41 protein-coding genes and 2 tRNA genes (1 of these 43 running past the window's edge) are annotated in these 42,805 nt (G+C 51.8%); 20 read left to right on the top strand and 23 right to left on the bottom strand.

Annotation, left to right across the window (positions count from 1 at the left end; translation table 11 throughout):
* Window positions 1-313: 313 nt before the first annotated feature.
* From LAT75_RS01545 to LAT75_RS01525, 5 genes are read right to left on the bottom strand one after another with little or no spacing between them, the layout of a single operon-like run.
* On the bottom strand, window positions 314-946 hold the full coding sequence (locus tag LAT75_RS01545) for a Crp/Fnr family transcriptional regulator (protein WP_291480851.1): 633 nt from the start codon (window positions 944-946) through the stop codon (window positions 314-316).
* A gap of 10 nt (window positions 947-956) precedes the next feature.
* Entirely contained in the window at window positions 957-2,045 is a 1,089-nt protein-coding gene (locus LAT75_RS01540; protein WP_291480850.1) for a glycosyltransferase, read from the bottom strand.
* Entirely contained in the window at window positions 2,021-3,301 is a 1,281-nt protein-coding gene (locus tag LAT75_RS01535) for a flippase (protein WP_291480853.1), read from the bottom strand. The genes LAT75_RS01540 and LAT75_RS01535 overlap by 25 nt, the downstream gene beginning before the upstream one ends.
* 51 nt (window positions 3,302-3,352) lie before the next feature.
* Entirely contained in the window at window positions 3,353-4,024 is a 672-nt protein-coding gene (locus LAT75_RS01530) for an acyltransferase (protein ID WP_291480849.1), read from the bottom strand.
* A 42-nt stretch (window positions 4,025-4,066) separates the two neighbouring features.
* On the bottom strand, window positions 4,067-5,005 hold the full coding sequence (locus tag LAT75_RS01525; protein ID WP_291480848.1) for a Gfo/Idh/MocA family oxidoreductase: 939 nt from the start codon (window positions 5,003-5,005) through the stop codon (window positions 4,067-4,069).
* Between the two features lie 321 nt (window positions 5,006-5,326).
* Between LAT75_RS01525 and LAT75_RS01520 the strand changes: the two genes are divergently transcribed.
* From LAT75_RS01520 to LAT75_RS01510, 3 genes are all read left to right on the top strand, one after another.
* A complete protein-coding gene (locus LAT75_RS01520; protein ID WP_291480847.1) occupies window positions 5,327-6,028 on the top strand; it encodes a metallophosphoesterase family protein in 702 nt (233 codons plus the stop codon).
* Window positions 6,025-6,570: a hypothetical protein gene (locus LAT75_RS01515; protein WP_291480846.1), complete on the top strand. Its 546-nt coding sequence runs from the start codon at window positions 6,025-6,027 to the stop codon at window positions 6,568-6,570. The genes LAT75_RS01520 and LAT75_RS01515 overlap by 4 nt, the downstream gene beginning before the upstream one ends.
* A 135-nt stretch (window positions 6,571-6,705) precedes the next feature.
* The gene (locus LAT75_RS01510) at window positions 6,706-7,281 is read left to right on the top strand and encodes a sigma-70 family RNA polymerase sigma factor (protein WP_291480845.1); all 576 of its coding nucleotides are present in this window, start codon (window positions 6,706-6,708) and stop codon (window positions 7,279-7,281) included.
* A 386-nt stretch (window positions 7,282-7,667) separates the two neighbouring features.
* Here LAT75_RS01510 and LAT75_RS01505 read toward each other — a convergent pair whose 3' ends face one another.
* The 4 genes from LAT75_RS01505 to eno form a co-directional block, all read right to left on the bottom strand.
* On the bottom strand, window positions 7,668-8,987 hold the full coding sequence (locus LAT75_RS01505) for a HAMP domain-containing sensor histidine kinase (protein ID WP_291480844.1): 1,320 nt from the start codon (window positions 8,985-8,987) through the stop codon (window positions 7,668-7,670).
* A 67-nt stretch (window positions 8,988-9,054) separates the two neighbouring features.
* Entirely contained in the window at window positions 9,055-10,200 is a 1,146-nt protein-coding gene (gene recF / locus LAT75_RS01500) for a DNA replication and repair protein RecF (protein WP_291480843.1), read from the bottom strand.
* A 48-nt stretch (window positions 10,201-10,248) separates the two neighbouring features.
* The gene (locus tag LAT75_RS01495) at window positions 10,249-10,509 is read right to left on the bottom strand and encodes an RNA-binding protein (RefSeq protein WP_291480842.1); all 261 of its coding nucleotides are present in this window, start codon (window positions 10,507-10,509) and stop codon (window positions 10,249-10,251) included.
* Between the two features lie 310 nt (window positions 10,510-10,819).
* On the bottom strand, window positions 10,820-12,106 hold the full coding sequence (gene eno / locus LAT75_RS01490; RefSeq protein WP_291480841.1) for a phosphopyruvate hydratase: 1,287 nt from the start codon (window positions 12,104-12,106) through the stop codon (window positions 10,820-10,822).
* A 263-nt stretch (window positions 12,107-12,369) separates the two neighbouring features.
* Here eno and LAT75_RS01485 point away from each other — a divergent pair, with 263 nt between their 5' ends.
* Window positions 12,370-13,155, top strand: coding sequence for an HAD hydrolase-like protein (locus LAT75_RS01485; RefSeq protein ID WP_291480840.1), 786 nt, complete (start codon window positions 12,370-12,372; stop codon window positions 13,153-13,155).
* Between the two features lie 112 nt (window positions 13,156-13,267).
* Here LAT75_RS01485 and LAT75_RS01480 read toward each other — a convergent pair whose 3' ends face one another.
* On the bottom strand, window positions 13,268-14,080 hold the full coding sequence (locus tag LAT75_RS01480; RefSeq protein ID WP_291480839.1) for a hypothetical protein: 813 nt from the start codon (window positions 14,078-14,080) through the stop codon (window positions 13,268-13,270).
* Window positions 14,081-14,375: 295 nt separating this feature from the next.
* On the opposite strand from LAT75_RS01480, the gene LAT75_RS01475 reads away from it, so the two are divergent.
* From LAT75_RS01475 to LAT75_RS01405, 15 genes are all read left to right on the top strand, one after another.
* The gene (locus LAT75_RS01475) at window positions 14,376-14,774 is read left to right on the top strand and encodes a hypothetical protein (RefSeq protein ID WP_291480838.1); all 399 of its coding nucleotides are present in this window, start codon (window positions 14,376-14,378) and stop codon (window positions 14,772-14,774) included.
* Window positions 14,767-15,639 carry a peptide chain release factor N(5)-glutamine methyltransferase gene (prmC, locus tag LAT75_RS01470; protein WP_291480837.1) on the top strand — a complete coding sequence of 291 codons (873 nt, stop codon included), beginning with the start codon at window positions 14,767-14,769 and terminating at the stop codon, window positions 15,637-15,639. The genes LAT75_RS01475 and prmC overlap by 8 nt, the downstream gene beginning before the upstream one ends.
* Window positions 15,640-15,965: 326 nt before the next feature.
* Window positions 15,966-17,444 carry a chromosomal replication initiator protein DnaA gene (gene dnaA / locus LAT75_RS01465; RefSeq protein WP_291480836.1) on the top strand — a complete coding sequence of 493 codons (1,479 nt, stop codon included), beginning with the start codon at window positions 15,966-15,968 and terminating at the stop codon, window positions 17,442-17,444.
* Window positions 17,445-17,446: 2 nt separating this feature from the next.
* The gene (gene folB, locus LAT75_RS01460) at window positions 17,447-17,806 is read left to right on the top strand and encodes a dihydroneopterin aldolase (protein WP_291480835.1); all 360 of its coding nucleotides are present in this window, start codon (window positions 17,447-17,449) and stop codon (window positions 17,804-17,806) included.
* Complete coding sequence (folK, locus tag LAT75_RS01455; protein WP_291480834.1) at window positions 17,794-18,294, top strand: 2-amino-4-hydroxy-6-hydroxymethyldihydropteridine diphosphokinase; 501 nt, start codon at window positions 17,794-17,796, stop codon at window positions 18,292-18,294. Before folB ends, folK begins: the two co-directional genes overlap by 13 nt.
* A 9-nt stretch (window positions 18,295-18,303) precedes the next feature.
* On the top strand, window positions 18,304-18,942 hold the full coding sequence (locus LAT75_RS01450; protein ID WP_291480833.1) for a deoxynucleoside kinase: 639 nt from the start codon (window positions 18,304-18,306) through the stop codon (window positions 18,940-18,942).
* Window positions 18,939-19,178, top strand: coding sequence for a hypothetical protein (locus LAT75_RS01445; protein ID WP_291480832.1), 240 nt, complete (start codon window positions 18,939-18,941; stop codon window positions 19,176-19,178). Before LAT75_RS01450 ends, LAT75_RS01445 begins: the two co-directional genes overlap by 4 nt.
* An 83-nt stretch (window positions 19,179-19,261) precedes the next feature.
* A tRNA-Leu gene (locus tag LAT75_RS01440) sits at window positions 19,262-19,345 on the top strand.
* 195 nt (window positions 19,346-19,540) lie between these two features.
* A complete protein-coding gene (locus tag LAT75_RS01435) occupies window positions 19,541-20,890 on the top strand; it encodes a M24 family metallopeptidase (protein ID WP_291480831.1) in 1,350 nt (449 codons plus the stop codon).
* A 112-nt stretch (window positions 20,891-21,002) separates the two neighbouring features.
* A tRNA-Leu gene (locus LAT75_RS01430) sits at window positions 21,003-21,084 on the top strand.
* Between the two features lie 211 nt (window positions 21,085-21,295).
* Window positions 21,296-22,579 (top strand): trigger factor, encoded by a 1,284-nt coding sequence (gene tig / locus LAT75_RS01425; RefSeq protein WP_291480830.1) that lies wholly within the window; start codon window positions 21,296-21,298, stop codon window positions 22,577-22,579.
* Between the two features lie 98 nt (window positions 22,580-22,677).
* Window positions 22,678-23,286, top strand: a complete 609-nt coding sequence (gene clpP, locus LAT75_RS01420; protein ID WP_291480852.1) for an ATP-dependent Clp endopeptidase proteolytic subunit ClpP — start codon at window positions 22,678-22,680, stop codon at window positions 23,284-23,286.
* Window positions 23,287-23,431: 145 nt separating this feature from the next.
* Entirely contained in the window at window positions 23,432-24,688 is a 1,257-nt protein-coding gene (clpX, locus tag LAT75_RS01415; RefSeq protein WP_291480829.1) for an ATP-dependent Clp protease ATP-binding subunit ClpX, read from the top strand.
* An 87-nt stretch (window positions 24,689-24,775) separates the two neighbouring features.
* Window positions 24,776-25,072 (top strand): DUF721 domain-containing protein, encoded by a 297-nt coding sequence (locus tag LAT75_RS01410; RefSeq protein WP_291480828.1) that lies wholly within the window; start codon window positions 24,776-24,778, stop codon window positions 25,070-25,072.
* Between the two features lie 67 nt (window positions 25,073-25,139).
* On the top strand, window positions 25,140-26,144 hold the full coding sequence (locus tag LAT75_RS01405; RefSeq protein WP_291480827.1) for a hypothetical protein: 1,005 nt from the start codon (window positions 25,140-25,142) through the stop codon (window positions 26,142-26,144).
* 82 nt (window positions 26,145-26,226) lie between these two features.
* Here the strand turns inward: LAT75_RS01405 and LAT75_RS01400 are convergent, their stop codons facing one another.
* The 9 genes from LAT75_RS01400 to rplM all read right to left on the bottom strand — a co-directional run bounded on the left by LAT75_RS01400 (window position 26,227) and on the right by rplM (window position 37,025).
* Window positions 26,227-27,342, bottom strand: coding sequence for an ATP-binding protein (locus tag LAT75_RS01400; protein WP_291480826.1), 1,116 nt, complete (start codon window positions 27,340-27,342; stop codon window positions 26,227-26,229).
* 123 nt (window positions 27,343-27,465) lie between these two features.
* Window positions 27,466-28,710, bottom strand: a complete 1,245-nt coding sequence (locus tag LAT75_RS01395) for a 4-hydroxy-3-methylbut-2-enyl diphosphate reductase (RefSeq protein ID WP_291480825.1) — start codon at window positions 28,708-28,710, stop codon at window positions 27,466-27,468.
* 96 nt (window positions 28,711-28,806) lie between these two features.
* Window positions 28,807-32,355, bottom strand: coding sequence for a chromosome segregation protein SMC (gene smc / locus LAT75_RS01390; protein WP_291480824.1), 3,549 nt, complete (start codon window positions 32,353-32,355; stop codon window positions 28,807-28,809).
* 148 nt (window positions 32,356-32,503) lie between these two features.
* A complete protein-coding gene (frr, locus tag LAT75_RS01385; protein WP_291480823.1) occupies window positions 32,504-33,073 on the bottom strand; it encodes a ribosome recycling factor in 570 nt (189 codons plus the stop codon).
* Between the two features lie 142 nt (window positions 33,074-33,215).
* Entirely contained in the window at window positions 33,216-33,926 is a 711-nt protein-coding gene (pyrH, locus tag LAT75_RS01380) for a UMP kinase (protein ID WP_291480822.1), read from the bottom strand.
* 182 nt (window positions 33,927-34,108) lie between these two features.
* Window positions 34,109-34,939, bottom strand: a complete 831-nt coding sequence (gene tsf / locus LAT75_RS01375) for a translation elongation factor Ts (protein WP_291480821.1) — start codon at window positions 34,937-34,939, stop codon at window positions 34,109-34,111.
* A 201-nt stretch (window positions 34,940-35,140) separates the two neighbouring features.
* Window positions 35,141-35,977, bottom strand: a complete 837-nt coding sequence (gene rpsB / locus LAT75_RS01370; RefSeq protein ID WP_291480820.1) for a 30S ribosomal protein S2 — start codon at window positions 35,975-35,977, stop codon at window positions 35,141-35,143.
* Between the two features lie 207 nt (window positions 35,978-36,184).
* Window positions 36,185-36,571 carry a 30S ribosomal protein S9 gene (gene rpsI / locus LAT75_RS01365; protein ID WP_291480819.1) on the bottom strand — a complete coding sequence of 129 codons (387 nt, stop codon included), beginning with the start codon at window positions 36,569-36,571 and terminating at the stop codon, window positions 36,185-36,187.
* Window positions 36,572-36,581: 10 nt separating this feature from the next.
* Window positions 36,582-37,025 carry a 50S ribosomal protein L13 gene (gene rplM, locus LAT75_RS01360; RefSeq protein ID WP_291480818.1) on the bottom strand — a complete coding sequence of 148 codons (444 nt, stop codon included), beginning with the start codon at window positions 37,023-37,025 and terminating at the stop codon, window positions 36,582-36,584.
* Window positions 37,026-37,262: 237 nt separating this feature from the next.
* Here rplM and LAT75_RS01355 point away from each other — a divergent pair, with 237 nt between their 5' ends.
* Window positions 37,263-40,292, top strand: coding sequence for a M1 family metallopeptidase (locus LAT75_RS01355; RefSeq protein WP_291480817.1), 3,030 nt, complete (start codon window positions 37,263-37,265; stop codon window positions 40,290-40,292).
* 76 nt (window positions 40,293-40,368) lie between these two features.
* Here LAT75_RS01355 and LAT75_RS01350 read toward each other — a convergent pair whose 3' ends face one another.
* The 4 genes in view from LAT75_RS01350 to pyrR are tightly spaced (at most 35 nt apart) and all read right to left on the bottom strand, a layout consistent with a single transcriptional unit that may run on beyond the window.
* The gene (locus tag LAT75_RS01350; protein ID WP_291480816.1) at window positions 40,369-41,301 is read right to left on the bottom strand and encodes a class I SAM-dependent methyltransferase; all 933 of its coding nucleotides are present in this window, start codon (window positions 41,299-41,301) and stop codon (window positions 40,369-40,371) included.
* A 12-nt stretch (window positions 41,302-41,313) separates the two neighbouring features.
* Window positions 41,314-41,778: a cupin domain-containing protein gene (locus LAT75_RS01345; protein ID WP_291480815.1), complete on the bottom strand. Its 465-nt coding sequence runs from the start codon at window positions 41,776-41,778 to the stop codon at window positions 41,314-41,316.
* 35 nt (window positions 41,779-41,813) lie between these two features.
* Window positions 41,814-42,782, bottom strand: a complete 969-nt coding sequence (locus LAT75_RS01340; protein WP_291480814.1) for an aspartate carbamoyltransferase catalytic subunit — start codon at window positions 42,780-42,782, stop codon at window positions 41,814-41,816.
* On the bottom strand, window positions 42,779-42,805 hold the end of the coding sequence (gene pyrR, locus LAT75_RS01335) for a bifunctional pyr operon transcriptional regulator/uracil phosphoribosyltransferase PyrR (RefSeq protein WP_363320498.1). 534 nt of this gene lie beyond the right edge of the window; only the last 27 of its 561 coding nucleotides appear in the window; the start codon falls outside the window, past its right edge; it ends in the stop codon at window positions 42,779-42,781. The genes LAT75_RS01340 and pyrR overlap by 4 nt, the downstream gene beginning before the upstream one ends.

The following is a 42,805-nucleotide window of genomic DNA, read 5'->3' as shown; positions in this document are numbered from 1 at the left end:
TTGCTCTACCAGCTGAGCTACTTCGGCTTTTTTTGAGAACCCCAAAGTTACGCTAATTCAACAAAAAGGGAAAGCTTCTGTACTGTAATTCTGCTTTCAGCTGATTTCGCAGCCGGAGGCTGCGGATCCGGATGCGGGAGATACCTCACGTGATATTTGAATGGCCTGAAACATCAAACGTGTGCAAGATGATGCGGGGTCAGCGGTCAGCGGTCAGCGGTCAGCGGTCAGCGGTCAGCGGTCAAAATATCCATGCAAATTCACGTCTGCAAGTCCGCCCAATCCGCGTGCAATTTCCTGCGGGGCGACAGCGCTAAGCCCTTAGGATGAGCTTGTTGCGGTGCAGTTCTACGAGGCCTTCTTTTTCCATTTGTTTTAGCAGACGCGATACAACCACCCGTGCGGTTGCGAGTTCAATACTGATCTGCTCATGCGTGAGGTAGAGTACGCGGCTGCCCGAGACTTCCGCTTTGCGCTGCAGGTAGGCGAGCAGGCGCTCGTCCATTTTTTTGAAGGAGACGGCGTTCACAACCTCAAGCAGCTCTTCGAAGCGCTTGTGATACAGGCGAAACACATAGTTGAGCCACATCGGGTGCTCGCGGATGAGCTTCATCATGTTTTCCACCGAAACCAGCAGCAGTTCGCTTCGCTCTTCGGCTACGGCCCTGATTTTGCTCTTCTCATCGTGCATCCCTCCCAGAAACGACATGATGCAGCTTTCGCCCGGTTGCAGGTAGTAGAGCACCATCTCCCGGTAATCATCATCGGTCTGCATCACCTTAATGGTGCCTTTGGTCACAATGGGTATGGCCCGGATGCGGGCGTGCTCTTCCAGAATGACTTCACCGGGTTCGTAGCTTCGGGTTGTGCCGTATTCGAGCAGCAGCTCCCGCATTTCGGGGGATTTGCTTAGCTCGGGGATGTATTCAAAAAAGACGGGTTCCATATGTTATTTCTTATTTCCGCGTGAGTTTCGTGTAAAGCTTATCCATGCGGGCAAGGCAGGCTTCTTCGCTGTAGGTTTCTTCCACAAACCGCCGGCCGGCGAGGCCCATTCGCTGCCGGGTGTAAGGCTCGGTTGCCATACGGCTGAGGCAAACCTCGAGTGCGGCAGCGTTTTGTGAGGGGAATAAAAGGCCGGTTTCGCCTTCGCGGATTACTTCCGGTATGCCGCCAACCTTGCTGCCGATTACCGGTATGCCGCATGCCGAGGCTTCGATTACGGAGACCCCAAAGCTTTCTTCCCTGCTGGGTACCACCGCAATATCAGCGTTCTGAAGCAGCTGCGGCAGGGCTTCGGGCGATACGGCTCCGGGCATGCGGCAGATATCCTGCAGCCCGTGCCCCGCAATACGGGCCTCAAGGGCTTTGCGCTCCGGGCCCTCTCCGCAGATGTCGAGGCTGAAGTTTAGCCGGGGAAGCTGCCTGCGCAGCAATGCTGCCCCATCAATAAGCACATCAAGACCATATTTGTGCTCGAGGTGCCTCACGCTTATAATTCGGAAGGTGTTTTCCCGGCCCGGCAATGAGTTGCGGGCAGCAGGTCTGAAGCGGTTCAGGTCTGTACCGAAGGGGGTATGTGCAATCCGGGCGGGACTGCTTTTGAGCCATCTCACCCGCCTCACCATTATTTTGCTGGTCGCAGCGATATAATCGGCCCGTTTGAGGATGGCCGATGTGCCTGCAAGGTGCAGAAAACTCTTGTTGGGATAAGAAAAAACATCCGTACCCATCACAGAAAGCAGCAGCGGACGGCAGCCGGCCAAGGCAGCCAGAAAGCCGTAGTTGGTCGCGTAAAATGCGTGTACAAGGCCGGGTTTGAGGGCGCGGTGCAGTTTTCGCACTTTATGGGCAGAGGTGAAAAAGGTGGCTTTACCGGTACCGGGCAAACGGATTACAGGCACGGGACCGTAATCGAGCAGCTCATCCGGGTCGGCTGTTAGCAAATGAACGGGCCACCCAAGCCGGTACATCCCCATAGCCCAGCGCTGTGTATGCACAGAGCGGGACGAGGCAAGCATCAGTACAGGCGGTTTATCAGCCATTTGATGGGTATCAGAACAGATTGAAAGATGAGCTGTGCCGGCCGGCGGGTTTCCCTAAAGAGCCACAACCCCCAAAACCCGGCCGCACTATACGCAATAACGGAGGCCCAGGCAGCACCGGTTCCCCCATAAAGCGGAATCAACAGGAAGTTAAGGCCAATATTAAGAAGGGAAGCAAACGCTGTTATTTTAAGATAAGCTACCAACAAATTTTCAATTACAAAGTATTTTTTGAGTATTTCAATCAAAAAAACAAAAATAACTGCCCAGATATGAATGCTCAGAATTTGAGATGAGGGCAAGAAAGCATCCCCCAGAAAAAAAAGGATAATCCGCTCGCCGGTAAGCCAAACCGGCACGGCAATGGCTGCTGCACTGTAAATCAGAATGGAGCACAGGCGCCGGAACTGCTGCTCAAATGCGATGATGCTGCTTTTCCGGGCTGCCAGCAGGTTGGGGTAGGAGGCCAGCACAAGGGCCGCGGCGAGGTAGAGCCAGTATTCGGAAAACTGCACGGCTACGGCGTAGAAACCAAGCCCGGCATCTCCTGAAAAACGGCCGAGCATGAGCTGATCGGCCTTGAAGAGGGCCGTCGTGAACAAAAACCCGCCCATAACCGGCAGTGATTTCGAGAGGATGAGTTTTTCGGTACGGAAACTGCTGCCGCGAGGGGCATCTGCTGAGTCCGGCGGGTCTTTGCGGTAGAGCAGCCAAAAGCCGGCGGCGTTGCCCAGCAGTTCAAAGATTACGGCAGCCGCAATCCAGATCAGGCCTGCATCCCACCAGATCAGCATCAGCTTAAATAGGGCAAAGGTGAAAAAAGATGCGGCCTGCACCAGCACCGTGCGGCTCATTTTGAGGCGGAAGTGATACCAGAGCTCGTAGGCCTCGAAGGCGCGCAGGAGGTTTCCCAGGCCGAGGATGGCCGTGAGCAGCCAGAGTATCTGTGATTGCGGGCGCAGCAGTATAATGAGCGCCATAGCGAGTATCAGCGTGAGGGTATTCAGGCCGAGCATCAGCCGGAAACCGGCCCGGATGGTTTGGTACTGCCGGGCGGGGAATTCGGCGAGCTGCCGGGTGAGCACATCTTTCATACCGGGGCCGGCTATGCCCGTTACCAGCATCACGAGCGCGAGGGCGTAGCTGAGCATGCCGTACTGTTCGGGGCCCAGGTACCGGGCTACCATCACCGCTACCCCAAAAGCTGCGAGCATGCGCAGCATACGGTAGGTGCCCATCCAGGCGGATGAGGCCAGAATCTGTCGGTTTGTGTAGAGCTGTTTCAGGCGGGCTGGGTCTGTAAGGGCTTAGGGCTTTTGGGCTGCACGATAGGCGAGCCGGCCGGTTTCAAGGCTTTCCGGCAGGGGGGCGTTTTCGCTGAGATCGGTGCAACGAACGGTTTCGTTATCATCCATAATATAGCGCAGGCCCGATTCGGGGCAGGCCGATGCGTCGCCGGGCTTGCTGAGGCTGAGCTTGTGCCCGTGCCGGCTCATCCATCCGCGGATGCGGGCGGGGTTGCCGGCCATGAGGGCGTAATCAGGCACGCTGCGGGTTACTACGGCACCGGCGGCCACAAAGCAGTAGCGGCCCAGGGTGATGCCGCAAACGATGGTAGCGTTGGCCCCGACTGTTGCCCCGCGCCTGATGAGGGTGCGCTCATACTGCGCCTGTCGGTTCACCTGCGAGCGCGGGTTGGTAACATTGGTGAGTACGCAGCTCGGACCGAGGAACACTTCATCTTCCAGTTCCACCCCGGCGTACACCGATACATTGTTCTGAATTTTGACCCGGCTGCCGATAATTACGCCGTTGGCGATGTTCACGTTTTGGCCCAGCACGCAGCCTTCGCCGAGCCGGGCATCGCGCTGTACGTGGCAGAAATGCCAGATTTTGGTGCCTCTGCCGATGCTGCACGGGGCGTCAACCCAGGCACTTTCATGGATAAATACGCCGGGAAGCTCGGTGATGCGTGTCATGCGGGTTAAGATTTTTGGGGGGGGGATGAAATCTCGGTTGGCTTAGCGGATGAACGGACTTTTCGCGCCTTTGCTGCTGAGCGGCGCGGTGCGGATGCCGTGCACGAGTTCGATACTCGGGCGGGCGTCAGCCAGGCCGAAGCCGCGGCCGGCCAGGGTTTCTTCATACACGCGGGTATGCAGATCAGTGAAGCCGCCGCTGAATTCGATTTCGCGCCCGTCGATGGTGATGGAGCGGAAAGTCGGCTGACCGTTCTGCTTAGCGGATTCGGGAAGGTCTTCCCGGTCGAGGGAGAGGTACCAGCTTACATCGGCGCCTTCGAGCTCGAGGAACCCGCCCATTTTGTGGGGCTCCCGCAGGTGCACGTGCGATTGCCTCGGGGCGCCGAAAAACCACATCAGCATATCAAAAAAATGAATGCCGATATTGGTGGCGATACCGCCTGACTTGGAGAGATCGCCTTTCCACGAATAATGGTACCACAGGCCGCGGGAGGTGATATAGCTGAGCTGCACGGAGGGCCGCTTTGCAGGCGGGTTTTCCGCAAGCTCCTGCTTGAGGGCCATCAGCGAGGGGTGCACCCGAAGCTGCAGTACGTTAAAGACTTTTTTCTGATGCTCGCGCTCCATTTCTTCCAGGGCATCGAGGTTCCACGGGTTGAGCACCAGCGGCTTTTCGCAAAGGGCGTCGGCCCCGATTCGCAGCGCATGGCGGATGTGCGCATCGTGCAGGTAATTGGGTGAGCAGATACTCACGATGTCAATTTTATCGGGATGCCCGGCAAAGCGCAGTTTTTCGGCATGGCGGTCGTAGCGCTCAAACTGCGTAAAGAAAGAAGTTTCAGGAAAATAGCGGTCGAGGATTCCGACAGAGTCGTGCACATCAACGGCGGCAACAAGGCGGTTGCCGGTTTCGTGAATGGCCTGCAGGTGGCGGGGAGCGATATAACCTGCCACTCCGGTAAGGGCGAAGTTTTTCATGGGTGAGGCGTGCTTCAAAGGAACTGATCAGCGATTTATCCGGATTTTTGGCTTAAGATACGATAAAGGAAGCTAAGCATTTGAAAGGATTCGGTGCGGTTCCGGATTACAAATCAGCCTAATACAGCTTCTGCAAAAGCGGCAGATTATTTGTAAATTACTATTCTGACAAAAAACTGAAATCTGCCGGCTATGAAACCGTTTTAGCAACCCGCTTTGTTCTCTAAATAATTGAAATATACATGGCCCTGGCGTTAGCCCGCCAAGAGTGCTTTCCGCTCCTCCATTTACAGTACTGTTCGACTCATCTAAATATTATTCATGGTATTAGCCATAATTTCTGATTTACATGCCAACCTCGAGGCAACACAAGTTGTGCTGGAAGAACTTGACCGCATCGGGCCAGACCGGGTGATTTGCCTGGGCGATCTGATTGGTTATGGCCCTAACCCCGATGAGGTCGTTTCCCTGATTCGGGAGCGCGGGTATGAAACCGTAAAAGGGAATCACGATTCCGTGGTGAATGGTGCCATGTCGTTTAAGTTTTTTCGGGAACCCAATCAGAGTTTGCTTAAAAAATCGGTAGAAATGCTTTCCGCTGAAAACCGCGAGTGGCTCGGCGGCCTGCCCATGACCATCGAAACCGATGAATGGATTGCGGCGCACGCACACCCGCTGGAAACCGGCAGCTGGCCTTATCTCGACAACGCCATTAAGTGTCAGCAGCTGCTCAAAGAAGTTAAACAGCGGCTTGTATTTGTGGGCCACACCCATATAGGAGGCATCGTAGCCAATGAGTTTGGTGTTTTTGGCATCAAAGACGACTATAAATATGTCATCAATCCCGGAAGCGTGGGTCAGTCGAGGGATAAAGATTACCGGGCTTCCTTTCTGGTAATCGATTTTACTGCCAAAACCCATGAGTTCATCCGGCTGAAATACCCGCTGGCTGAAACCCTGAAAGCCTACGACAGGCTCGGCATAAAATCATCTCATGCACGGTTTTTAATGCAGCTGAGATGAGTAAAGGGCAGCAGATACCTGCAGATGATACCTACCCGAAAAGTTCCGTCTGGCAGCTCAGCGCTGTACGTGCGGGGGTGTTTCTGCTGCTCGTTTCCGCCTATATCGTGCTCGTACGGCCGGGGCGCGCCCTGATTATGCAGCAGCTCGTATATCCTCTAACCGAACAGCTCATCGCAGCGGAACCCGACCGCTATCACCTGCCTGAAGTTCAGAAATCTGTGACCTTCACCCTGTATGAGCGCAGCGGAACCGGCTGGAAAGAGCACATCTACAGTACCCCCTGGGGCTTCTACATGATACTGCCGATGCTCTTCTTCTGCTTTCTTACACACTATAAACCCTATCTGTACGTTCATGCGGGCATGCAGCTGCTGTTTGGCTTATTGGCAGTACTGGCTTACCTTCTAAGTCTGAGCCTTTTTGAGGGATTTATGCACGTTTACCGCATGCTTACTTACTATTTAACTCCCGGGGCTTCCTTTATTATTATTTTCGCTGCCGTGTTCCGGCAGTCATTCATGCAAAACAAGGTTTTTTGAAAATTAAGCCCCTTTTTGGAGCTCGTTCTTTACACTGAGTCCAAATAAAAAATTCTTGTTTTGATTTCCCTTTTTGTATTTTGTACTGATTATTAATATTGAATCCGGGTGCGCGACCCGCATTTCCAACACTCTATGGCAAATTTAACAAGTGCTGAAATTCAGAAGCAGCAGGATTTTAACGAGGAAATGCTCCCTCATCTTGATGCTATCTATAATTTTGCACTGCGACTTACAGCTGACCCGAATGATGCCGAAGACCTCGTACAGGATACGATCGTAAAGGCATTCCGCTTTTTTAGCAGTTATGAAAAGGGGACGAATGCCAAGGCATGGCTGTTCCGGATTCTGAAGAACTCCTACATTAATAATTACCGCAAGAAGTCTAAGCAGCCCCATCAGGTTGATTACTCTGAAGTTTCGCAGTATTACGAGTCGGTTCGCAGCGAGCAGTCAGAAACAACCGACCTTGAGGACCTCATGTACCGGGAGATGATGGATGATGATGTTACCACAGCCCTTACCGAGCTCCCGGAAGATTTCCGCACCGTTGTTTTATTGTGTGATGTGGAAGGCTTCACCTACGAAGAAATTGCAAACATGCTCGATGTGCCCATAGGTACCATCCGATCGAGGCTTCACCGGGGCAGGAACCTGCTCCGCGTAAGGCTTACAGAGTATGCCGAAAAGCGCGGTTTCAATCGGGATTAATTCTCCTGTTTTTTCCAAAGCCCCTCAACGGGGCTTTTTTTATGGACTACACTAACAATTTCCTGTTGGGCCGAATCTTCATCACAAATAAGGGTTTCGGCCTATTTCAGAGAAACAGGCCCGTTGGGGTTATATGCGACCCCTGAAGGAGGCTGATGCAGCAGCGCCCAACTGCTCTGACTATAAACATCCCTTCCCCCCGGTCGGGTCCGGTATTGTGTAACGAGTTCCGTTTGCAATTTCAAATCCCGCTGTTCGGCTAAGCCAGGCAGCATACGGGTTGCAGTTGCATCCTGAATTGCCTGATGTGCGGAGGTTGGAGGGGTACACACCGGCTCAAAAAGAAACCCCAAAGGGATTTTATGTTTATAGCCCCGCATCAGGATCTACATTTCCAGTATGGAGTAATCCGTTTTCAGCGGGAGTTCAATCCTGAACCGGGTACCGTCGCCCGGATTAGAGCGGTCGATAAATATTTTACCGCCGTGGTACTCTTCGATAATGCGCCGGGCGAGGCTCAGCCCAAGCCCCCAGCCCCGTTTTTTAGTACTAAAACCGGGGCTGAACACTTCTTTATGAAGCCTGCGCTCAATACCCTTTCCGGTATCTTCCACATCAATGCGCAGCAAGCCGCCGTCAAGTACAGAGGTTACACTCACGAAGCCTTCATCGGTGGCATCGAAAGCATTTTTAATCAGGTTTTCAAGGGCCCAGGTAAACAGCTGTTCATTCAGGGCTACCTTGCCCTGCATTTCAATATCTTTTTTAAAACCGATTTTACCGCCCAGCTGTGGCAGCCTGCGGCTCATATAGCTGCATACATGGCTTACAACCGGGCCGGCCCGCATCACTTTTAACTCCGGCTCTGAGCCTATTTTATTAAAGCGGTCGGCTATCGTCTGCAGCCGGTCCACATCGTTTTCGAGTTCATGAACGATCGACAGGGTGTACTCATCCTCCCCTGCGCTCTCTTTCAGCAGCTCAATCCATCCCATAAGGCTCGAAATCGGTGTACCCAGCTGATGGGCTGATTCCCGTGCCATCCCAACCCAAAGCTTGCTCTGCTCATTCCGCTTGATGCTGCTCAGGCTCGCATATCCAAGCCCGAGGAACAGGGTGAGCAAACCGAACTGAATGTAGGGAAAGAACCTAAGCGTGCTTACGAGTGCGCTGTTGCCATAGTAGAGCATCTGCATTTCCTGTGAGTCGCCATCCCCTACAAAAAAAATGATAGGATCGTTAACACTCGCGTACTTTGATACAAGCCTGCTGTCCAGATCGTTTTCACGGATATTGCGGTGATGCACGATTCGCCCCTCCTGATCTACCACAATAGAAGGGATTTCAAACAGGTTGTTAATGATCACCTCGTTGGCTACGAAGTCAAGGCCGGCGTTGCTCAGCTCGGATTGTACACGGCTGATTACAGCGCTCCACCGGTTCCTCAGCTCAGGGCCGACAAGCGGATGGGCTTCAACCTCCTGAGCCATCCGCTGCAGCAGCATCTGCGACTGCTGATACTGCTCTACAGAAATATAGGCCGAGGCTTTAGCCCAAAGTTCGGTACTTGCCCGCTCGTTATCGCGTATCTGACCAATCAGATACTGTGTGTACACAAAAGAAGCGATTGCCAGCAATACCAGCAGGCTGATAATGAAAGCTTTAACGCGGAAGCTTGTGGTTGAGGTTGCCGATTGGAGGTTCATGAATTTCTGGAACTTAAGTGAGGCTGTGCTAAGATACCGGTGCTGCTGTAAGGCTCAAAGCCGAACTTTAGCCAGCGCTTACCGGGCTTACCTGAGGCCCGTCGGTAACACTGAAATGCCGGTTACGCGCTGTATCAAACGGGATGAGCCCTTCAAATGGTGTCTGATTGGCTGCCGTAATAAACGCCTGCCCGGTATGTGCGTTCAGCATATCGGCGAGCACCTTCACCTTGGCCGGGTCGAGATCGCCGAAAACATCATCCAGTAAAAAAACGGGCAGGTCGTCGAGGGTATCGCTGAAGTAGGCAAGCTGCGCGAGTTTAAGGGCAAGTGCAAACAAGCGGTGCTGCCCCTGTGAGCCAAACTTGCGAAGTTCCATACCATCCAGGTAAAAAACAAGGTCGTCGCGATGAGGGCCAAATAGCGTCATCTGCCGTTCGGTTTCCTTGTCGTGATTATCCTCTATAAGTGCGGCAAAAAGCCCGGCAATATGGGTTTCGTCTGCGCCTTCCGGAACCGGAGCTATTGTTTTGTATTCAAAAGAAGGTTTCAGCCCGATTCCGGAAATCAGGGCGTAGCTATCTTCCAGAAAGCGGGCAAAGCGGGCAAGTACATTTCTGCGGCGTTCAATTATTTTGGCGCCTGATTTTGCGAGCTGCTGATTCCAAGGTTCGAGCTGAATCCGGAGCAGGTCGGGGCGCACATTTCGCATGGAAAGCAGCCGGTTGCGCTGCCGGATAATTCTGCGGTACTCGAGCAGATCGGTAAGGTATGAACGGTACACCTGACTGATCATCGCATCGAGAAAAGACCGCCTTTCGGCCGGGCCTTCGTTGGTGAGGCGTTTATCGTCTGGGGAGAGCACTACAACGGGCACAATGCCGATAAGATCGGAGAGGCGCTCCAGCGGGCTGTCGTTTACCCTGAATTTTTTACCCTCGCCACGGCTGTAGCTGCACGAAAGCCCGAAAGCACTGCGAATACTTCCGCTTAGCTGTGCTTCAATAAAAAAGCCGGAGCTGCCCTGCCTCACAACGTACATATCGGAGGAAGTGGCGAAACTCCGGCTCATACACAAATAGTGTATCGCATCGATAAGGTTGGTTTTCCCCATCCCGTTGCGCCCGGTTATCAGGTTTATGCCTGGGGCAAAGTTAACTTCAGTGGCCTCATGGTTTCTGAAGTTTTCCAGCCTGATGCTGTTAACAATCATTCTGTACCAGGCTAATGCTCGGGGGGGCTGCTATCACAAAGATTGGCCTTATTCTGATGCCGGTTCATTTTTGGGGCGGGCTTCATTCACAATAATGGCCCGCTCCATAAAAACAGTGTTGTTTAGCTTATCTATGGCTACACCTGCTTTTTCATCATCTTCAAGCTCAACAAAACCAAACCCTTTTGATCGGCCCGTTTTGCGTTCTTTAATGATAACTGCATTTTTCACGTCGCCGAAGTAGCCAAATAAAGTTTCAAGATCCTGCTCGGTTGCTTCCCAGGCAAGATTTCCTACATATATATTCATCTCTTAAGCTCATTTTTTCAAATTTCGATTGTCAGAACTTCCGTGGGTGTCTGAGGTGCTTTTAACACCGCCTCAAACCCGAAACGTTTGGTAACAGCCTGCCTTTGTACCGGCTTTTACTCGCTGGAGCTGTGGTACCGAACAAAAAAGGCTGCAGCACTCCGAGAAGCAGCCGCAGCCTTAAAGTCAGGCGGCAAGATCAGCGGGCGCGCCGCTCATCTTACCGGTTTCTGTTCACTATACAACCCTGAAAGCCGGTTTCCCGGAATTCAGAGGTATGAAACGGCAAGCCTGAAGCAGTTTGAGCTGCTTAGAAACCAAATACTTCGTGTCCCAGAAAGATTGCCTGTGCACCCAGCTGCTCTTCAATGCGAATAAGCTGATTGTACTTGGCGATACGGTCAGTACGACTCATAGAGCCGGTCTTGATCTGCCCTGCGTTGGTAGCAACAGCCAGATCAGCAATGGTAGTATCTTCGGTTTCGCCGGAACGGTGGCTGATAACAGCTGTGTAGCCGTTTTTGTGTGCCATCTCGATAGCATCGAGGGTTTCGGTGAGGGTACCGATCTGATTTACCTTAATAAGGATGGAGTTGGCTACGCCAAGCTCAATGCCTTTGGCCAGGATTTCGGTATTGGTAACAAAAAGGTCGTCACCAACCAGCTGCACCTTATCACCAATGGCATCGGTGAGTTTCTTCCAGCCTTCCCAGTCAGACTCGTCCATACCATCTTCGATGGAAATGATGGGGTACTTGCTGCACCATCCCGCCCAGTAATCGGCCAGCTCGTCAGAGGTCATCTTTTGACCGCTGCTCCACTTAAGTTCATACAGGCCAGTTTCTTTGTTGTAGAATTCAGAAGCGGCAGGATCGAGGGCTATAAGGATGTCATCTTGTGGCTTATATCCTGCATTTTCAATGGCTTTGAGAATTACCTCAACAGCTTCTTCGTTAGATTTCAGGTTTGGTGCGAAACCGCCTTCATCACCTACAGAAGTGTTGTAGCCTTTAGATGAAAGTACTTTTTTGAGGTGATGGAAAACCTCACTGCCCATCCGCAGCGCATCGCTCAGGCTTGATGCACCGGCAGGCATAATCATGAATTCCTGAAAATCAACGTTGTTATCGGCATGTGAGCCTCCGTTGATGATGTTCATCATGGGCAGGGGAAGTACTTTTGCGTTAACACCGCCCACATAGCGCCAGAAAGGAATTTCGAGGTAACCGGCTGCCGCATCGGCAACAGCAAGAGATACGCCCAGCAGCGCATTGGCACCGAGTTTTGATTTGTTGTCAGTACCGTCGAGTTCGAGCAGCAGCTCATCGATTTCAACCTGATTCAGCACATTCTCGCCAATCAGCTCATCTGCGATAATATCGTTCACATTTTCAACAGCTTTGGAAACACCTTTGCCGTGGTAGCGGTCTTTATCGCCGTCTCTGAGCTCAACAGCTTCGAGTTCGCCGGTTGAAGCACCAGACGGAACAGCCGCACGACCCAAAACACCGTTTTCAAGGATAATATCGACTTCAACGGTCGGGTTGCCTCTTGAGTCAAAAATCTGTCGGGCTACAATATCTTCAATAATTGCCATAGCTATTTTGTATTTGTTTATTATAATGACGGTTTTCACTGCAATGAGCGGCCGGTTCTAAAGACCAGCGGATTTCAAAACTCCGCGCCGGGCTGCCGTTGCAGCAAAGACCTATGTAAATTGAGTTGACTTAAAAACTTAAATCACGGCAATATACGGTTTTTCACCCGTATTTCTTAATCCATAATCTAATAGGATTATTTGTTTTTTGGTTTCATCCATTATTTTACGGGGAGCTGCACCTGCGCTAAACCTTTGTTAATATGAGTGCTAAAGCTTTTTGTACGGGCTTCTCATCAGGTAAAATGGTTTGCAGCCGCTCCCGCTTCAAAAATGTATTATCTAACTCTAAAAATCGCTTTCTGAACATGCGCCCGGCTTTTATTTTATTTGATATTGATGGCACCCTGCTACGTATTCGGGAGGGCTTCATGCCGAAACTTATAGACGTGCTGCTGCGCAAGCTGGGCAGAGAAACTTTTGAGGTAGGCTCTACCTCCTTTGCAGGCCGTACCGACCGCGACATTTTCACGCAGCTGCTGGAAGCCAATCAGCTGTGCACCAGCAATTTTGATACGCTGCGGCAGGTATATGTAGATACGCTGGAAGAAATGCTTGCTCCAAGCGATCTTGATACGCTGCCCGGCGCTGCTGAAGCCGCAGCATGGTGCCTGGAGCAGGGGCTGCCCGCGGGGCTGCTTACCGGTAACTTCAGAGAGGCGGCCTTCACCAAACTTAGCCGTGCAGGGCTGGATAGCTATTTTGAAACCGGGGCGTTTGGGGGGAATCATTTTGACCGTAACGAACTGCCGGAAATAGCCTGGGAAATAGGCCGATCTGTGGTTGGTAACGATCTGCTCCCGCAGAACATGGTAATTATCGGTGATACGCCCCGCGATATCGGCTGCGCGCAGCATTTTGGATGCAAGAGTGTGGCCGTAACTACAGGGCCTTTCAGCCGGGAAGAGCTGAGCCGTTTCGGCCCCGATCTCGTGCTCGACAGCCTTGAGGCGCCTCAGCAGTGGCTAACGGCTCTTCTCGAAAAGTAAACAGGCTCTGCATGCATTACGCATACAAAGCCTGTCTTATTAATATTTTGCCGCCACAAATGCTATCCGCGCCACAGTACCGCAGTGCCGCTATACATCAGCCCGGTTTACCCTACCACATGCCGCCGAACATCAGGGTGATGGTGGGTGTCAGAAAAAGTTTTTGGGCCGGGAAGCCCGTGCCGCGTTCTATTTCCAGAAAACCCTCACGCTCTACGAGCCGGTTGGGCTCCATTATCTGAATGCCTTTCGGATAATAATGCCCCATAACCCCAAACTCCAGCGAAGTGAGGGTATTGAAGGTTTGGCCGAAATCTACAGCAAGGGCCAGTTTCCCCGACCAGCCGGTTTGCCAGCTGCCGTCGCCCCAGCCCTGGAAAACATCATAGATCCGGCTGCCCGGCAGCTGCACCTGTGCAGGGCCGTCTTCCAGAAGGAGGTCTTCAAAGTACGGATATACAAAAGAAAAGCTGGCGCCGAGCATACCGGAAACATAAAACCTGAAGTTATCTTCAATATAATCAGCAAGCAGGCGCTGGCGAACGCCCGTCATAACCGGAAAATTCAAAACCCTGTTGTATTTATTGGGAATGATCTGCTGACCGAACCAGGTCACAAAAGCCTGTTCGCGTGAGTCTTTAATATTTCCGAAACCTGCTTCACTCACCCACTGTGTATGCGGCCCAAGCACGTAGCGGTACTGCCCGGAAATGGAGAACCCGTGGTTAGTAATGTTGAGGTTAAACGTAGCACCGTGGCGCAGACCAAAATCAAGCGGACTCACCCAGCCTGAGGCGGGACGGATTTCCGGTTCTATAGTTTGGCGGGCCTGTGCTTCGTTTACCGGCAACACTGAAAAAATAATTACGGCAAAGAAGGCAGCCCAAACAAGCTTGCACGATTTTGCCCGAAGAATATGTCGCATGGCTCAAAAATAGGGTTTTGAATTGGGTTCTATTTTGTGTATATCCTGAATCGAATTTCTGAAGTCAGATTTTGTTCATTAACTGCTGTATAACTAACACCCGGGTGCGTATTTATACCTGCACCTGTTACAGTTAATGTAATCAAAACATCTAATTCAGCATTCCGAAATCATCCTTGTGCTGCAGTTTTTTATTTTCACCTGCAGTTCCCGGTTTAACAGAACAACAGTTATATACTATTATACATCATTTTTGGTTCCTAAGGATATCAAACGTCCACATTAAATAAGAGGTATGGATTCAGTCAGAAAATTTATGATTTACGGCCCGTCAGATACGCTTCAAATGTTTGCCGGCAGCCTTGCAGATAAAACGAAACCTCAGTATCACTTTGCTCATCACATTTCCGAAACAGGGCATGTGATCAGTGTTTTCATTTATGAAGAACACCGAAAGCTCATCAACTCGAGCACTACCGTAACTGCCCTGATTAAAACGCTTAGTGATAAAATTGAAATTGATTTTGTGATTACCGGTGGCAGAATGGGCTTTAGGGGCAGTTCGGCATCTTCAGATAACATAGAGCCGCTCATTCAGGATGTGGTTTACGGGTTTATTGTGGAGTTCAGCGGTCGTTTCGGGCTAACCATTCAGGAGAGTAAAACTACAGAAGATACCGACGCGGATGCCTGAACTGCCTGCTGTGCCGAAAACCTGGACGGTGCTCAGCATGCTCGACTGGGCAACCGGCTATTTTGAAAGCAAAAGTATCAATCAGCCGAGGCTGAGCATTGAATGGCTTCTGGCCGACGCCTTAGCCTGCAAACGGCTTGACCTTTACCTTCAATTCGACCGGCTGCTGCACACCAAAGAACTGAGCACCCTCAAACCCGCTATACTCCGGCGGGCCGCACACGAGCCCCTTCAGTATATAACCGGCAAAACAGATTTTTTTGGCCTGGAAATGAAGGTTGGGCCGGAAGTGCTGATTCCCCGGCCCGAAACAGAGCAGCTGGTTGAACTTATTCTGGAAGATGCAGCACAGGAATCAGAGCTGTGTATTCTCGATGCGGGCACAGGCAGCGGATGCATCGCTATTGCCCTGAAAACAGAACGGCCCGATTTTTTACTCAGCGCCTTCGACATAAGCAGGCAGGCTCTCGAAACGGCCCGCATCAATGCAGAGAAACACAAAGCCCAAATTCGCTTTTTTGAACATGACCTGTTCAGACCTGACTTAACCGGAGGTGCGGGTCCGTACCACATTATTGTCTCAAACCCGCCCTATATACCCTTTAGCGAACGCGCTTCAATTGACCGGGAGGTTGCCGCTTTCGAACCGGAAACGGCGCTTTTCCACCACGATGTCAGCTCCGTTTATGCTGCACTTGCCCGTTTTGGCAGGAAAAACCTGAGGCCTGGCGGCACTTTATATGCTGAAATTCACGAAAACCTCGGCCCGGAAATCAGCCGTGAAATTGCGGGATACGGCTTTCAGGTACAGATACGGCAGGATTATGCCGGAAAAGACAGGATGCTGGCCTGCAAAATTCTGTAAGAATAAAATGTGGATAACTTGTTTGTAACTTTTTTTGGGCGTAAGCGGCCCTGAATTCCGGATATGCAAACCTGCCTTTGTTGTGCCTTAAGTGCCGTCAAGTAAAAAAATGAGGCTTTACAAAATTCACCTCAAGTATTTAATTATAAAGCTCTTAACACACTTATACCACTATGTGGATAACTACCCCAACCTGGGGGCCGACCCTTTGACTTACAGGAAATAATTCAGCATTTTAAGCCAGTGATATTCAGCGACCGGTTACCCCCTCTGTGGATAACTGTGCTTCAAATTGCCTTTCTTCAACCATTTTTTCCAAGTTCATCGTGTCTCTGCAAGAAACAAACGTGTCTCATGAGATAGCCCGGGCGAAATGGGCTCAGTGCCTGACTCTGATAAAAGATAAAATCAACGCACAAAAATATTCAGCCTGGTTTGAGCCCATTGTACCTTTAAGGATTGAGGGACAAACGCTAACCATACAGGTGCCCTCACAGTTCTGGTATGAGTGGCTCGAGGAGCATTACTACACCATTCTTCGCAACACCATCCAAAGTGTAATCGGCCGGGACGGTAAACTGCAGTACTCCATCAAGGTAGAAAGTAAAAATGAGGCTTACGCCCCGCCGGCTGCCTCGGTAAACCTGCCTCAGCGCAGCATGCCCGGCACACAGCCCTACCACAACTCCCTGAACGACCTGCCGCGCTATCAGACCAATCAGATTCAGAATCCTTTTGTTATTCCCGGAATTCAGAAAAACAGACTCAACTCCAATCTGAACTCCAGCTATGTGTTCGACCGCTTCATTGAAGGCGACTGCAACCGCCTTGCCCGTTCAGCCGGGATTGCTATTGCCGAAAACCCGGGCGCAAATTCCTTTAATCCGTTTTTTATTTACGGAGGCACCGGCTTGGGTAAAACACACCTTACTCAAAGCATCGGCAACAAAATCCGCAACGACTTCGGCAACGAAAAAAACATCCTCTACATTACCTCTGATGACTTCACCAACGAGTTTGTGCGGGCCATCCGTAACAACCGTGCAAGTGAATTTTCAATGATGTACCGGAATATCGATGTGCTCATCATCGACGATATTCAGTTTTTCAGCGGTAAGGAGAAAACTCAGGAAGAGTTTTTCCACATTTTCAATGCTCTTCATCAGGAAGGCAAGCAGATTATCCTTACAAGCGACCGCCCCCCCAAAGACATCTCAGATATTGAAGACAGGCTCATTTCCCGCTTCAAATGGGGCTTAACTGCCGATCTGCAAATGCCGGATTACGAAACCCGTTTCGCAATTCTTGAACGGAAAGCCATCGACAACGGCATTGAGTTCGAGCCGCAGATCCTGGAGTTTATCGCCACCAATTTCAAATCATCCGTGCGTGATCTTGAAGGGGCCATCATCAAGCTGCTTGCGGCTTCCTCGCTTCAGCAAATCGACCACATTGACCTGCCCATGGCCAAACGTATCCTCAAGGATATGATTAAGGAAACAACGAAACAGGTAACCGTTGAGAACATTCAGGCCCTTGTTTGCGACTTTTTCGGCATCGACACCAACAAAGTACGTGAAAAAACGCGCAAGCAGGAAATTGTGGAAGCCCGTCAGATTGCCATGTATCTTTCCAAAAAACTCACTAAATCCAGCCTGAAGTCCATTGGTCTGCAGTTCGGCGGTCGCGATCATTCAACGGTGATTCATGCAATCACCACGATAGAAGACCGCATTCAGACAAGCCAAAGACATGCACAAATTGTGAAAGAGCTCACGCAGAAAATTGAGCTTGCCAGCCTGTAACCATGGATCGCCTCAGCATACGCAACCTGCGCTTCAGGGCACCGCACGGTTATTCCCCCTTTGAACGGGAAACCGGAAACAGCTTTTCGATAGATGTTGACTTCTCCGTTTCGCTTGGTGAAGCCGGCCTTACCGACGAACTCAGCAACACGCTGGATTACAGCAAGGCATGCAGCCTTATTGCTGATATCATGCAGGGTAAACCGGTGAAGCTGATCGAAAAGCTGCTTGAGCAAATCGGCAGCCGGCTGCTGCAGGCATTCCCGCAGGTGCCGGAAATCACGGTTTGCCTGCGCAAGCATCACCCGCCGGTGGTTCAGGATTGCGAATATGTCGAAATCAGCCGCACATGGCGCAGGTAGTTATTGCGCTGGGCAGCAATGAAGGCGACCGGCTCACATACCTGGGCGAAGGGCTGCGCTGCTGTATGCAGCTTGCCGGAAACAGCAGCGGGCAGCCATTGCTGAAGTCTTCGGTTTATGAGAGTGAAGCTGTTGGCCCTGCTGATGCCCCTTTTCTCAATGCGGTAGCAGCTTTTGAGTGCCTGCTGCCACCGGAACGGCTTCTCGCAAATCTCAAACAGACCGAAGCAGCACAAGGCCGTGATTTCAGCGCAGTACGCTGGGGCAACCGCCCCCTCGATCTTGATATCATCAGCTGCGGCGGCCTTATCCTGGATTCATCATTCCTCACTATCCCACACAAAAGCTGCCATGAACGGGCATTTGTTCTGATGCCCCTTGCTGAAATCCTGCCCGCATGGCGGCATCCCCGGTTAAACCAAACAGCAGCCGAACTGCTCGGGCAGGCTCCAAAAATGCAGGTTTACAAAACAGCTTTATTGTGGTAGATTTTAGCCGTGAATAAATACGATTACATAGCCATCGAGGGCGTAATAGGAGCGGGTAAAACCTCGCTCGCTACCATGCTCGCCAAACAGCACAACGCCCGTCTTGTTCTTGAAGAGTTCGAAGACAACCCTTTCCTGCCCAAATTTTATGAGGACCGGGAGCGTTACGCTTTTCAGACGCAGCTCACCTTTCTGGCAAGCCGCTTTAATCAGCAGCAGCGCCTCTTTGAAAAAGATATGTTTCAGGAAACCATCCTTTCCGACTACATCTTCGATAAAGACCGCATTTTTGCCCGGCTGAACCTCAGCGATGATGAGCTTGCACTCTATGATAAAATCTACTCCATTATGAGCGGTATTGCAGCCAAACCCGATCTGATGGTGTACATACAATGCAGCGTTGACCGCCTCATGGAAAATATCCGGAACAGAGGCCGGGAATACGAACAGCACATCAGCGAGGACTATCTGAGTGAGCTCAGCGATTCCTATAACCATTTTTTCAAACACTATACCAAAGCCCCGGTTCTGATTATCCGGGCCAATGATGCGGATTTCGTGAACAACCCGGATCATTATAAGGCCATTGAGCACTGCATATTCCACGAAACGCTCACTCAGGACCGCATTTACCTGAAGCCCACATGAAATACCTGCTTTTTTTTATACTTATTTTCCTGCTCATCCGCATAGCCGCTGATGCGTATATGAAGCGCCGTGAGCGCTTTGCAAACCCGGGCCGGCCTCCTTTCGATGATAAGCCCGGAACAGGCTTCCGGCAGCCGAATACACGAAGCGGAGAAACCCGCCGCCGCGTCGGCAATGTAGAAGACGCCGAATTCGAAGTAATTGAAGAGCGCGACGAGCAAAAAAAAGCGCCCTGACAAATTGCTAAAAAAACAAGCCGGAATACTTGCATAAGCCTGCTTTTTGTACCTATATTTGAAGTCTGCAACAAAAAACCCTTGCCCTGGTGGTGAAATTGGTAGACACGCCATCTTGAGGGGGTGGTGCTGGCAACGGCGTGCTGGTTCGAGTCCAGTCCAGGGCACACAAAAGCCTGTAAGTCATTGACTTGCAGGCTTTTTTTTTGCGTGTTACCAGATTTGTTACCAGAAAACTTACGTTTTACTGTTTTGCACCTTTCCGATCGCTTTTGTATTTAGGATGATGCTTTCCGGGCCTGATCCCGGCTTGCTGCTGCTCCCCAAAAACCGTTTCACACGCAACCAAACCTTCTGCCCAGATGAAACACCAACCTTTGTTCCTCCGCCTGCTCCTCAAGGCCGCCCCGCTCATACTGATTGCCCTGACCATGCTCAGCTGTACCTCCCATGATAATACGGCCGGAGAGCATCCCGGGCTGTTTTCCGGGCCCAGCCCATGGCCTGAAATCCGGCAGGAACGCATCGGTACCCTGCTCGGCCCGGCCATGCAGCGGGCAGAAGCTGAGGCCTGGGCCGTTGTGTGCCGCTCCAACAACAACGACCCGCTCGCCGCACATGTCGGCTGCGAAAACGCAGTAGCACCGGCCGTGTTCGCCTTTCAGCAGCGCGGCGGCGAAATCTTTTCGCTTGCTTTTTCACCTCCCGGCGAGGCTGCAGCCCTGCAGGAGCTCGGCCTGCAGGATTCCGTTGTAGTGGTCGATTACAACATCGGGGCCATGCGTGCTGCTGCAGAATGGCTCAGCAACAATACGACAGGCGCCATCGCACTCAATTACAGCAGCAGCAACGAATTTGCGGACGGCCTCAGCCACACACAGTACTCGGCTTTTACCGGCATGATGACACCCGGCGCCCGCAACCGCATTGTTTCCTCCGAAGAGCTGGTGTATGAATGGCTTTCGGTGAAGCTGCCCGCCGAGGTCGAAATCATGGCCGAAGCGGCAGCTGTTACCGCGCAATGGCAGCACGAAGCCTACGCGCAGGTGGTACCGGGCGTGAGCACTGACCGCGACATTGCCGATTTCCTGAAAGCCAAAATGCGGGAAGCCGGCGTAACCGATGCATGGGCGCCGGACCAAAACCCGCTGGTTAACTCCGGGCCTGACCGCGGCCATGCACACGCAACCGACCGCGTTATTCAGCACGGAGATGTAATTCAGATCGATTTCGGCATCCGCGTGTATGACCGCTGGGTAACTGACATTCAGCGGTTTGCCTACGTGCTCCACCCTGATGAAACCGAAGCACCGGCCCGTATTCAGCAGTACTGGGAGGTGGCCCGTGAAGGCAACCGCAGGGCACTCGCCGCCATGCGGCCCGGCGTGACAGGCCTGCAGGTTGATGTAACCCAGCGCGAATGGATGCGCGAAAACGGTTCTATGGAAGTATTCTGGAGCACGGGCCATCCCGTGGGGTATCAGGCGCACGATGTAGGGCCGCGCCTCGGAGGCGGGCAGCTTGACCGGGAGCCATCCCCCTATTCATTCCGTGAGCTGCGCGAAGGCATGGTTTTCGCCTTCGACGGTTTCTACAAGTGGGAAATTGAGGGCGGCACCAAAACCATTTCCGTTGAAGAAATGGCTGTAGTTACCGAAAGCGGCGCTGCTTACCTCACCGCCCCGCAGGAAGAACTGATATTAATCCGATAAAGGGGTCAGGCAGAACGGCATCATTTGGTGCCTTCGGCAGCTGTTGATTCTGAAGCGGAATAACTGTATCTTTGCAATCTTATCAAAATGTGCCTGTAAAGTGCATTTTTAAGCGAGAGTGGTGGAATTGGTAGACACGCTAGATTTAGGATCTAGTGCTTCGCGGCGTGGGGGTTCGAGTCCCCCCTCTCGTACGCTAAAGCCGCCTTTCAGGCGGCTTTTATTGTTTTTGGGGAAGACAGTTTCAGCACGCAGACCCGCCTGTCCCCACGTTTTAAACATTATTCGTTTTTATTTTTTCAAAGAGGCCCTCAGGCTCACTTCCCGTTTCCGGATTTCCCTTTGCTAATTTTACGGGCCTGTTCGGGTTAACATACATCGCATCACCCTTTAATTTTCAATTCAGTGAATATTACGGTAGAAAACATCAGCGCGGTTGACAAAAAAATTATTGTTGAAGCCGATCGGTCAGACATTGGTCCGCGCATTGAGAAATCACTTCGCGAGTACCGCAAAAAAATGACCGTACCCGGTTTCCGACCCGGTATGGCACCGATGGGCCTGGTGAAAAAGCGTATCGGTCAGGAAGTAGAGCAGGAACAGGTTGACGAATACATTCAGGAAGTGTTCAGAACGGAAATCTTCCCGAAGCACAACCCTGTTGGTGAGCCCAGAGTGATTTCCAACACCTACGAAGACGGTAAGCTCCGCCTCGAGTTTGAAATAAGTGTTAAGCCTGATTATGAACTTACTGAGGTTAGCAGCATTACTGTTGATAAGCTCGTACACGATGTAACCGACGAGGAAGTTGAAAAAGAATATCAGGCCAACCTGCGCCGCAGCGGCGAGTGGACCGAAACGGAAGAAGCTGCCACCGAAACAGACCGTGTAACTGTTGATGTGGTTAAGCTTGATGCCGAAGGCAATGAAACTGAAGATGCCGACAAAGACCTCGTTCTGGATTTTGACCGCGAAGAAAACGCCGAATACAAGGCGCAGCTCACAGGCAAAAAAGCCGGCGAAGAAACCGTTCTGAACCTTAAGGAAGCTGACGACAAAACCGTACAGTACAAAGCTGTCATCAAAAAAGTTGAACGGTACAGCCTGCCGGAACTGAACGAAGAGTTCTTCCGCAACGGCAGCCGCGGAGAAGCCTCCAATGAAGAGGAGTTCCGCAGCTTCCTCAAGAGTCAGATCCAAAACTACTTCGACAGCACCGCTGATGACCTTCTGCGCGACAAGATCGCCACAGCGCTGATCAAAGCGCATGATTTCGAAGTGCCTTCAGCCATATACAATGATGTGCTGAATTCACGAATCGACCGTGAGCGCAACGAGGAAACAAAAGAGCTGCCTGCTGATTTCGACCGGGTTTCTTTTGAAGAGAAGAACAAAGAGAACATCATCGATGAAGCACGCTGGTCGTTCATTGTTTCCGATTTGCTTGAAAAATACCCGGACACTGAGATTACGCCTGAAGATGTAGATGCTTTTTTCCAGGCTGAAGCTGCTAAAATGGGGCTTCCTGCCGAAATGCTCAAGAACTTTTATGCATCCCAAAGCGGTTACTTAGAGCAGCTTCGCATGCGGATCCGTACCGACAAACTTTTCAGTAAACTTGTTGACGAAGTTTCAGTTAACGAGTTAAGCAAAGCAGAATACGAAGAAAAATACGCAAACAAGCCGTAAGCACTTACTGCCGGCTGCCGCAACTCCATTTTTGATTTCTTGATCTTTTTTATATGTCATTCCCAACACAACCACTTTTCGACCGCAACTCTTTAGAAATGTCAGGGCAGGGTGAAGTGTACAATAACCTTGTACCGATGGTTATCGAAACCACCTCCCGGGGCGAGCGTGCCTACGACATTTACTCACGCCTGCTTAAAGACCGCATCATCATACTTGGTACACCCATTAATGATGCAATAGCGGCCAACATAGTAGCACAGATTCTTTTCCTTGAATCTGAAGATCCCGAAAAGGATATCAACATCTACATCAACAGTCCCGGCGGCGTTGTATCGGCAGGTCTGGCGATTTACGACACCATGCAGTACGTAAAGTGTGATGTATCCACAACCTGTATCGGCATGGCTGCTTCAATGGGTGCCGTGCTGCTCACAGCAGGCGCAAAAGGCAAGCGGGCCGTACTCCCAAACGCTCGTGTAATGATTCACCAACCTCTTGGCGGCGTACAGGGGCAGGCAAGTGATATTGAAATTGAGGCCCGTGAGATCTTGCGGATCAAGCAGTCTCTCAGTCAGATTATCGCCGATCACTCAGGCCACACGGTTGAGGAAATCATCAAGGCATCAGACCGTAATAACTGGATGACAGCAGACGAAGCACATTCTTACGGCCTTGTTGATAAAGTAATGCGTCGCGATAAATAAACAGCATTGCCCAAATGATTTATCAGCCAGATTTCACCTGCAACAGGGACGGAATCTGGCTGTTTTGTATATAAATTATTGTACCTTTCTAAGAGAAGGATATTTTTACACCACCTGAATCTCAACATTTTTTTGTATTAAACAGATGAGCGGAAAAAAAAGAAAAGACCCGATTCAATGCTCGTTTTGCGGACGTTCCTCCCAAGTAGTAAGCAGCATGATTGCCGGGCCTGAAGTTTATATCTGCAATTACTGCGTAAATGATGCTGCCGGAATTGTGGAACAGGAATCCATAAAAAAGAAAAATGCCCGCTCGAGCAATTACTCTAAAATACTCAAACCGCTCGAAATCAAAGCCAAGCTTGATGAGTATGTGATTGGTCAGGATTATGCCAAAAAGACCCTTTCGGTTGCCGTATATAACCATTACAAGCGTATCTCTTTGGAGGAACACAAACATATAACCGGCGATATCCAAATCGAAAAGAGCAACATTCTGCTGCTCGGGCCTACCGGCTCAGGGAAAACGCTTCTTGCCCGTACCCTCGCCAAGCTTATTAATGTACCCATTACCATAGCCGATGCAACAGCCCTCACAGAAGCCGGTTATGTGGGTGAAGATGTGGAAAGTATTCTTGCAAACCTTCTGCAGGCTGCAGACTATGACGTAGAGCGTGCTCAGAGAGGCATCGTTTATATTGATGAAGTTGATAAAGTTGCCCGCAAAAGCGACAACCCAAGCATCACTCGTGATGTTTCGGGAGAAGGCGTGCAACAGGCGCTGCTCAAAATTCTCGAAGGCACGGTCGCCAATGTGCCGCCAAAAGGCGGGCGTAAGCATCCCGAGCAAAGCTTTGTGAAAGTTGATACAACCAATATTCTGTTTATTTGCGGGGGGGCATTCGACGGACTTGCAGAAGTGATTTCCCGGCGTTTATCCAGCTCATCCATGGGTTTTCAGAGTCAGTCCCAAATCCGTTTCGATAAAAATAACCCGAAGATCTTTAGTTACACAGAACCTGAAGACCTTCAGAAATTCGGGCTTATACCCGAACTCATCGGCCGCCTTCCGGTTATTTCAGGCCTGCATGAGCTTGACAAAGCTACGCTTATTGAAATAATGACCAAGCCCAAAAATGCTATCGTTAAGCAATATCAATTGATGTTCGAGATGGAAGACGTAGAGCTTGTTTTCGAGGAAGATGCGCTTGAAGCCGTAGTAGAGCTTGCCATGGTACGCAAAACCGGTGCCCGCGGCCTGAAATCAATTATGGAGAAATCCATGCTTGAAATTATGTTCAGCCTGCCCTCCATGAAAAATGTAAAGCGATGCATCATTACTCGTGCTACCATTACAGAGAACGCGCCGCCGATTTATGAAAAACAAAAAGTATCGGCCTGATAAACTTTTCGTTTAATCTCAGAAACGCGCTGTCCTGAACCGGTACTACCGGGACAGCAGCGCGTTTTTTATTTCTACCTGCCTCCTATGTCTTATTTTGCCAACAAACCAGTTGCACTCAGTGACATCCTCAAGGATTTCCTGGATCATCACCCGCAGCGCAAAAAACTCAAACGGGGTATGATTCTGTCGGTATTCCCGGAAGTAGCCGGGGAACGTATCATGGAACAGGTTAAAGATTTTTGGTTAAAGGGTGATGTTTTGTTTATAAAAGTCGAAAATCAGTCATGGCGGCAGGAGCTTCACTTCCAGCGGTTTTCTTTTAAAGAAAGGCTCAACAGAAGGGTTCGCGACGAAATCTTAAGCGCTATTGTTGTACTCTGATATCCGTAATTCCTTTTTGGTATATTAAACAACTTTGACTTACGGCTGACCTCATCTTATTCTTTCTATGCCCAATTTCCTATCGTTTTTAGCTTCCCTTTGGAACCGAATAAAATCCATTGCTTCCACTGAAAGTGTGAGCGGTTCAGGAAATATGCAGCGAACTGAAAAAGTGCTGGTGTTTCTTGTTGCCTACAGTATTGCGCTCGGTTTATGGCTGCTTATCAACCTCAGCCGGGATTTTTCAGTAACACTTGATATCCCTCTGTACTACGGTGCTTTTCCCGAGAACCAGGCTCCAGTTCAGTCGCTGCCTGAAACGGTACGCGCCACTTTTACCGGTGAAGGCTGGAAATTGCTTGGCCTTTACGGCAGCATTCCCCGGCTTGCCGTTAACATTAATGAGAGCGCTACAAACCTTTACCAAAGCATTGAGCAGCAGATTACAGGCACAAGTGATATAAGCCTCTCACGTGCAGAACCATCGTCTGTATCCATAAGGCTTGAACCTGCGCTATCCCGTAAAGTACCGGTTGTACCCAATATTCAGCTTGAAACCCGACGGCAGTTTGGTCTGCTCCGGGCACCCGTTATCAGTCCGGACAGCGTTACCATTTCAGGCGCCCGATCGCTGGTCGAAAACATCGACAGCTGGCCCACGCGTTTTGCGCGTTTCGACGATCTGCAAACACCGCTGAATGCTTCAATCCCCCTTGAAGACAGCGGTGACCTCATCCGGCTCAGCACGTCAGAGGTATCACTTAGTGCAAATATTGTTGAGTTTACCGAAGGTGAAATTCGTGTCCCTATCGAAATTACCGGCGGAACCAACAGACCTGCGGTTATTCTGTCTCCGTCAGTGCTCACAATCAGGTACAATGTGCCTATTACCCAATACAGCGAAGTTAACCGAAGACAGCTGTTTCGTGCGGTTGTGCCTTATCAGGCCATTGTTGCCGACACAACCGGTTTTCTGCAGCCAGAGCTTGTTGCCGACGACTCCGAGTTTTCAGTGAGCATACGCTCATCCGTACCAAGGCGCATTTCATACTTTTTGCTGATTGAAGACTAAACCCGGCTGTATCAGTTATGCAATGCCCGGCATTCTTCTTTCCGGGCGGGAGTTAACCCGTTCGGCCTTATCGTTTTACCTGTTAAATCAGTACAAATTTCCGAAAGTTATCCCGGTTAACCAGCTGCGTTTCAGCCTTATAGGTTTCCGTAAAGGTTTTGCTGAACTTCGCTTTCTGAGCCTTCCATTTGAACTCATAGCCGCTTATTGCACCGTCTTTAACCTCCACAAAATCAATTTCCTGCTGCTGTGTGGTGCGCCAGAAATACATCTGCGCAAAGGTATTTTTATATTTGTTCTGCTTCAGCCGCTCTGATATCAGAAAATTTTCCCACAACGCCCCTTTATCCTGCCTCAGATTCAGCGGCTGGAAATTCCCCAAAATCATGTTTCTCACCCCGTTGTCGTAGAAATACACTTTACGGTTTTGCTTTATCTCATTTCTGAGATTCCTGCTGAAACTGTTCAGCCTGAAAACCACATAGCCTTTTTCGAGAATATCGATATAGGTCTGCACCGTAATTTTGTTAATGCCAATTAGCTGAGCCAGTTCATTATAATTTACCTCACTGCCGGTTTGCAAAGCGAGGGCCTGAAGCAGTTTTTCCAGCACCTCGGGCTTGCGAATATCTGCAAACGAAAGAATATCTTTGTATAAGTAGCTGTCCACAATGTTTTTGAGGGTTTCGCGCTCCTCACCCTGATTTACAATTACTTCGGGGTAGAAGCCGTACAACAGGCGGTTTTCCAGCTGCTGCTCGGATTTCAGATAACCAATGCCGGCTTCGTACTCTTCCCATGAAATCGGGTACAGTTCATACTCCCACTTCCTGCCGGTTAGCGGCTCGTTCAGCTCACTTCCCAAATCAAAAGCCGACGACCCGCTCACCAAAAGGCTTACCTGCTTAAACTGATCTGTGATAATTTTGAGCGTGAGGCCGATCCCTTTTATGCGCTGCGCTTCATCTAAAAAAACGATCCTGGAATCACCAATAAGCGAGCGCAGCTGCTCGGTATTCGGACTGTTCAGCAGGCTTCTTGTTGTCGGGTCATCCCCGTCCAGAAACAAAAAATCCTTCCCCTCGAGAATGTGATTTAGCAGAGTCGTCTTTCCGACCTGTCGGGCGCCTATCAGAACGAGCGCTTTGCCGCCCTGAATTTTCCGCTTAAGTTTTTCGGCAAGTGACCTTTCAAACATTTTTATTCCCAATATAGGAATAATTATACTTTCAGGTCAACATAACAACCATTAATTATAATAATAAGTCACTTCACTGACCAAAAAATATAGTTATTAGTCAGTATCTGTTTAAAGTACAGCTTAAGCCGGCTCGCTTGTGAAGGGCAGCAGGGCTTCTTCCGCTGAGCGGGTGTTTTCGAAATAGGTGAGAACTTTCAGAATCACCTCATCAACAAGCACATCCGGACAGGAGGCGCCTGAGGTAATCGCAATCTTCAGCGGACGCTCCAACCCTTGAGGAAGCCAGTTGGCCGATACCAAAATTTCTTTCTTCCACTGATCAAAGTGATGTATTTCTTCGGGTGATTTGATTTCGGAGGCGTCCCGCACATGAAAGGTCGGGAAGCTGTGCTCGAGCAGCTCCACAAGGTGTGTGGTGTTGGAGGAATTGTACCCGCCCACAACGAGCGCGAGGTCGGCATCGGCTTCCATAAGTGCGCGGGTTGCGCTTTGGTTTTCGTTGGTAGCGTAGCAGAGGGTATCTGAAGTATCGGCGAAGTGCTGCTTTACATTATCCTCACCGTATTTCTCCGAAACGGCTTCACGAAGGATGTCCATCACCTCCTGCGTTTCGGTTGCGAGCATGGTTGTTTGGTTAATTACCCCGAATTTCTCCAGGTCGCGCAGCGGATTGAAGCCCGGCGTAGATTTGTGGGCAAAGTACTGATCAAAATCCTCCAGCGGACGCTTTTCCAGCATAATCTCTGCCAGGATGCGGGCTTCATCCGGGTTCAGCACCACTACAACCGCCGATGATGCCGCGGCACTGTGTGAGAAGGTCGCCCGGGTTTCTTCGTGCGTGTGCTTGCCGTGAATAACCAGGGCATTGTCTTTTTTACCCAGCTGACTGCCCCGCTTCCACACCTTCTCCACAAACGGGCAGGTTGTGTCGTATTGATAGGGGTTGATGCCCAGGGCTTCGAGCTCAGCCTGAATTTCGAGGGTTGTGCCGAAAGCCGGCACAATCACGATGTCGTCAGCAGTAAGGTCAGAAAAGGGGATAAGCACCTCGCCGTTGGTTTCGAACAGAAACTTCACCCCGCGCCGCTTCAGGTCTTCATTCACGTTTGGGTTGTGAATCATCTCGCTGAGCAGGTAAATATTTTTATCTGGGTTTTGCTCAACGGTCCGGTAAGCAATATCGATGGCGTTTTCCACGCCGTAGCAGAAGCCAAAATGCCGGGGAACCAAAAACTGTACAGGGCCGAAATCAATCATGACCGGCTCCAGATTTTTCTTGCGTGGATCGAGTACCTGCCGCGCTTCTTTTACGGTCCGGATTATTTCTGAAGTGTAAAATTCAGGAATATCAAATTTCTTGGGCATCTGCTGAGGGTATTAAAATGATGTTTGAAGTTCTGTCTGTTTCACTGAGGGCAAACATACGCTGCTGCACAAGCGTTTCTGTAGCTTTTACTTAACTCAGGCCTTTGCCCTCTCAACCCCGTCGAGCCGCACACCGACCAGCCGGCTCACACCGGTTTCCTGCATGGTTACGCCGTACATCACTTCGGCCTTTTCCATGGTTTTCTTGTTGTGCGTTATCACGATGAACTGCGTTTCGCGACTGAACTGACGGATCAGGCTTGTGAAGCGATCCACATTGGCATCATCAAGCGGCGCATCAACCTCATCCAGAATACAGAAGGGGGAGGGCTTCACCAGATAAATCGCAAACAGCAGCGCGATGGCCGTGAGGGTTTTTTCCCCGCCGGAAAGCTGCTCAATATTGGAAGGACGCTTGCCCCGCGGCTTGGCGATAATTTCGATACGGTGATCCAGCGGATCGTCGGAGCGTTCTTCGAGAATCAAATCACAGAAATCGTCTTCCATAAACAACATGCTGAACACCCGCTTAAAGTTTTCGCGGATTTGCTCAAAGGTGTTCTGAAAGCGCTCGTTGGCCGTATCGTTAATTTCTTTGATGGTCTGCCGGAGCTTGGTTTCAGCTTCGTGAAGGTCGCTTACCTGCGTTTCATAAAAGTCGAGGCGCTCTTTTTCCTCCTCGTATTCATCAATCGCCAGCGGGTTCACCTCGCCGATCTGCCGCAGCCGCTCCCGCAGCTTCTGAATCTCCTGCTTTACTTCTGCGGGTTCCGTATCCTCCGGGAGGCTGCTTTCAATCTGCTCCATCATCTTGCCGTAGGTCTGCCAGATGTGATCGCTCACTGAACTTACGGCCATTTCGAGCTTCGACTGCTCAATCTGCAGCTGATGCAGCAGGTTGGTGTTCACCTCTTTTTTGCGCTGTAGCTGCCGGGCCTGATCTTCCAGCTCGCGGATGCGCCCGCGCTGCCGGGCCGTTGCCTCCTCAGTTTCGCGGAAGGCTGCCTCCGCCCGCCTGCGCTGCGCATCCAGCTCTTCAAGATGGCCTTCAAGCTCTTCGGTCTGATCGCGCAGGCTTTCGATTTTCTCCCGGCTGTTGCGCGCCTGCCCCGCCCGCTGATCGAGCCGCTCTTTGATGGTCGTGATAGACTGACCCGCCTGCTCTATTTCCCGCTGATAGCTTTCGGCCTCAGAGCGCAGCCGCTGCTCCTTCACACGGGCATCATTCATGGATTGCTGCGCCCGCTGCCGGGCTTCCTCTTTCTGCCGGAGCTCGTTCCGCAGCATCAGCTGCTCTTCGATCACCTGATCCAGCCGGTACTTGACCTCATCCAGCTGCGGCTGAAGCTCGCGGAGCTGCGCCCGGGTCTGACCGATCTGCGTATCCAGCCCTTCTTCCCGCTTCAGGATTTCGGCCAGATTCCGCTCATACAGCTGCTTCTCTGACTGCACCGCTGCCAGCCGCTGTTCGGATTTCCGCACAGCAGCTTCGGCCTCCCGCAGGGCCGAACGAACAGCCGTTTCATCGAGGGAAGCGAGTTCTTCATTGGTTTTTTCAAGGGTGATGCTGCCCTGCGCAAAGGCCGCTTCCTGCTCCTGAATCTGCGATTCGAGTTTGGTCAGGCGGTCTTTCAGGCCCACCCGCAGACCGATGTTTTTTTCGGCGCTCCCGCTCCGGATGATGCCTTCCCGCCGGATGAGCTCGCCGTCGGGCGTTACAAAAAGAACGGGGGAAACATCTTCCGAAAAACGGGATGAAGCTTCTTCCACAGAGTCAGCAAGGAAAATTCCGGAGAGCAGCAGGTTGCGCAGCGGGATCAGGCTGTCATCACAACTCACCCGCGCGGCCAGCGAATCGGGGTGTACCTCCGCCTGAAGCAGTTCGGGATTGCGCCTGATGCGCTCATTCAAAACATCCTTCACAAAAATCTGTGCGCGGCCTTTGTTTTCTTTTTTGAGCAGGGTGAAGGCCTCATCAGCCTGCTGCTGCGTTTCGGCAACCAGCAAAAAGCGGGCATCGCCCAGGGCGGCTTCAAGGGCAACGGCAAACTGCTGCTGCGTCGAAAAGAGATCGGTAAGCACGGTAACGGGCTGCTTTTGCTCCAGCAGGAAACGGACGCTGCCCGGAAACGACTCGTGCGAGCGTGCAATCTGCTCTACCAGTTCCCGCTCCGATTCCAGGGCCGACAGCCGGCTCTGCACTGCACGAAGCTCATCTTTAAGGTCGCTGATGCGCTGCCGTGCCTGCTCCCGCTTTTGCCCGATGGCCGCGAGGGCTGCCTCGGCCGCCTGCTGCTCCCCGCGCTGCTTTTCCAGCTGAGCCGCCAGCAGTTCCGCATCTTTGCTGTTGATGCCCAGCTCTTCGGTGAGCTCTTCCTTTTGGCGGGCCATCCGCTGCAGATCGTCATCAACGCCCTCAACCCGTGATTCCAGCCGTATTTTCTGCGACTGAATCTGATTGATCTGATTGTTGAGGGCTTCCTGTTCCCTTGCGAGGTTGTTCACCTTCCGGCGCAGCTCACCTGCTTCCAGATCGGCATTTTTAAACAAATCGCGAAACTTATCCAGCTCCTCGGTGCCCCCGAGCAGGGCGGCTTCCCGCTCCTTTAAAATGTTTTCGGCCGTCAGCTTGCTTCTTTTCAGTCCGGAGATGTCGTTCTCGGCCTGCTCGATATCCCGCTCAAACTGAAGGATTACCTGCTTCTCGCTGCTGATTTTCTCCCGGTTGATGCGGATGGTCGTCTCGGTTTCCCGGTAGCGGCCCTGCGCGGCGCCCATCTCACGCCGCGCTTCAGAAGCAGCCCGCTCGCGCTCCGCAAGCTTTTCACCGGCAAGTACCAGCTCTTCCTCCAGCGCATTGTACTGCTGCTCGAGCTGCGATTTCTCCCGTTCAGCGGCCACAATCTGCTCAACCAGTGGCTTCAGTTTAAGCTGAAGCCGGTCGTACTCATGCTTCGACCAGGCGAGGTCAAGCCCTTCCAGCCGCTCGTTAAACTCCTTGGCTTTGCGGGCTTTGTCGGCCTGCAGCTGCAGGGAGCGCGTTTTTTTGCGGATTTCGACCAGGATGTCTTCAACCCGCTGCAGATCGGCAACGGTTTCATCGAGCTTGCGGAGGGTTTGCTTGCGCTTTTCTTTGTAGCGGGTCACGCCGGCAGCTTCTTCAAAAAGGCGGCGGCGGTCGTTGTTTTTGTCGTTGAGGATTTCCTCCACCATCTTCAGCTCAATCACCGAATAGGCGCCGGGCCCGATGCCGGTATCCATGAAAAGCTCTACAATATCTTTGAGCCGGCAGACCGAGCCGTTGAGCAGGTATTCGCTGTCGCCGGAGCGAAACAGGCGGCGGCTGATGGTCACTTCGGTGTATTCCACCGGCAGTACGCCGCGGTTATTTTGTATGGTAATGGATACCTCCGCCATCCCCAGCGCTTTCTTGGTTGCGGTACCATTAAAAATTACGCTCTGCATAGCGGCCGAGCGCAGCAGGCTTGCACGCTGTTCGCCCAATACCCATCTTAAAGCATCAACAATATTTGATTTACCGCAGCCGTTTGGGCCCACAATTCCGGTAATACCACTGTCGAAACGGACGGTCGTTTTATTGGCGAAGCTCTTGAACCCGTGTAGCGATAGCTCTGATAAATACATGAGGGAGGTGTGCTCGTTTACCGCCTGTTTCCGGTTTCGGGAAGGCGGCAGGTAACCTGCTTGAATAAGCGAATTATACAGCCAAAAAAAGGGCCGGCTGCAAAATGCGAACCGGCCCTGAATTTAATTTACTGAATCAGGCCGATGGCTAAATGCTCGTTATTTCGTGTTCTTTATGCTTGAGCAGCTCTTCAACCTGACTTGTGTAATCGTCGGTGTGTTTCTGAACCTGATCTTCAGCGGCAAAGCGGGAGTCTTCCGGAAGGGAATCTGACTTCACTTTTTTCTTAATTGCGTCGTTGGCGTCGCGGCGGGCATTTCGGATACTCACACGGGCTTTTTCGGTGGTATCGCGGGCTATTTTAACCAGCTGCTGACGTCGCTCTTCCGTTAAGATGGGCAGCGGAATGCGGATCAGGGTTCCGTCATTCTGCGGATTCAGACCCAGGTTGGAAGCCTGAATAGCACGCTCAATAGGGTGTATCATCGATTTCTCCCACGGCTGAACAACCAGCATACGCGGCTCCGGTGCCGAAACATTGGCCACCTGATTCAGGGGCGTCTGACTCCCGTAATAATCTACGCGAATGCCGTCAAGCAATGCCGGATTGGCTTTTCCGGCACGGATGTGGTTGAACTCCCGCTTCAGGAATTCGATAGAGAGGTCCATTTCCATCTTCGCCTCTTCAATGATAGGTTCTAACTCAGGTAAAATCATAGAAATACAGGATTTCGTAAATACATTTGGCCTGTGTGTACAGCAGGCATCGAAATTTTTTTCAGAATACGGAAAATACGGTTTTACACCGCCGTTTTAAAATATCTGTTACAGCATAAATGAAGGGCTGAATAGCTGAATATCAGTAATCCCACTCCACAAGTGTTCCTACTGCTTCTTTTTTAACGACTTTAAGCAGATTACCAGGCTTGCCCATGTCAAAGACAATGATATTGGTGCGGTTATCACGGCATAAGGTAAATGCTGTAAGGTCCATCACCGAAAGCCTGCGGCTGAGCACTTCATCACCGGTAATGCGGTCGAATTTAACGGCGTCGGGATTTTTTTCCGGGTCTTTGTCGTACACACCGTCAACACGGGTACCTTTAAGGATTACATCGGCTTCAATTTCGATGGCCCGAAGGGATCCGGCTGTATCGGTCGTGAAATAGGGATTTCCGGTGCCTGCACCAAAAATGACCACACGGCCTTTTTCGAGGTGCCTCACGGCGCGGCGGCGGATGAAAGGCTCGGCGATCTGCTCCATCCGGATGGCCGACTGCAGCCGTGTGGCTACGCCTTTTTGTTCGAGGGCATCCTGCAGAGCCATGCTGTTTATCATGGTAGCAAGCATCCCCATATAATCACCCTGAACGCGGTCCATGCCATCGGTTGCAGCTTTCATCCCCCTGAAAATATTACCGCCGCCGATCACGATGGCGACCTGAACGCCCTGTTCATGAACGAGCCTGATTTCATCGGCATAGGCTTCGAGAACTTTACCGTCTATTCCGTGTCCTTGTTCGCCCAGCAGTGCTTCACCGCTAAGCTTTAATAGAATTCGCTTATACATAAGTATGCAGTATAATGTGAGAAGGATTTATCGCAGCAGTAAAAAAGGACTTCCTCTGCGTTTTGATTTATAAGATACCTGCTTTCAGCTTCTTTCACACGTCACTTTGGGCTACAGCCGGATTAACAGGCAAAAAAAAGGCTACTTCCGAAACCGGAAGCAGCCTGTAAAAGAATGCTGAATCAATGCTCACCCAGCTGAATGCGGCTGAAGCTTTTTACGGCCGGCTCACCTTCCTGCTTGAGGTACTGAGCAACGCTAAGGCTGTTATCCTTCACGAATTTTTGCTCGAGCAGTACGCGCTCTTCGTAAAAGCGGCGAATTTTACCTTCAGCTGCCTTTCTGGCGATTTCTTCGGGTTTGCCTTCGTTAATAAGTTGTTCAACGGCAATTTCGCGCTCTTTTTCGAGTACGGAGCCGTCAACTTCTTCGCGTCGGGTTGCGATAGGCGACATAGCCGCTACCTGCATGGCTACATCTTTACCAACTTCCGCATTTTTAAGCGGGCCTTCGAAATCAACAAGTACGGCAAGCTGACTGCCGGGGTGTATGTAGCTAACAATCTGACCTTCGGTCTGAAGCAAAACTACACGGCTGATGTCGATTTTTTCACCGATTTTTCCAACAAGGGTTTCCAGCTGACCGGCAACTGTTCCGCTTTCAAAAGCGAGCCCTCTGATGGCATCAGCGGTAGCAACATTCTGATCAAAAGCGAGTTTGGCGAATGCCTCTGCATTTTGAATAAACTCTTCGTTGCGTGCTACGAAATCGGTTTCACAATTCAGCTCTACAGCGGCGGCTTTTTTACCGTCATCACTGAGGTGAACAGCAATAAGGCCCTGCTTGGCATCACGGTCAGCGCGCTTTTCAGCTACTTTCTGCCCTTTTTTGCGCAGGTATTCAATAGCGGCTTCCATATCACCGTTGGCCTCGGAAAGCGCCTTCTTGCAGTCCATCATGCCTGCGCCGGTAACATCACGTAGTTTCTTTACATCTGCTGCTGAAATACTCATAATAATAGATGCGATTTAATCGCAGTTTTGATTTTAAGGTTAATTCGGCCGGGCAAGCTAACTGAGCCCGGATGCCTGTTTTCAGATAGATTTTTATCCGGTTCGCCTTACTGAAGGCGGTCGGAAAGGCAGGGCGGATTCCTGCTAAAAAACCAACCCTGCAGCCTGTTTTAAGACTGCAGGGTTTTTGAAACAACGGGCTTAGTTTTCGCCTCCGCGGCGGCGGCGGCGGCGGCGTGGGGCATCAGACTTTTCGCCTTCTTCGCTTTCTTCACCTGCAGCTGCATCCTCAGCTGCTTCATCTGAGCCGGCAGAGGCCTCAAGTGCGAGCTGTTCTTCTTCGAGAGCATCGCGCTCGGCATTACCTTCAATGATGGCATCAGCTACATTGGATGCAATAAGCTGAATAGCTTTGGCGGCATCATCATTACAGGGGATGATGTAATCCGGTACGTTAGGGTCGCAGTTGGTATCCACCAGTGCAAAAATCGGGATATTGAGCTTGCGTGCTTCGTTAATCGCAATCTCTTCCTTAACAATATCGACCACAAAAATAGCGCCCGGCATGCGGTTCATATTGGCAATACCTGCCAGAACCTGCTCAAGCTTTTCTTTTTCCCGGTCGAGCATCAGACGCTCTTTTTTAACCAGGTTTTCGTAGGTACCGTCTTTTTGCATAGCCGCGATTTCTTCCATGCGGTTGATGCTCTTACGAACGGTTGAAAAGTTGGTGAGCATACCGCCAAGCCAGCGGTGGGTAACATAAGGCTGACCGGCGCGAAGGGCTTCTTCCTTCACAATTTCCTGTGCCTGTTTTTTAGTGCCTACAAAAAGGACTTTTTTGCCGGAACGGGAAACCTTTCCGATTTCATCAAGGGCTTCCTGCAGGTGCGTACGGGTTTTGTTGAGATCCAGAATATGGATGCCGTTACGCTGCATGAAGATGAATTCCTTCATCTTCGGGTTCCAGCGACGGGTCAGGTGACCAAAGTGAGCTCCGGCTTTGAGGAGCTCTTCAAGGGATGCTGCTTGTGCCATAAATTTGATTAAGTTAACGAGTTAGGCCTCTACACAGGTCATTCACGGTTCCGATTTTGCACCCGCATAAAGCTTTCTGAGCTTCAGCCGGCAGGGCAAAACACTCCGGGCCGCGTCGCTGTGTATGTGTGTTGAAGTCTATACTGTATGAAAATTGGATGGTATAAAACGATATCCGAAATCCGGATATAAAAAAAGCGAAGCGAATTAACGCTTGGAGAACTGGAAGTTCTTCCGGGCTTTGGGCTGTCCGTACTTCTTACGCTCAACCATACGGTTGTCGCGGGTAAGCAGGTTATGCTCACGCAGTACCAGACGATGCTCTTCGCTAATCTCAAGGATAGCACGGGCGATGCCAAGCTGAATGGCGCCGGCCTGACCTGTTGTACCACCACCGCGAACAGTTACTTTGAGATCGTACTCGCCTTCAATACCGGTAACACCAAGGGGTAGGGTTACCTGGTTCTGATTGGCTTTCTGCGGGAAGTACTCGGTCATTTCCTTGCCGTTTACGATAATCTGACCGTTACCTTTGCGCAGATATACGCGTGCGGTTGAGGTCTTTCTTCTTCCGATTGCCTGAAATTGTGTCATGGTTGTCGTATCAGAGGGTTACTTTTTCCGGTTGCTGAGCGGTATGCTGATGCACAGGGCCGGCATATACACGCAGATTTCTGAGCAGCTGACGACCAAGCGCGTTTTTGGGAAGCATCCCTTTAACTGCCTTGGTGATCACATCTGTCGGCTTCTTCTCCAACAGTTTGGCTGGCGTAGTAAAACGCTCACCACCGGGATAACCGCTGTAGCTGAAATACTGCTTATCGGTCATTTTTTTACCGGTAAGACGGATTTTCTCAGCATTGATAACGACTACATTGTCGCCGGTATCCATATGAGGGGTAAATTCAGGTTTGTGCTTTCCGCGAAGAATAATAGCTATCTTGCTGGCAAGACGGCCTAATACTTCACCTTCAGCATCAACCAAAATCCACTTTTTCTCAATATCATCCGGCTTGGCTGAATATGTTTTGAAATATGGGCTTTTCATTGTTTTTTTGATGTGGTTTCGGGCGCTTCATTCCAGCCTTAAACGACTGGTTTTCAGAACCCTGTTTCGATATTGCTTCGATTTTTGCAAAGTTTGGAAATATATCACTTAATTCATTTCTTTGCAATCAGCTACTGATGCCCTGATTCATCCAGCCCGCACCTCCTTTTCTTGCCGCTCCCGGCCGCTGTCCGGCCCCGCAAACCTGTTCATCATCCATTCTAATTCACGCTACTTATGATCTTCCGGTACGCTGCTGCTGCCTTTATTTTAAGCCTCTTTTTTTTATTTGCTACTCCGCTCGTTCCCGCTCTTACTGCGCAAAATGCAGCCTGGCAGCAAAGAGTCGACTACGAGATGGATATCCGCATGAATGTGGAAACCAACCAATTCTCCGGTTCTCAGCTTGTGACCTACCACAATGTCTCCCCCGATACGCTGCACCGCTTTTTCTACCACCTCTACTACAATGCCTTTCAGCCGGGCAGTATGATGGATACGCGCTCGCGCACCATCATCGATCCCGACGGACGCGTACGGGACCGGATTTACCACCTCACTGAAGACGAAATCGGGTTTCAGAACATCCTCTCCCTGAAGCAAAACGGGCAGTCCGTTTCGTTTGAAGTAAGCGAAACCATCCTGAGCGTTAACCTCAGCAGCCCAATCCTGCCCGGCGAAACCGTCATTTTTGAAATGGAATTCGAAGCGCAGGTACCGCTTCAGATCCGCCGCACCGGTCGCGACAACCGCGAGGGCATCCGCTATTCGATGTCGCAGTGGTACCCGAAAGTTGCGGCATACGATCAGGACGGCTGGCACACGCCGCCCTACGTGGCGCGCGAGTTTCACGGCAATTTCGGAGATTTTGACGTGCGCATCACCATCGACCGCAACTACACCCTCGGCGCGACCGGCTACCTGCAGAATCCGCAGCAGGTAGGGCACGGCTACGAAGATCCGGAGCTCCCCCTCGAGCTTCCGGAGGGCGATGAGCTTACCTGGCACTTCTTCGCGCCGGAGGTCATCGATTTTTTCTGGGGCGCCCACGACGAGTTTATACACGTCATCCACGAAGAAGAAGGCTCCCCCCGCATCCACATGCTCTATGTGGAGCGCCCCGAAACCCGCTTTTGGGAAATGCTGGGCGAATTCACTGCCGAAGCCTTCCGCTTCATGAACGAATACATCGGGCCCTACCCTTACGAGCAGTTCACCATTATTCAGGGTGGCGACGGCGGCATGGAGTACCCCATGGGCACCCTCATTACTGGTCACAGGCCGCTGTGGAGCCTGGTCGGGGTTACGGTTCACGAGCTCATCCACATGTGGTACCAAAGCACGCTGGCCACCAACGAAACCCTCTACCACTGGATGGATGAAGGCTTCACCGTTTACATGAGCGATCTGGTGATGTGGCACCTTTTTCAGCTGCCGGGCGATCCGCACGCATCCACCTACCGCGCCTACCTGCGCCTGGTGCACGACGGCCTCGAAGAATACATGGGTCAGCATGCCGACCGCTACGATACCAACGCGGCCTACTCGATGGCTTCGTACCGCAAAGGATCCCTCATTCTGCATCAGCTGGAGTACATCATCGGCCGGGACGCCATGAAACGAACCATGCAGCGGTATTACCGCGATTTTGCGATGCGGCACCCCACCCCGGTCGATTTTCAGCGCATTGCAGAAGAGGAAAGTGGCATGCAGCTGCGCTGGTATTTTGATGAAATGCTCTACTCCACCCGCACCATCGACATCGGCATAGACCGCGTGCGGAATGCGGGCCGAAACACGACCATCCGCCTCTCCCGCGACGGCATTTTCCACATGCCGGTCGATCTGTTGCTCACCTATGCCGACGGCACGCAGGAGCTCATCTACATCCCCACGCAGCAGCAGCTGGGCATCAAGGCGCATGAGCATCCGGATATTCCCCGCACCGTGCTCGAACCCTGGCCGTGGACCCACGCCACTTACGAATTCACCCTCGAAGGCCGCCCGGCCCTCGTAACGGCTGCCGAAATCGACCCGAGTAACCGTCTTGCCGACATCAACCGGCTCAACAACCGTTGGCCGTTTCCGGCGGAGTTTAACGCTTTTCAGGTGCCCGAACCCGACTGGAACACCTATCAGACCGGTGTAAGGCCGGCGCTGTGGTACGGCGAGCGGGCGGGGCTGCGTGTCGGCGGCAGGCTCAGCGGGCGCTACCTGTTCAACACCAAAGCGCTGGATGCCGAGCTGTGGCTCACAACCGGCACCCTCGAAGATCCCTCCGCCTCGAACCTTGATGCCGATTACCGCCTCAGCTGGCGCGACCGGCTGCCGCTGCTGGGCCCCGACAGCTGGTGGCAGGCCGAAACCGGCCGCTTCTACGGCGTGCACCATCAACGGCTTGCCGTTGAGCGGCGCCTCGGCCGCTTCGGGCGGCTGGAGCGAACCCGCCGGGTGCTCAGCCTCGATGCCTTCCACCTCAACAAAGACGCAAACCGGCAGATCGGCGCCCTATCCGCGCAGTGGGAGCGCGGCAGCCTCATCGGGGCGGGCCTCAGTTTTGAGCAGGGCGATGTGTCCGAAACCGGCATCCTGCTGCGGGCCGAAACCGCCACTTTTTACGGCGAACGCGCCGCGCAGCAGGTACAGCTGCGGGCGGGCTACACCTGGTTCAGCAGCGATTTCCGCTACCGCGTGCGCTTCGGGCTTCAGGCAGCCGGCGGCTCCGGGCAGATGGCGCAGCAGCAGCGCTACAACCTCGGCAGCGGCACCGCCATCGAGCGCTGGCAAAACCGCGCCTTCACGGCAACCGCCAACATCGACGGCCTCTTTTATGAGGATGCGCGCCTCAGCTTCGACAGCGGCAACGCTCTCTCCGGCTACAGCCTGCACACGCCCGGCCGCAGCGGACTCACCGGCAACAATATGCTCGCCTTTTCGGTCTGGCAGAGCTACCGGCCTTTCCTGCGCGGCAATCAGCGGGCGTTTGAGCTCGAAGTTTTCTCCGGCACCGGCCTCGCCTGGGACGGCAGCTTCGCCACGGATTTCAGCCTGCCTTCGGCTTCTTCTCCCTGGCTGGCCTCGACTGGCGCCGGCATCGTGTTCGATTTCAGCGAGCTGCCCCGCTCCGCCCGCTATACCGGCCAAAGCGCGCTGCTCAGCGGCCTGCGCGTAGCGCTGCGCAGCCCCTTCTATCTGCATCAGGCTGGCGACACCAACGACTTCGAACCCACCTCAAGGTGGATGATAGGTGTCGGCAAGGCGTTTTAATTTTTCTTTTAAAAACTGGTCGCAGCGCGAAATAAACCCGCTGCGACCGGCCTTCAATCTATTTTAAGCGGAACTTCTACAATTTTTTAATCCATATACTGCCGCCGGTATTCTTCAGGGTGAGCGGCATATTTTCTTCAAAAAACTCAGGGTGAAGCTGATGCATAAACGTATTCATCAGCTCAACCTGAAAAGCAGAATTGTACTGCAAAAAAGCCCGCAAAAGGTACGCCTCTGTCCAGGCTCGCCCCTCATAAATCCATTGTTTGGGATATTCAAACGGGAAAAAGACATCATGAAAATGGACATATACCCCTGTTGCAAGCCTCGGCAGAATTTCAAAGAAGATGTAATTCACATCGCTATCCACTTTACTGACGTGCGTGGAATCAATAAAAAAAATGTCATTGGGGCCGAGGGTCTCAAAAACAGAAACATCCACATCCTGAAGGCGGCTTGAAATCAGCTCAATTTGCTGCTTGTCCTGCTCCTTAATAAGGGACAGCAGGGTATCGGGATAAGGCTCTATAAACGTTGTCTGAATGCTTCCCCCGAAAAAAAGCTCGTTCGTATCAAGCATCACACAAGAAGAATAGCCGCAGCCTGCCTCAATGATTTTTCGCGGCTTCAGATGCCTGATAAAGCTGTAGAGAAAAATGGCGTCAGAGTACGAATAAGCTTCATTTAAGAAAAAATACCGTAGTCCGTTCTTCTTTTCGGAGCCAAAGGGTTGTTCCGCATAGTACGGAGCAAGCTCGTTCAACAGCTCAAGCTGTGCCTTTTCGCGAAGTTCCAGGCCCGGCAATTCCGGCTTCTGCGTGCTAAAAATACGGTCTTCATCCTTCCGAATCTGATCCAAATCAGGATAGGGCGAGTAAAAGTGTCCCGCAGGCGCAAATGCATCCGGCTTATCAATAACAGCAAGCCTCTCACGAAGCATGTTACGTTCCGCAACGACACCGTCATAATTCAGCTTTTTTCTCAGATACGCTTTTAAGATTTGTTTCACAGCTCAGCTGGCTCAGTCGGGCTCGTTGGTTGTTATTACAAATAAAATAAGCGGCTCGGTGTCGGAGATGTTTTCGACCCCGTGCCAGCCCTCGTGCTTCACGGCGGTAATTTCGCCTTTAGTGATGCGCTTTTCGCGCACGGGCCCGTGCTCGCCGGCGCGGTCGCGGTACACGCCCTCGCCGTGCATCACCACGTACAGCTCCTCTTCTTTGCGGCTGCCGTGCTGATGCAGCCCGCTTTCATCGCCTTTTTCCGGCAGCACCATGTAGCAGCCTATGCGGTTGTTCACCAGCTCGCGGCGGTCAAACATCTGCAGCAGGTACACCACGCCTTTGCCGCCGTACATGCCGGGGCGCTTGTCGATGCGCACCACCGAGCGGATGTCCTGCCCGAAGCTCATCACGCTCAGGTTCAGGTGTTTCCCGACCAGCTTCAGGATGTAGTCACTCTCTTGTTCGGTTGGTTTTTCAGCCATGTTCTTTTTTTGTTTTTTTAGGGTGAAGGATGCGCTCAAAGCTCGCGGCGGCCGCTCAGCAAATACAAAACGGCCATGCGTATCGCCAGACCGTTGGTAACCTGACTGAGGATGACGGCCCGGTCGCTGTCGGCCACATCGCTTTCCAGCTCAACGCCCCGGTTAATGGGCCCGGGATGCATCACCGTAAAATCGGGGTAGCGCTCGAGGTGTTCCATCCGGATGCCGAAACGCTCGTGATATTCGCGCAGGCTCGGGAAAAGCCCGCCCTCCTGCCGCTCCAGCTGTATGCGCAGCGCCATCGCCACATCGCACCAGGCCAGGCACTCTTCCAGATTGTGGGAAACCGTAACGCCCATTTCGTGCACAAACAGCGGCATCATGGTACGCGGCCCGCAGAGAATGACCTCCGCTCCGAGTTTGGTGAGCCCGATAATGTTCGAGCGCACCACCCGGCTGTGCTGTATATCGCCGATGATAACCACCTTGAGGCCCTTAATGGCGGGCTTCACCTGCTGCATCGAAAACATATCGAGCAGCGCTTGCGTCGGGTGCTCGTGTGCGCCGTCGCCGGCATTAATGATGGCCGCATCCACACACCGCTTGAGGAAATGCGGCACCCCGGGGCTCTCATGCCGCACCACAACCATGTCAATTTTCATGGATTCGATGTTGCGGATGGTGTCTTTGAGCGACTCCCCTTTTTTAACACTTGAAGAGCTGCTGCTGAAGTTGACCACGTCGGCGCCCATGCGCTTTTGGGCGAGCTCAAACGAAATGCGGGTGCGGGTGCTGTTTTCGTAAAACAGGTTAACGATGGTTTTGTCGCGCAGGGTCGGCAGCTTGGGCACCGGCCGCTCCAGAACTTCGCGGAAATAGGCGGCCTGCTGCAGCACATAGCGGATGTCGTCGGGTGAGTAGTCGGCCAGGCCGATCAGGTGCGGCTGCCCGAAGCTGTAATCGGGGGCGGAAACACGGTCGGGATGCAGGTTTTCGGTGCTCATTTCCCGGCCTCCTTTGCTTCCGG

The organism is Cyclonatronum sp., assembly GCF_022565315.1.
Classification (GTDB): domain Bacteria; phylum Bacteroidota; class Rhodothermia; order Balneolales; family Cyclonatronaceae; genus Cyclonatronum.
The sequence above is the reverse complement of the archived record's forward strand: the minus strand, read 5'-3'. Positions and strand labels throughout refer to the sequence as shown.

Excerpts from the sequence above, each read along its gene's own strand:
- LAT75_RS01545 (WP_291480851.1), bottom strand. The coding sequence starts at position 946 with ATGGAACCCGTCTTTTTTGAATACATCCCCGAGCTAAGCAAATCCCCC.
- LAT75_RS01540 (WP_291480850.1), bottom strand. The coding sequence starts at position 2,045 with ATGGCTGATAAACCGCCTGTACTGATGCTTGCCTCGTCCCGCTCTGTG.
- LAT75_RS01530 (WP_291480849.1), bottom strand. The coding sequence starts at position 4,024 with ATGACACGCATCACCGAGCTTCCCGGCGTATTTATCCATGAAAGTGCC.
- LAT75_RS01525 (WP_291480848.1), bottom strand. The coding sequence starts at position 5,005 with ATGAAAAACTTCGCCCTTACCGGAGTGGCAGGTTATATCGCTCCCCGC.
- LAT75_RS01520 (WP_291480847.1), top strand. The coding sequence starts at position 5,327 with ATGGTATTAGCCATAATTTCTGATTTACATGCCAACCTCGAGGCAACA.
- LAT75_RS01515 (WP_291480846.1), top strand. The coding sequence starts at position 6,025 with ATGAGTAAAGGGCAGCAGATACCTGCAGATGATACCTACCCGAAAAGT.
- LAT75_RS01510 (WP_291480845.1), top strand. The coding sequence starts at position 6,706 with ATGGCAAATTTAACAAGTGCTGAAATTCAGAAGCAGCAGGATTTTAAC.
- LAT75_RS01505 (WP_291480844.1), bottom strand. The coding sequence starts at position 8,987 with ATGAACCTCCAATCGGCAACCTCAACCACAAGCTTCCGCGTTAAAGCT.
- recF (WP_291480843.1), bottom strand. The coding sequence starts at position 10,200 with ATGATTGTTAACAGCATCAGGCTGGAAAACTTCAGAAACCATGAGGCC.
- LAT75_RS01495 (WP_291480842.1), bottom strand. The coding sequence starts at position 10,509 with ATGAATATATATGTAGGAAATCTTGCCTGGGAAGCAACCGAGCAGGAT.
- eno (WP_291480841.1), bottom strand. The coding sequence starts at position 12,106 with ATGGCAATTATTGAAGATATTGTAGCCCGACAGATTTTTGACTCAAGA.
- LAT75_RS01485 (WP_291480840.1), top strand. The coding sequence starts at position 12,370 with ATGAGTGCTAAAGCTTTTTGTACGGGCTTCTCATCAGGTAAAATGGTT.
- LAT75_RS01480 (WP_291480839.1), bottom strand. The coding sequence starts at position 14,080 with ATGCGACATATTCTTCGGGCAAAATCGTGCAAGCTTGTTTGGGCTGCC.
- LAT75_RS01475 (WP_291480838.1), top strand. The coding sequence starts at position 14,376 with ATGGATTCAGTCAGAAAATTTATGATTTACGGCCCGTCAGATACGCTT.
- prmC (WP_291480837.1), top strand. The coding sequence starts at position 14,767 with ATGCCTGAACTGCCTGCTGTGCCGAAAACCTGGACGGTGCTCAGCATG.
- folB (WP_291480835.1), top strand. The coding sequence starts at position 17,447 with ATGGATCGCCTCAGCATACGCAACCTGCGCTTCAGGGCACCGCACGGT.
- folK (WP_291480834.1), top strand. The coding sequence starts at position 17,794 with ATGGCGCAGGTAGTTATTGCGCTGGGCAGCAATGAAGGCGACCGGCTC.
- LAT75_RS01445 (WP_291480832.1), top strand. The coding sequence starts at position 18,939 with ATGAAATACCTGCTTTTTTTTATACTTATTTTCCTGCTCATCCGCATA.
- LAT75_RS01435 (WP_291480831.1), top strand. The coding sequence starts at position 19,541 with ATGAAACACCAACCTTTGTTCCTCCGCCTGCTCCTCAAGGCCGCCCCG.
- clpP (WP_291480852.1), top strand. The coding sequence starts at position 22,678 with ATGTCAGGGCAGGGTGAAGTGTACAATAACCTTGTACCGATGGTTATC.
- clpX (WP_291480829.1), top strand. The coding sequence starts at position 23,432 with ATGAGCGGAAAAAAAAGAAAAGACCCGATTCAATGCTCGTTTTGCGGA.
- LAT75_RS01410 (WP_291480828.1), top strand. The coding sequence starts at position 24,776 with ATGTCTTATTTTGCCAACAAACCAGTTGCACTCAGTGACATCCTCAAG.
- LAT75_RS01405 (WP_291480827.1), top strand. The coding sequence starts at position 25,140 with ATGCCCAATTTCCTATCGTTTTTAGCTTCCCTTTGGAACCGAATAAAA.
- LAT75_RS01400 (WP_291480826.1), bottom strand. The coding sequence starts at position 27,342 with ATGTTTGAAAGGTCACTTGCCGAAAAACTTAAGCGGAAAATTCAGGGC.
- LAT75_RS01395 (WP_291480825.1), bottom strand. The coding sequence starts at position 28,710 with ATGCCCAAGAAATTTGATATTCCTGAATTTTACACTTCAGAAATAATC.
- smc (WP_291480824.1), bottom strand. The coding sequence starts at position 32,355 with ATGTATTTATCAGAGCTATCGCTACACGGGTTCAAGAGCTTCGCCAAT.
- frr (WP_291480823.1), bottom strand. The coding sequence starts at position 33,073 with ATGATTTTACCTGAGTTAGAACCTATCATTGAAGAGGCGAAGATGGAA.
- pyrH (WP_291480822.1), bottom strand. The coding sequence starts at position 33,926 with ATGTATAAGCGAATTCTATTAAAGCTTAGCGGTGAAGCACTGCTGGGC.
- tsf (WP_291480821.1), bottom strand. The coding sequence starts at position 34,939 with ATGAGTATTTCAGCAGCAGATGTAAAGAAACTACGTGATGTTACCGGC.
- rpsB (WP_291480820.1), bottom strand. The coding sequence starts at position 35,977 with ATGGCACAAGCAGCATCCCTTGAAGAGCTCCTCAAAGCCGGAGCTCAC.
- rpsI (WP_291480819.1), bottom strand. The coding sequence starts at position 36,571 with ATGACACAATTTCAGGCAATCGGAAGAAGAAAGACCTCAACCGCACGC.
- rplM (WP_291480818.1), bottom strand. The coding sequence starts at position 37,025 with ATGAAAAGCCCATATTTCAAAACATATTCAGCCAAGCCGGATGATATT.
- LAT75_RS01355 (WP_291480817.1), top strand. The coding sequence starts at position 37,263 with ATGATCTTCCGGTACGCTGCTGCTGCCTTTATTTTAAGCCTCTTTTTT.
- LAT75_RS01345 (WP_291480815.1), bottom strand. The coding sequence starts at position 41,778 with ATGGCTGAAAAACCAACCGAACAAGAGAGTGACTACATCCTGAAGCTG.
- LAT75_RS01340 (WP_291480814.1), bottom strand. The coding sequence starts at position 42,782 with ATGAGCACCGAAAACCTGCATCCCGACCGTGTTTCCGCCCCCGATTAC.